This window comes from Streptomyces sp. NBC_01257, from assembly GCF_035917255.1.
Lineage (GTDB): Bacteria > Actinomycetota > Actinomycetes > Streptomycetales > Streptomycetaceae > Streptomyces.
Window position 1 is genome coordinate 5,583,138 of the sequence record NZ_CP108472.1, and the last position, 55,559, is coordinate 5,638,696.

General features: G+C 71.6%; 57 protein-coding genes (2 of these 57 cut by a window edge). 31 read left to right on the forward strand and 26 right to left on the reverse strand.

The window, feature by feature from the left end:
* From OG408_RS24300 to sucD, 5 genes are all read left to right on the forward strand, one after another.
* Nucleotides 1–908 carry the 3' portion of a vWA domain-containing protein gene (locus tag OG408_RS24300; protein ID WP_326674588.1) on the forward strand. It extends 235 nt beyond the left edge of the window, so 908 of the gene's 1,143 nt are visible here — the last part of the coding sequence; the start codon falls outside the window, past its left edge; the stop codon is at nt 906–908.
* Between the two features lie 105 nt (nt 909–1,013).
* A complete protein-coding gene (locus tag OG408_RS24305; RefSeq protein WP_326671920.1) occupies nt 1,014–1,997 on the forward strand; it encodes a hypothetical protein in 984 nt (327 codons plus the stop codon).
* A gap of 107 nt (nt 1,998–2,104) precedes the next feature.
* Nucleotides 2,105–3,265 (forward strand): hypothetical protein, encoded by a 1,161-nt coding sequence (locus OG408_RS24310; RefSeq protein WP_326671922.1) that lies wholly within the window; start codon nt 2,105–2,107, stop codon nt 3,263–3,265.
* Between the two features lie 328 nt (nt 3,266–3,593).
* Nucleotides 3,594–4,775, forward strand: a complete 1,182-nt coding sequence (gene sucC / locus OG408_RS24315) for an ADP-forming succinate--CoA ligase subunit beta (RefSeq protein ID WP_326671924.1) — start codon at nt 3,594–3,596, stop codon at nt 4,773–4,775.
* 21 nt (nt 4,776–4,796) lie between these two features.
* Nucleotides 4,797–5,681 (forward strand): succinate--CoA ligase subunit alpha, encoded by an 885-nt coding sequence (gene sucD, locus OG408_RS24320; RefSeq protein WP_266781834.1) that lies wholly within the window; start codon nt 4,797–4,799, stop codon nt 5,679–5,681.
* A gap of 153 nt (nt 5,682–5,834) precedes the next feature.
* Here the strand turns inward: sucD and OG408_RS24325 are convergent, their stop codons facing one another.
* Nucleotides 5,835–7,199: a helix-turn-helix domain-containing protein gene (locus OG408_RS24325; protein ID WP_326671926.1), complete on the reverse strand. Its 1,365-nt coding sequence runs from the start codon at nt 7,197–7,199 to the stop codon at nt 5,835–5,837.
* 125 nt (nt 7,200–7,324) lie between these two features.
* On the opposite strand from OG408_RS24325, the gene OG408_RS24330 reads away from it, so the two are divergent.
* The gene (locus tag OG408_RS24330; RefSeq protein ID WP_326674589.1) at nt 7,325–8,971 is read left to right on the forward strand and encodes a cell division protein PerM; all 1,647 of its coding nucleotides are present in this window, start codon (nt 7,325–7,327) and stop codon (nt 8,969–8,971) included.
* Here the strand turns inward: OG408_RS24330 and OG408_RS24335 are convergent.
* On the reverse strand, nt 8,961–9,947 hold the full coding sequence (locus OG408_RS24335; protein WP_326671928.1) for a hypothetical protein: 987 nt from the start codon (nt 9,945–9,947) through the stop codon (nt 8,961–8,963). The two genes, OG408_RS24330 and OG408_RS24335, sit on opposite strands and share 11 nt — an antisense overlap.
* Before the next feature lie 378 nt (nt 9,948–10,325).
* On the opposite strand from OG408_RS24335, the gene purN reads away from it, so the two are divergent.
* Both purN and purH read left to right on the forward strand, forming a co-directional pair.
* On the forward strand, nt 10,326–10,982 hold the full coding sequence (gene purN / locus OG408_RS24340) for a phosphoribosylglycinamide formyltransferase (RefSeq protein WP_266781840.1): 657 nt from the start codon (nt 10,326–10,328) through the stop codon (nt 10,980–10,982).
* A complete protein-coding gene (gene purH, locus OG408_RS24345; protein ID WP_266781842.1) occupies nt 10,969–12,522 on the forward strand; it encodes a bifunctional phosphoribosylaminoimidazolecarboxamide formyltransferase/IMP cyclohydrolase in 1,554 nt (517 codons plus the stop codon). The genes purN and purH overlap by 14 nt, the downstream gene beginning before the upstream one ends.
* Nucleotides 12,523–12,649: 127 nt before the next feature.
* Here purH and OG408_RS24350 read toward each other — a convergent pair whose 3' ends face one another.
* Nucleotides 12,650–13,420 (reverse strand): RDD family protein, encoded by a 771-nt coding sequence (locus OG408_RS24350; RefSeq protein ID WP_266781844.1) that lies wholly within the window; start codon nt 13,418–13,420, stop codon nt 12,650–12,652.
* A gap of 229 nt (nt 13,421–13,649) precedes the next feature.
* Here OG408_RS24350 and OG408_RS24355 point away from each other — a divergent pair, with 229 nt between their 5' ends.
* The 4 genes from OG408_RS24355 to OG408_RS24370 all read left to right on the forward strand — a co-directional run bounded on the left by OG408_RS24355 (nt 13,650) and on the right by OG408_RS24370 (nt 18,073).
* Entirely contained in the window at nt 13,650–14,519 is an 870-nt protein-coding gene (locus tag OG408_RS24355) for a bifunctional methylenetetrahydrofolate dehydrogenase/methenyltetrahydrofolate cyclohydrolase (RefSeq protein ID WP_266781846.1), read from the forward strand.
* A gap of 29 nt (nt 14,520–14,548) precedes the next feature.
* The gene (locus OG408_RS24360) at nt 14,549–15,184 is read left to right on the forward strand and encodes a DUF3017 domain-containing protein (protein WP_326671934.1); all 636 of its coding nucleotides are present in this window, start codon (nt 14,549–14,551) and stop codon (nt 15,182–15,184) included.
* A gap of 579 nt (nt 15,185–15,763) precedes the next feature.
* A complete protein-coding gene (locus OG408_RS24365) occupies nt 15,764–16,879 on the forward strand; it encodes a helix-turn-helix domain-containing protein (RefSeq protein WP_285564815.1) in 1,116 nt (371 codons plus the stop codon).
* Between the two features lie 204 nt (nt 16,880–17,083).
* Nucleotides 17,084–18,073 carry a malate dehydrogenase gene (locus tag OG408_RS24370; protein WP_266781852.1) on the forward strand — a complete coding sequence of 330 codons (990 nt, stop codon included), beginning with the start codon at nt 17,084–17,086 and terminating at the stop codon, nt 18,071–18,073.
* 130 nt (nt 18,074–18,203) lie between these two features.
* Here the strand turns inward: OG408_RS24370 and OG408_RS24375 are convergent, their stop codons facing one another.
* Entirely contained in the window at nt 18,204–18,932 is a 729-nt protein-coding gene (locus OG408_RS24375) for an isocitrate lyase/PEP mutase family protein (protein ID WP_285564814.1), read from the reverse strand.
* Between the two features lie 41 nt (nt 18,933–18,973).
* The gene (locus OG408_RS24380) at nt 18,974–19,483 is read right to left on the reverse strand and encodes a carboxymuconolactone decarboxylase family protein (protein WP_285564813.1); all 510 of its coding nucleotides are present in this window, start codon (nt 19,481–19,483) and stop codon (nt 18,974–18,976) included.
* Nucleotides 19,484–19,530: 47 nt separating this feature from the next.
* Between OG408_RS24380 and pdxR the strand changes: the two genes are divergently transcribed.
* Nucleotides 19,531–20,934, forward strand: coding sequence for a MocR-like pyridoxine biosynthesis transcription factor PdxR (gene pdxR, locus OG408_RS24385; RefSeq protein WP_266781858.1), 1,404 nt, complete (start codon nt 19,531–19,533; stop codon nt 20,932–20,934).
* 419 nt (nt 20,935–21,353) lie between these two features.
* Here the strand turns inward: pdxR and OG408_RS24390 are convergent, their stop codons facing one another.
* From OG408_RS24390 to OG408_RS24400, 3 genes are read right to left on the reverse strand one after another with little or no spacing between them, the layout of a single operon-like run.
* Complete coding sequence (locus tag OG408_RS24390) at nt 21,354–21,581, reverse strand: hypothetical protein (RefSeq protein WP_285564811.1); 228 nt, start codon at nt 21,579–21,581, stop codon at nt 21,354–21,356.
* Nucleotides 21,578–21,754, reverse strand: a complete 177-nt coding sequence (locus OG408_RS24395; protein WP_326671939.1) for a hypothetical protein — start codon at nt 21,752–21,754, stop codon at nt 21,578–21,580. The genes OG408_RS24390 and OG408_RS24395 overlap by 4 nt, the downstream gene beginning before the upstream one ends.
* Entirely contained in the window at nt 21,751–21,990 is a 240-nt protein-coding gene (locus OG408_RS24400) for a hypothetical protein (RefSeq protein ID WP_326671941.1), read from the reverse strand. Before OG408_RS24400 ends, OG408_RS24395 begins: the two co-directional genes overlap by 4 nt.
* Nucleotides 21,991–22,096: 106 nt before the next feature.
* On the opposite strand from OG408_RS24400, the gene OG408_RS24405 reads away from it, so the two are divergent.
* Both OG408_RS24405 and OG408_RS24410 read left to right on the forward strand, forming a co-directional pair.
* Entirely contained in the window at nt 22,097–22,933 is an 837-nt protein-coding gene (locus OG408_RS24405) for a helix-turn-helix domain-containing protein (RefSeq protein ID WP_326671943.1), read from the forward strand.
* Entirely contained in the window at nt 22,930–23,139 is a 210-nt protein-coding gene (locus tag OG408_RS24410) for a DUF397 domain-containing protein (RefSeq protein WP_326671945.1), read from the forward strand. The genes OG408_RS24405 and OG408_RS24410 overlap by 4 nt, the downstream gene beginning before the upstream one ends.
* Nucleotides 23,140–23,199: 60 nt before the next feature.
* Here the strand turns inward: OG408_RS24410 and OG408_RS24415 are convergent, their stop codons facing one another.
* On the reverse strand, nt 23,200–23,694 hold the full coding sequence (locus OG408_RS24415) for an NUDIX hydrolase (protein ID WP_266781868.1): 495 nt from the start codon (nt 23,692–23,694) through the stop codon (nt 23,200–23,202).
* 4 nt (nt 23,695–23,698) lie between these two features.
* Nucleotides 23,699–24,610 carry an NADP-dependent oxidoreductase gene (locus tag OG408_RS24420; protein ID WP_326671947.1) on the reverse strand — a complete coding sequence of 304 codons (912 nt, stop codon included), beginning with the start codon at nt 24,608–24,610 and terminating at the stop codon, nt 23,699–23,701.
* A 123-nt stretch (nt 24,611–24,733) separates the two neighbouring features.
* Between OG408_RS24420 and OG408_RS24425 the strand changes: the two genes are divergently transcribed.
* Nucleotides 24,734–25,099 (forward strand): MerR family transcriptional regulator, encoded by a 366-nt coding sequence (locus OG408_RS24425; protein ID WP_266781872.1) that lies wholly within the window; start codon nt 24,734–24,736, stop codon nt 25,097–25,099.
* Between the two features lie 88 nt (nt 25,100–25,187).
* Here OG408_RS24425 and OG408_RS24430 read toward each other — a convergent pair whose 3' ends face one another.
* A complete protein-coding gene (locus OG408_RS24430; RefSeq protein WP_285564872.1) occupies nt 25,188–26,051 on the reverse strand; it encodes a hypothetical protein in 864 nt (287 codons plus the stop codon).
* A gap of 104 nt (nt 26,052–26,155) precedes the next feature.
* Entirely contained in the window at nt 26,156–27,361 is a 1,206-nt protein-coding gene (gene rocD / locus OG408_RS24435) for an ornithine--oxo-acid transaminase (protein WP_266781873.1), read from the reverse strand.
* A 350-nt stretch (nt 27,362–27,711) separates the two neighbouring features.
* Between rocD and trpS the strand changes: the two genes are divergently transcribed.
* Nucleotides 27,712–28,725, forward strand: coding sequence for a tryptophan--tRNA ligase (gene trpS, locus OG408_RS24440; protein ID WP_266781875.1), 1,014 nt, complete (start codon nt 27,712–27,714; stop codon nt 28,723–28,725).
* Nucleotides 28,726–28,831: 106 nt separating this feature from the next.
* Nucleotides 28,832–29,422 carry a 2'-5' RNA ligase family protein gene (locus tag OG408_RS24445; RefSeq protein WP_266781877.1) on the forward strand — a complete coding sequence of 197 codons (591 nt, stop codon included), beginning with the start codon at nt 28,832–28,834 and terminating at the stop codon, nt 29,420–29,422.
* A 70-nt stretch (nt 29,423–29,492) separates the two neighbouring features.
* Here OG408_RS24445 and OG408_RS24450 read toward each other — a convergent pair whose 3' ends face one another.
* Complete coding sequence (locus tag OG408_RS24450) at nt 29,493–30,293, reverse strand: decaprenylphospho-beta-D-erythro-pentofuranosid-2-ulose 2-reductase (RefSeq protein WP_266781879.1); 801 nt, start codon at nt 30,291–30,293, stop codon at nt 29,493–29,495.
* Between the two features lie 74 nt (nt 30,294–30,367).
* Nucleotides 30,368–31,729: an FAD-binding oxidoreductase gene (locus OG408_RS24455; protein ID WP_326671952.1), complete on the reverse strand. Its 1,362-nt coding sequence runs from the start codon at nt 31,727–31,729 to the stop codon at nt 30,368–30,370.
* 140 nt (nt 31,730–31,869) lie between these two features.
* Between OG408_RS24455 and OG408_RS24460 the strand changes: the two genes are divergently transcribed.
* The gene (locus OG408_RS24460) at nt 31,870–32,859 is read left to right on the forward strand and encodes a YihY/virulence factor BrkB family protein (protein WP_266781883.1); all 990 of its coding nucleotides are present in this window, start codon (nt 31,870–31,872) and stop codon (nt 32,857–32,859) included.
* Here OG408_RS24460 and OG408_RS24465 read toward each other — a convergent pair.
* Entirely contained in the window at nt 32,807–34,066 is a 1,260-nt protein-coding gene (locus OG408_RS24465; RefSeq protein ID WP_323178010.1) for a D-alanyl-D-alanine carboxypeptidase family protein, read from the reverse strand. The genes OG408_RS24460 and OG408_RS24465 overlap by 53 nt on opposite strands.
* Nucleotides 34,067–34,187: 121 nt before the next feature.
* Between OG408_RS24465 and OG408_RS24470 the strand changes: the two genes are divergently transcribed.
* From OG408_RS24470 to OG408_RS24480, 3 genes are all read left to right on the forward strand, one after another.
* Nucleotides 34,188–34,433 (forward strand): SCO4848 family membrane protein, encoded by a 246-nt coding sequence (locus OG408_RS24470; protein ID WP_266781885.1) that lies wholly within the window; start codon nt 34,188–34,190, stop codon nt 34,431–34,433.
* Between the two features lie 65 nt (nt 34,434–34,498).
* Complete coding sequence (locus tag OG408_RS24475; RefSeq protein ID WP_326671955.1) at nt 34,499–35,821, forward strand: metallophosphoesterase; 1,323 nt, start codon at nt 34,499–34,501, stop codon at nt 35,819–35,821.
* A 221-nt stretch (nt 35,822–36,042) separates the two neighbouring features.
* On the forward strand, nt 36,043–37,596 hold the full coding sequence (locus OG408_RS24480; RefSeq protein WP_266781889.1) for an ABC transporter substrate-binding protein: 1,554 nt from the start codon (nt 36,043–36,045) through the stop codon (nt 37,594–37,596).
* A gap of 111 nt (nt 37,597–37,707) precedes the next feature.
* Here OG408_RS24480 and OG408_RS24485 read toward each other — a convergent pair whose 3' ends face one another.
* From OG408_RS24485 to OG408_RS24500, 4 genes are all read right to left on the reverse strand, one after another.
* A complete protein-coding gene (locus OG408_RS24485) occupies nt 37,708–38,427 on the reverse strand; it encodes a TetR family transcriptional regulator (protein WP_266781891.1) in 720 nt (239 codons plus the stop codon).
* A gap of 23 nt (nt 38,428–38,450) precedes the next feature.
* Nucleotides 38,451–38,924, reverse strand: coding sequence for a thiol-disulfide oxidoreductase DCC family protein (locus OG408_RS24490; RefSeq protein WP_266781893.1), 474 nt, complete (start codon nt 38,922–38,924; stop codon nt 38,451–38,453).
* A gap of 9 nt (nt 38,925–38,933) precedes the next feature.
* Nucleotides 38,934–39,365, reverse strand: a complete 432-nt coding sequence (locus OG408_RS24495; protein ID WP_285564800.1) for a hypothetical protein — start codon at nt 39,363–39,365, stop codon at nt 38,934–38,936.
* A gap of 67 nt (nt 39,366–39,432) precedes the next feature.
* Nucleotides 39,433–40,659: an MFS transporter gene (locus OG408_RS24500; protein ID WP_266781897.1), complete on the reverse strand. Its 1,227-nt coding sequence runs from the start codon at nt 40,657–40,659 to the stop codon at nt 39,433–39,435.
* A gap of 87 nt (nt 40,660–40,746) precedes the next feature.
* On the opposite strand from OG408_RS24500, the gene OG408_RS24505 reads away from it, so the two are divergent.
* Nucleotides 40,747–41,256 (forward strand): MarR family winged helix-turn-helix transcriptional regulator, encoded by a 510-nt coding sequence (locus OG408_RS24505; protein WP_266781899.1) that lies wholly within the window; start codon nt 40,747–40,749, stop codon nt 41,254–41,256.
* Nucleotides 41,257–41,363: 107 nt separating this feature from the next.
* Here OG408_RS24505 and OG408_RS24510 read toward each other — a convergent pair whose 3' ends face one another.
* The 5 genes from OG408_RS24510 to OG408_RS24530 form a co-directional block, all read right to left on the reverse strand.
* The gene (locus OG408_RS24510; RefSeq protein ID WP_148020328.1) at nt 41,364–42,140 is read right to left on the reverse strand and encodes a succinate dehydrogenase iron-sulfur subunit; all 777 of its coding nucleotides are present in this window, start codon (nt 42,138–42,140) and stop codon (nt 41,364–41,366) included.
* A complete protein-coding gene (sdhA, locus tag OG408_RS24515; RefSeq protein ID WP_266781902.1) occupies nt 42,140–43,894 on the reverse strand; it encodes a succinate dehydrogenase flavoprotein subunit in 1,755 nt (584 codons plus the stop codon). The genes OG408_RS24510 and sdhA overlap by 1 nt, the downstream gene beginning before the upstream one ends.
* A 30-nt stretch (nt 43,895–43,924) precedes the next feature.
* Nucleotides 43,925–44,398, reverse strand: a complete 474-nt coding sequence (locus OG408_RS24520; RefSeq protein WP_266781904.1) for a succinate dehydrogenase hydrophobic membrane anchor subunit — start codon at nt 44,396–44,398, stop codon at nt 43,925–43,927.
* A gap of 5 nt (nt 44,399–44,403) precedes the next feature.
* Nucleotides 44,404–44,784: a succinate dehydrogenase, cytochrome b556 subunit gene (sdhC, locus tag OG408_RS24525; RefSeq protein WP_266781906.1), complete on the reverse strand. Its 381-nt coding sequence runs from the start codon at nt 44,782–44,784 to the stop codon at nt 44,404–44,406.
* Nucleotides 44,785–45,026: 242 nt separating this feature from the next.
* Nucleotides 45,027–45,524: a 2-oxo-4-hydroxy-4-carboxy-5-ureidoimidazoline decarboxylase gene (locus OG408_RS24530; RefSeq protein ID WP_266781908.1), complete on the reverse strand. Its 498-nt coding sequence runs from the start codon at nt 45,522–45,524 to the stop codon at nt 45,027–45,029.
* 351 nt (nt 45,525–45,875) lie between these two features.
* Here OG408_RS24530 and OG408_RS24535 point away from each other — a divergent pair, with 351 nt between their 5' ends.
* The 5 genes from OG408_RS24535 to OG408_RS24555 all read left to right on the forward strand — a co-directional run bounded on the left by OG408_RS24535 (nt 45,876) and on the right by OG408_RS24555 (nt 51,496).
* Nucleotides 45,876–47,477 carry a beta-N-acetylhexosaminidase gene (locus OG408_RS24535; protein WP_326671960.1) on the forward strand — a complete coding sequence of 534 codons (1,602 nt, stop codon included), beginning with the start codon at nt 45,876–45,878 and terminating at the stop codon, nt 47,475–47,477.
* A 211-nt stretch (nt 47,478–47,688) separates the two neighbouring features.
* A complete protein-coding gene (locus OG408_RS24540) occupies nt 47,689–48,420 on the forward strand; it encodes a DUF4328 domain-containing protein (RefSeq protein ID WP_285564797.1) in 732 nt (243 codons plus the stop codon).
* Nucleotides 48,421–48,603: 183 nt separating this feature from the next.
* On the forward strand, nt 48,604–49,173 hold the full coding sequence (locus tag OG408_RS24545) for a hypothetical protein (protein ID WP_266781914.1): 570 nt from the start codon (nt 48,604–48,606) through the stop codon (nt 49,171–49,173).
* Nucleotides 49,174–49,499: 326 nt separating this feature from the next.
* Complete coding sequence (locus OG408_RS24550; RefSeq protein ID WP_326671962.1) at nt 49,500–50,339, forward strand: RNA polymerase sigma factor; 840 nt, start codon at nt 49,500–49,502, stop codon at nt 50,337–50,339.
* Nucleotides 50,339–51,496, forward strand: a complete 1,158-nt coding sequence (locus OG408_RS24555) for a hypothetical protein (protein ID WP_326671964.1) — start codon at nt 50,339–50,341, stop codon at nt 51,494–51,496. The genes OG408_RS24550 and OG408_RS24555 overlap by 1 nt, the downstream gene beginning before the upstream one ends.
* 185 nt (nt 51,497–51,681) lie before the next feature.
* Here OG408_RS24555 and OG408_RS24560 read toward each other — a convergent pair whose 3' ends face one another.
* Nucleotides 51,682–52,608 carry a L,D-transpeptidase family protein gene (locus OG408_RS24560; RefSeq protein ID WP_266781920.1) on the reverse strand — a complete coding sequence of 309 codons (927 nt, stop codon included), beginning with the start codon at nt 52,606–52,608 and terminating at the stop codon, nt 51,682–51,684.
* A gap of 270 nt (nt 52,609–52,878) precedes the next feature.
* Here OG408_RS24560 and OG408_RS24565 point away from each other — a divergent pair, with 270 nt between their 5' ends.
* The 3 genes from OG408_RS24565 to leuE all read left to right on the forward strand — a co-directional run bounded on the left by OG408_RS24565 (nt 52,879) and on the right by leuE (nt 55,487).
* Entirely contained in the window at nt 52,879–54,027 is a 1,149-nt protein-coding gene (locus tag OG408_RS24565; protein ID WP_326671966.1) for a hypothetical protein, read from the forward strand.
* A gap of 87 nt (nt 54,028–54,114) precedes the next feature.
* Nucleotides 54,115–54,747 carry a class F sortase gene (locus OG408_RS24570; RefSeq protein WP_266781924.1) on the forward strand — a complete coding sequence of 211 codons (633 nt, stop codon included), beginning with the start codon at nt 54,115–54,117 and terminating at the stop codon, nt 54,745–54,747.
* A gap of 71 nt (nt 54,748–54,818) precedes the next feature.
* Complete coding sequence (gene leuE, locus OG408_RS24575; RefSeq protein WP_285564793.1) at nt 54,819–55,487, forward strand: leucine efflux protein LeuE; 669 nt, start codon at nt 54,819–54,821, stop codon at nt 55,485–55,487.
* Between the two features lie 15 nt (nt 55,488–55,502).
* Here leuE and OG408_RS24580 read toward each other — a convergent pair whose 3' ends face one another.
* Nucleotides 55,503–55,559: the 3' end of an FAD-dependent monooxygenase gene (locus OG408_RS24580; protein ID WP_326671969.1), read on the reverse strand. 1,389 nt of this gene lie beyond the right edge of the window; only the last 57 of its 1,446 coding nucleotides appear in the window; its start codon lies beyond the right edge, outside the window; its stop codon occupies nt 55,503–55,505.

The following is a 55,559-nucleotide window of genomic DNA, read 5'->3' on the forward strand; positions in this document are numbered from 1 at the left end:
TCGACCGCCTCGGCCTCTCCGCGCTCCTGCTCGAACCGGAGATGCTGGAGGCCGTCGAGGCGGACGTCCATCTTGTCGGCACCCTGCTCTCGCTCAACAAGGTGATGCCCGAGACGACGAAGGAGACCGCACGGGCCGTTGTCCGCAAGGTCGTCGAGAAACTGGAGCGGCAGCTCGCCACCCGCACCCGGGCCACGCTCACGGGTGCGCTGGACCGTTCGGCGAAGGTCAGCCGGCCGCGCCACCACGACATCGACTGGGACCGCACGATCCGGGCCAACCTCAAGAACTACCTGACCCTCCCCGGCGAGGACGGGGCCGGCACGATCGTCCCCGAGCGGCTCATCGGCTACGGGCGGGCCGCGCGGTCCGTGAAGAAGGACGTCATCCTCTGCATCGACCAGTCTGGCTCGATGGCGGCGTCCGTCGTGTACGCCTCGGTCTTCGGCGCCGTGCTGGCCTCCATGCGCACGTTGCGCACCAGACTCGTCGTCTTCGACACGGCGGTGGTCGACCTCACCGACCAGCTGGACGATCCCGTCGACGTGCTCTTCGGGACCCAGCTCGGCGGCGGCACCGACATCAACAGGGCGCTCGCCTACTGCCAGTCCAGGATCACCCGTCCCGCCGAGACCGTCGTCGTCCTCATCAGCGACCTGTACGAGGGGGGTATCCGCAACGAGATGCTGAAGCGGGTCGCCGCGATGAAGGCGTCCGGCGTGCAGTTCGTGACCCTGCTCGCCCTCTCGGACGAGGGCGCGCCCGCCTACGACCGCGACCACGCAGCGGCACTCTCCGCCCTGGGGGCTCCGGCCTTCGCCTGCACCCCGGACCTCTTCCCGGACGTGATGGCGGCCGCGATCGAGAAACGACCCCTGCCCATACCGGACAAGGAGACCCATCAGTAACAAGGGACTTGCGTGACCCCGGGCGACTCGTGCAAGCATCGTCCCGACGTCCGCGGAGGCACGCATTCCGCGGTCCCCGCCATCCTGAGAGGGCTCGCTTCCCCCGTGACCACCGCAGCCGCCGGTCCCGCCACCGCTCCGCGCCTCCGGCGCGGAGCGGCCGGCCGCCGAGCGTTGCAGGTGGCGCTGTTCCTCGGCGGGCTGCTCGCACTGGGCCTGCTCTTCGGCGCACGCGCCCACGCGGAGCAGCAGCCGGACCGGCAGCCGGACCAGCACCCGCTGGTGCAACAGGTCCAGGACGTCCGGCAGCAGACGCGCGATGCTGCCGCGGATGCGGTGGCACCGGTGACTGCCCCTCAGCCGGTGCCGAAGACGAGGCCGGTGCGGAAGGCGCAGCAGCCGGCGTCGAAGGCACGGCCGGTGCGGGAGGCGCAGCCCGTACGGGAGGCGCGCCCCGTGCCGAAGGAGCAGTCCGTACCGGGGACGCAGTCCGTACGGGAAGTGCCCTCCGTCCTCGGCGAGGCCGTCCGGCCCGCGGCCCGGCCCGTCGGCCGGGTCGTCGAGAAGACGGTGGATTCGGCGGGCACCGGCCTGCGCGACATCAGGCGCGACATCCAGCACGACATCGCGTCGGCACTCCCGGTCGCATGGCCGCTGCCGTTGCCGCTGCCGGTACCGGCGTTGCCGGTCACCCCGGAGGCGCCGTCGGCCGACCCGTCCCCGGACGGAGACGCAGGTGCGGACACCGACGCCGCGCAGGGTCACCCGGCCGCGCCGGGCCCCGTGACCACGGCGTTGTCCCGCACCGCCCCCGTACCGCCCGGATATTCCGCGTCGCGCGACACGGCGGCCGCTCCGCACCGGGCGGCTGCCGGGGACCACCGCCCCGCGCACCGGGGCCCCTTCGGGCCCGCCGACGGCCGGGGGCATTCCGCGCCCGCCGAGGTCCACCCGCCCCGTGGCGGAGACCAGCAGGCCGTTCCGCTCGCGGACGGAACCTCCTTCGGACTCGTCCGTGGCGCCGGCCTGCCGGCCACCACGGCGCCGGTCCGTGACAGATCCGGCGACATCCTCGAATTTCCCGGCTAGGGCAGCCCGTTCCCCGCTCCGACCTGCCGCGCGGGGGCGGAACAGGTCTGCCCGCCGTCCGGACGTACTCCGGACCGCCGAACACGTTCGAAGGATCTGACACACCCATGCACAAGAACATCCGCCGTTCCATAGCCGTCGCTGCCACGGCCACCGGTATGTGGGCCCTCGGTACCGCCGCCGCCAGTGCGGACGAACTGCCCGTCTCCCTCCCGCTGTCCACCCCCGACCACGCGGCCGACGTGGCCGATGCGGCCGACGTGAGCAGCCTGACCGACACCCTCGGCGGCATCGACGGCGCCGACGCGGTCACCAAGGCCGAAGGCCTCCGGGACACCGCCGACACCGCCCGCGCGAAGGCCGCCGACGCCGCGTCCACCGCCCGGAGCACCGCGGCCGGCCACGCACCCGCCCACGCAGCGGACACCATCCCCGACGCCACCGACGCCATCCCCGCCACCGCCACCGACCCCATCGGGACCGTCGGCACCCCCACCCCCGAAGCATCCGTCGACTACCTCTTCGGCCCGATCGAGCAGCTCCCCGGCTACGGCCAGAACGCCGGACAGGACGCTGGCCGGAACATCGGCCGTGACATCGGCCAGAACATCGGCCGGGACTACGTCCGGACCGCTGCGCCCTACGCGCTCGACACCACCAGGTCCACCGCCGAAGGTGCTCTCACCCAGGCCGCACCGGTCGTCGGACAGACCTCCGACGCCGTGCTGCCGCCCGTCGCCGCAGATGTCGTCTCCGCCGTACTGCCGGTGGTCGGGCAGGCGCTCGGTGATGTCTCCGGCCTCGTCCAGGGAGTCACGGGTGAGGTCACGCCGTTCGCCGACGGGGTCGTGACGCGGGCCGCCGCGCCCTTCGTCCAGGGCGTGACGACCGAGGTCCAGCCGCTGGCGTACGGAGTGACCGGCTCGGTCCAGCCGTTCGCCGAGGGGGTCGTCTCCGAGGTCCGGCCGCTGGCCCAGGGGCTGACCGGGGATGCCGTCGCCCCGTTCGCGCAGGGGGTCACCGCCCAGGTGATGCCGCTCGCCGAGGGCGTCGGCTCCGAGGCCCGGCCGTTCGCGGGCGGACTCGTCTCCACGGTGGGCGACGACGCCCGTCCGACGGTGGCGCACGCGGCGTACGGCTCCCAGGGGCTGACCTCGGTCACCCCCGCGTACGTCTCCGACACCGTGTCGTCGGCCCCGGCAGCGGTGTCCGCGCTGTCCCCGGCGCACTCCGTCACGGCTCCGGCGTACCCGCTCCAGGGGATCTGAGAGCGGCGGGCGGTCTCCCGTACGCTCCGGACCCTCTCCGGTCCGGACCAGGGGGACCGCCCGGTCCGCCGGGCGGCGCCCGGCACTCCCCACGTGCCGTTTTGTCCACTGCGACCCGGCCACCAGGGCGATCTGTGACCGTAATCACCGCCCAGGTGCCAGCTGCGATTTAGGGTCATGCGGGGCTCGGGGATAACCTGCGAGATGGACATGCCGCGTATTCGGTCACCGTGTGCGCCTCCCTAGTGACAGAGCAGTCACGTTGCCCCTCGCGGCACGCCCACGCAGAAAACCAACCGCGAGACCATTTGATAAGGGACGGACGCGCGTGGACCTGTTCGAGTACCAGGCGAGGGACCTCTTCGCCAAGCACGGTGTACCGGTGCTGGCCGGTGAAGTCATCGACACGCCTGAGGCAGCCCGCGAGGCGACCGAGCGGCTGGGCGGCAAGTCCGTCGTCAAGGCGCAGGTGAAGGTCGGCGGCCGCGGCAAGGCCGGTGGCGTGAAGCTGGCCGCCACCCCCGACGAGGCGGTCGCCCGGGCGACCGACATTCTCGGCATGGACATCAAGGGCCACACGGTCCACAACGTGATGATCGCCGAGCTGTCTCCGGAGATCGAGGCGGAGTACTACGTCTCGTACCTCCTCGACCGCACCAACCGCACCTTCCTGGCCATGGCCTCGGTGCAGGGCGGCATGGACATCGAGGAGGTCGCGGAGAAGACCCCCGAGGCCCTCGCGAAGGTCCCGGTCAACGCCGTGGACGGCGTCGACATCGTCAAGGCCCGCGAGATCGTGGCCCAGGCGAAGTTCCCGGCCGACGTGGCCGAGGGTGTCGCCGAGGCCCTGGTGACCCTGTGGGACACCTTCGTCGCCGAGGACGCGCTCCTCGTCGAGGTCAACCCGCTGGTGAAGACCAAGGACGGCCGCATCCTGGCCCTGGACGGCAAGGTGTCTCTCGACGAGAACGCCGACTTCCGTCAGCCGGGTCACGAGGCGCTCGAGGACAAGGCCGCAGCCAACCCGCTCGAGGCTGCCGCCAAGGCCAAGAACCTCAACTACGTCAAGCTCGACGGCGAGGTCGGCATCATCGGTAACGGTGCCGGTCTGGTCATGTCGACCCTGGACGTCGTCGCGTACGCCGGTGAGAACCACAGCAACGTGAAGCCCGCCAACTTCCTCGACATCGGTGGCGGCGCCTCCGCAGAGGTCATGGCGAACGGCCTGGAGATCATCCTCGGCGACCCGGACGTCAAGTCCGTGTTCGTCAACGTCTTCGGTGGCATCACCGCCTGTGACGAGGTCGCCAACGGCATCGTCCAGGCGCTCGAGCTGCTCAAGACCAAGGGCGAGGCGGTCACCAAGCCGCTCGTCGTGCGCCTTGACGGCAACAACGCGGAGCTGGGTCGCAAGATCCTTTCCGACGCCAACCACCCGCTGGTCCAGCGCGTGGACACCATGGACGGCGCGGCCGACAAGGCCGCCGAGCTCGCCGCGGCTGCGAAGTAAGGAAGAGGGACTCAGACCACCATGGCTATCTTCCTCACCAAGGACAGCAAGGTCATCGTCCAGGGGATGACCGGCGCGACGGGCATGAAGCACACCAAGCTCATGCTCGCCGACGGCACCAACATCGTCGGCGGCGTGAACCCGCGCAAGGCCGGCACGACCGTCGAGTTCGACGGCACCGAGGTACCGGTCTTCGGCTCCGTCGCCGAGGCGATGGAGAAGACCGGCGCGAACGTGTCCGTCCTCTTCGTGCCGCCGGCCTTCTCCAAGGCCGCCGTCATCGAGGCGATCGACGCCGAGATCCCGCTCGCCGTCGTGATCACCGAGGGCATCGCGGTCCACGACTCGGCCGCCTTCTGGGCGTACGCCAACGCCAAGGGCAACAAGACCCGGATCATCGGTCCGAACTGCCCCGGCCTGATCACCCCCGGCCAGTCCAACGCCGGCATCATCCCGGGCGACATCACCAAGCCCGGCCGCATCGGTCTCGTGTCCAAGTCCGGCACGCTGACCTACCAGATGATGTACGAGCTCCGTGACATCGGCTTCTCGTCCGCCGTCGGCATCGGTGGCGACCCGGTCATCGGTACGACGCACATCGACGCCCTCGCGGCGTTCGAGGCCGACCCCGAGACCGACCTGATCGTCATGATCGGCGAGATCGGCGGCGACGCCGAGGAGCGTGCGGCGGACTTCATCGCGAAGAACGTCACCAAGCCGGTCGTCGGTTACGTCGCGGGCTTCACCGCCCCCGAGGGCAAGACCATGGGCCACGCCGGCGCCATCGTCTCCGGCTCCTCCGGCACCGCGCAGGCGAAGAAGGAGGCCCTTGAGGCCGCCGGCGTCAAGGTCGGCAAGACGCCGACCGAGACCGCCAAGCTGGCGCGCGAGATCCTCGGCGCCTGAAGCGTCCGGCGCGCCTGACGCGTTCGACTCGTTCGACGTGTGCTGAGCGCACCGCGGACGCGTGTTCCGCACAAGACGCGGGCCCGTACCCCCACCGGGGTACGGGCCCGCGTCTTTGCGTGCCGGGAGCTTCCGCTTCCCGGACGCGCCGGGTCAGCCGGCCCGGGGGACCAGCCGGGGCGTACCGCGTCCCAGCTCGCCGCCGAGCTTCTTCTGGAGCTTCCTGTCCTGCGGCGTCAGCTTCTGCGGACCGCCGACCGGCGGTACCCCGCCCACCCTCTGCGCGGGTGACTCGGGCGTCTCGTACCGCGTCGGGGCCGTCGCCAGGGTGATCAGCGTCAGCCCGATCAGCAGCACGGTGAACGCGATCGCGGCCCGGGTCCAGAGCTGCGCCTTGCGCTCACTGCCCGTACGGATCAGCTCCGGGACCGGCAGCGAGGACGCGGGCTGGGCGCGGGCGAGCGCGCCGAGGTGCTCATGCAGCACCGCGGACTGCCCGGCGGGTTCCGACGGCTCCGCGAGCTCGGGCAGCCGCTCGGTGACGGCGGCCCGTGCGGTCATCAGCCGCCCCGCCGCCGCCGGAGTGCTCGCCTCCGTCTCCGCCGCGGTCTCCGGCAGCCCCAGTCCTACGCCGTCGTACAGCAGCAGGGTGCGGCGGTACGAGGGCGGCAGGGACAGCAACGCGTCGAGCAGGGCGCGCGGGCCCGGCGCCTCGGGCGGCGGATCGGGATGGCGGTGCTCGCGGCGCAGCCGGTGCCACGGCGACATCGCGTGCTCGTAGGCGGCCGCCCGGACCCAGCCCACCGGGTCCCGGTCCACGGCGACCTCGGGCCAGCGCTGCCAGGCCAGCTCGAAGGCCTTGCCGACGGCCTCCCGGGAGAGGGCGCGGCGGCCGGTCAGCAGGTAGGTCTGGCGGAAGAGCGCGGCCGCGGTGTGCTGGTACAGGGCGTCGAAGGCCTCGGCGGGGGAGGGCCCGCCCGCTTCGACCTCGTCGTCGCCTTCGACCGCACCGGCCGCATCGGCCGCATCGGCCGTGTCGCTCTCGCCACCCCCTACTGATTCCGCCGTCGCCCCTGTCGCCCCTGTCGCCTCGGGGGTCTCGGGTGCCTCCGGCGCCACTGTCGCCTCCGGCCCCTCGGGCGCGGTCGTGCCGGGCTCGGTCGGGTTCATGACGTCGCTCCCGGGTGCTTCGACAGGGGTCGGCGGGCGGGTCGGGGGTGCGGATGCCGCCGGCTGCCCGGCATCCTTCGTCCGGGTGTTCGGTGTGCCCCGCTTGACGAGGGAGGGCCGTGAGGCGGGCCGGGTGCCACCCGTTCCGATCAGCCGCGCATAGGTCGCACGCTTGCGTCCGCGCGGGCTGGTGCGGCCCGTCTCCCAGGCCCGGACCGTGGCCCGGGTGACGCCCACGGCCGCTGCGACCTGCTCCTCACTCAGTGACCTGGCCTCCCGCAGCCTGCGTCGCTCCTTGGGTGAGGGGAGCGGGTGGGCAGCGGCCGTGCCGGTCGTGCTCTGTGTCATGAGGTCCCCCCGCCCGGCCTGCACTGGGTGAAAAAGTACATAACCGTATATTGGGCGACACAACGGCCGTTCGCCCGTTACACGGAATAAGCGCGTGTCGTTGGGAGCATTGCGGTGTGACCCAAATGACCGAACGCGGCCCGTTGTTGTCGGCAGAGCGGGGGCGGTCCGCCGCGTCGGCCCGGGCGCTCCTGCGCGGGGCGCTCGCGGCGGGGCTCGGACTGGGCTCCGTCGCCGTGCTCGTGGTGGTGCTGTGGATCTGCTCCCCGGCCCCCGACAGCGGCCCCGGCGCGGCCTTCCACGCGGCGGCCGGACTCTGGCTGCTCGCGCACGGCGCCGAACTGATCAGGACCGACACCCTGACCGGGACCCCGGCCCCGGTCGGCGTCGTGCCCCTGCTGCTCACCGTCCTGCCGGTCTGGCTGGTGCACCGGGCGGCCAGGGACGTGCTGGAGCCCGACGAGGGGCAGCGCGCGCCCTCGGCCGGGGGTGCGTTCGCCCTGGTGACCGCGGGATACCTGCTGGTCGGGACGGCTGTGGCGCTCTACGCGCGGGGCGCCTCGCTGTCCGCGCGCCCACTGTCCCTGCTGTTCCCGTCGGCCCTCGTGGTGGCGGCTGCGGCGGCGGCCGGGGTGTGGACGGCGTCGGGGCGCCCGCTCGGGCCGCCGCCCTCCTGGGCGCCGGTGCGGTTGCACGAGGCGATGGCCCGCACCCGGTTCGCCCGGCGCGCGGAGGCGGTGGGCCGGTCCGCGACGGCCGGCGTGGCGGTCCTGTTCGGCGGGGGTGCGCTGGTGACCGCGGCGGCGCTGGTGTGGCACGCGGAGCCGGTCCAGGAGTCCTTCCTGCGGCTGTCCGGCGACTGGGCCGGGCGGTTCGCGGTGCTCCTGCTGGCGCTGGCGCTGGTGCCGAACGCCGCGGTGTGGGGTGCGGCGTACGGGCTCGGCCCCGGATTCGCGCTCGGGACGGCTTCCACGGCCGGACCGCTCGCCTTCTCGGGGCGCCCGGCGCTGCCGAACTTCCCCCTGCTGGCCGCGCTGCCGGCCCAGGGGTCCGGGACGCCCCTGAACTGGGCTACCGCCGCGGTGCCGGTCGCGGCCGCCCTGACGGTCGCCTGGTTCACCGTACGGAGGGCGGCGCCCGCGCACGGCGAGCGCGAGGAGGCGTGGACCCTGCGGGAGACGGCGCTCACCACCGGGCTGGGAGCGGTCGGCTGCGGGATCGGCGCCGCGCTGCTGGCGGCGGCGGCCGGTGGCCCGCTCGGGACCCGGACACTGGCGGAGTTCGGCCCGGTGTGGTGGCTGACGGGAGCGGCGGCCCTGGCGTGGACGGCGGCGCTCGCCGTTCCGATGGCGCTGCTGCTGCGGGCCTGGCGGCTGCGCGGGGGTACGGCAGCCGAGCGGGAGACGGCCGAGGCGCCGGAGGGCGCCGGGGCGGAGGGGCCTTCCGTGCCCGTGCCCCGCCCCTCCGCCGGCCGGGGCGCGGCACCGACGGGCCCCCGCCCTGGGGACGGGGACGGGAGCGGGGACGACGAGTTCGAACCGTACGACTTCCTGCCCACCGACCCCTGGCACGCGAAGGCGGCCGGCATCAAGGCGGCAGACGCGAAGCCGGCGGACACGAAGCCGGCGGACAGGAAGGTGGCAGACGCGAAGCCGGCGGAGACGAAGCCGGCCGACGCGGAGACGGACGAGGCGTCACCGCCTGACGTGTCAGCGGGCGACGCCCCGGCGGACCGGCCCGCGGGGGCCGGTCCGCCGGACGCTACTTCTTGACGCCGAAGAAGGGTTCCAGCGGCTTCGGCAGCAGGTCGTTGCAGGCGATCTGCCCCGACTTGGTGAGGGCGTCGTTCACGCAGGTGTAGTAGTCCCGGTAGACCAGCTGCACGGTGAACGTCGTCGCGACGATCGACAGGGCGATCAGGGCCGTCACCAGACCGCTGACCGCGGCCGTCGTCTGCTGCCGGCTGCCGCGCTGCAGGTAGTTGTTCGCCGGCGGGCCCGCTGCCGCGGATCCCGGGGCCTGGGCCGGCCCGTACGGCGTACCGGGCGCGGTGCCCGGCCCCTGGCCGACGGCGGGCGTGCCGGGAGTCGCGGCCGGTCCGGCCGGACCGGTGGTCCCGCCGGTCGCCGACGGCTCCTTCGGCTTGGCCCGCAGCGCGCTGATCGACCAGTAGGTGGCGAGTGCGCCGAGCAGGAGGGCGATCTCCGGGAAGTCGAAGATGGCGAAGAAGAAGGCCCACATGCCGGAGAGCAGCGAGTAGCGCGCGCGGCGCTGGACCGGGTCGGTGGGGTCCCAGCGCATGCCGCCGGGGGGCTTCTCCTGGCCGCCCTGGCCGTTCGGCCCGCCCGGACCGGTGGGCCGTCCGCCGAAGGTGCCGTTCTGGCGCCCCGGCTGGTGGCTGCTCCACTGGCTGCCCCAGACGGGGCGGTCGTCGGAGGGGTCGCCCTCGGGCGCGTCCCCGGAGCCGCCGTTGCCCTCGCCGTTCCCGTTCCCGTTCGTACCGCCGTTGACCGGGTGGCGCGGCTGCCACGGCTGGTCGGGACGGTCCTCGGGCGGCGGGGCGAAGGGGTTGTCGTCCCCCGGTCCGGATGCCCCGGACGGCGTGGAGGAGGAAGAAGAGGGGCCGGAGGAAGAGGGGCTGGAGGAGGACGAAGAGGAGCCCGGCGTGGGGGACTGGCGCTCCCGCATCAGCAGTGAGGCCCGCTCGGGCAGCGGGTGGCGGAAGGCGGTGCGGCGTCGGTCCGGCATGTGGTGAACGTCTTCCCCATCTCGTCATGTCCGCCCGGCGGACGGTGCGCTGTCCCCTGACGCTACCCTCCGGCGCGGAGGGGCCGAAAGCGGGGAGTACAGGCGCGGTGGCCGACAGCTGTCATCCGGCGGCCCCGCCCCCGCGGACCCCTGCGGGGACCCCTGTGGTCACCGGTCCCTCACCCCCGTCAGACAAGGGCTTCCCGAGGTGCCGGTATCGTTGCTGACGGTCGGCTCGTTCGTAGAGTTCCCCGTATCGGGGGGCGTGATTCATTCGTACGACCGTACAAACAGCATGGCCGCCGTGCCGCTGCTCCCGCAACGCGGCGGGTGGTGCGGCCGCTTCGAACTGCTCCACACGCGAGAAAGGGCCCAGCCGTGGCCTCCCCGCTCTCCTCCGCCGGACCGGCCCGCCTGGTCGTCCTGGTCTCCGGTTCCGGTACGAACCTCCAAGCCCTGCTCGACGTCATCGGTGACGATCCGGAGGGGTACGGCGCCCGGATCGTCGCGGTCGGTGCGGACCGTGACGGCATCGCCGGTCTGGAACGGGCCGAGCGTGCCGGGCTTCCCACCTTCGTGTGCCGGGTCAGGGATCACGCGACCCGCGAGGAGTGGGACGCGGCGCTCGCCGCGGCCACCGCCGAGCACCGCCCGGACCTCGTGGTCTCCGCGGGATTCATGAAGATCGTGGGCAAGGAGTTCCTCGCCGGGTTCGGCGGCCGGTTCATCAACACCCACCCCGCCCTGCTTCCCAGCTTTCCCGGTGCCCACGGTGTGCGCGACGCGCTCGCGTACGGCGTGAAGGTCACCGGGTGCACCGTCCACTTCGTCGACGACGGCGTCGACACCGGTCCGATCATCGCGCAGGGCGTGGTCGAGGTGACCGAAGAGGACACCCCGGAGGGCGAAGCGGCCCTCCATGAACGCATCAAGGAAGTCGAGCGCAAGCTGCTCGTCGAGGCCGTGGGGCGGCTCGCCCGTGACGGCTATCGCATTGAGGGACGAAAGGTTCATCTCGGTCATGTCGGTGAATAAGCCCATCCGCCGCGCCCTGGTCAGTGTCTACGACAAGACGGGGCTCGAAGACCTCGCGCGCGGTCTGCACGAGGCGGGTGTCGAGCTGGTCTCCACCGGCTCCACCGCCGGGAAGATCGCGGCCGCCGGAGTGCCGGTCACCAAGGTCGAGGAGCTCACCGGCTTCCCCGAGTGCCTCGACGGCCGCGTCAAGACGCTGCACCCGCGCGTCCACGCCGGCATCCTGGCCGACCTCCGCCTGGACGCCCACCGCGAGCAGCTCGCCGAGCTCGGTGTGGAGCCGTTCGACCTGGTGGTCGTCAACCTCTACCCGTTCAAGGCGACCGTCGCCTCCGGCGCCTCGGACGACGAGTGCGTCGAGCAGATCGACATCGGCGGCCCTTCGATGGTCCGCGCCGCCGCCAAGAACCACCCGTCGGTCGCCGTCGTCACCAGCCCCGAGCGGTACGCCGACGTCCTGGCCGCCGTCGAGGCGGGCGGTTTCGACCTGACCGCCCGCAAGCGGCTCGCCGCCGAGGCCTTCCAGCACACCGCCGCGTACGACGTGGCCGTCGCCTCCTGGTTCGCCGCCGACTACGCCGCCGCGGACGACTCGGGCTTCCCCGACTTCGCCGGTGCGACGTACGAGCGCAAGAACGTCCTGCGCTACGGCGAGAACCCGCACCAGCCCGCCGCGCTCTACACCTCGGGCGAGGGCGGCCTCGCCGAGGCGGAGCAGCTGCACGGCAAGGAGATGTCGTACAACAACTACACGGACACCGACGCCGCGCGCCGGGCCGCGTACGACCACGCCGAGCCGTGCGTCGCGATCATCAAGCACGCCAACCCGTGCGGGATCGCGATCGCCGACGACATCGCCGAGGCGCACCGCAACGCCCACGCCTGTGACCCGCTGTCGGCGTACGGCGGCGTCATCGCCGTCAACCGTCCGGTGACCGTCACCATGGCCGAGCAGGTCGCCGAGATCTTCACCGAGGTCATCGTCGCCCCGGCGTACGAGGACGGCGCGGTCGAGGTCCTCACCCGCAAGAAGAACATCCGCGTGCTGCGCTGCCCCGAGGCCCCGTCCGCCGCGGTCGAGGTCAAGCCCATCGACGGCGGTGCGCTGCTCCAGGTCACCGACCGCCTCCAGGCCGACGGCGACGACCCGGCCAACTGGACGCTGGCCGCGGGCGAGGCGCTCTCCGCCGACGAGCTGCGGGAGCTCTCCTTCGCGTGGAAGGCGTGCCGCGCGGTCAAGTCCAACGCGATCCTGCTCGCCAAGGACGGCGCATCGGTCGGCGTCGGCATGGGCCAGGTCAACCGCGTCGACTCCGCGAAGCTCGCGGTCGAGCGCGCGGGCGAGGAGCGGGCGCGGGGCGCGTACGCGGCCTCCGACGCCTTCTTCCCCTTCCCCGACGGGCTGGAGATCCTGACCGCGGCCGGCATCAAGGCCGTGGCCCAGCCGGGCGGTTCGGTCCGTGACGAGCTGGTGGTCGAGGCCGCGAAGAAGGCGGGCGTGACGATGTACTTCACCGGCACGCGCCACTTCTTCCACTGACCCGGAGGCGGGCTGCCCCGAAGGCCTGCCGACCCGAAGACAGAAGGCCGCCGGTCCCCCGCAACGAGCGGGGGACCGGCGGCCTTTGCCGTACCGGGCGGTGAGGGTGGTTACACCGTCAGCGGGTTCACTTCGTCTTGACGACGATCGTGCTGCCGGCGCGGTCGTGCCAGCCCTGGAGCTTGCCCGAGTTGTCGAAGAAGGGCGAGAGGTAGACCAGCAGCGCGCCGAGACCGCAGAAGAGCGATCCGACCATCGGGATGATCCAGCGGATGAAGCCCGCACCCAGACCGGGGGCCTGGCCGGTGTTCTCCTTGACGACCTTGACGTTCAGGACCATCTTGCCGAGCGTGGCGCCCCAGATGGAGACCATCAGCCACTCGTAGAGCAGCGCGATCAGTGCGAACAGGGCGATGAAGCCGAAGAAGCCGGCGACGATGCCGACGCTGGCCGAGGCCGCGTCGTTCACGCACTGGTTGTACGCGGCGGTGCCGTACTCGTGGGAGCTGCAGTCGTCGACGGTCTTCGAGGCGCCCACGAGGCCCGCGATGCCGATCGCCGAGAAGATCGCGTAGAGGATGCCGTACGCGACGCCGTCCAGCGCACGCGCGCCCAGGCGGCGCCCCATCGTGGCGAGTTCGACGGTGCCGAGGCCCGGGACGTTGATGTAGCCGTTGTTGGCCTGGAGGGTGCCGCCCGGCTGCTGGGGCGGGTAGCCGTAGCCGGGCTGGCCCTGCGGGGGCACGCCGGGCTGCTGCGGGTAGCCGTAACCCGGCTGACCCTGCGGCGGTACTCCCTGCGGGGCCTGCTGCGGGTAGCCGTAGCCGGGCTGGCCCTGGGGCGGCTGACCGGGCTGCTGCCCGTAGGGGTTGTTCGGGTTCGGGTCGCCGAAGCTCATCTGGGGCGTTCCTCCAACGGACGTACGGGGACGAATGCGGCCGCGCGGAGGAAAGAAAACATCAGCGGTCCGCCCCCCGGGTACTTCTGCGGCACTGCGGCCTTCATCGTTATAAGCGGGACGTAAGTTTGTCCAGCCGCTGCCCAAGAAGTTGTCCAAGTGCAACCTTGTGTCCACGGCCGGCACCTGCAATTGGTCCGCGGGCGGGGTCATCCGCGAGTATGGGGACATGACTGCCCAGATTCTCGATGGCAAGGCCACCGCAGCCGCGATCAAGTCCGATCTCACCGTCCGCGTGGCGGCCCTCAAGGCCCGGGGCATCACCCCCGGCCTGGGAACCCTGCTGGTCGGGGACGACCCGGGCAGCAGGTGGTACGTGAACGGCAAGCACAAGGACTGCGCGCAGGTCGGCATCGGCTCCATCCAGCGCGAACTCCCCGACACCGCCACCCAGGAGGAGATCGAGGACGTCGTCCGCGAGCTCAACGCCGACCCGGCGTGCACGGGTTACATCGTGCAGCTGCCCCTGCCCAAGGGGATCGACACCAACCGGGTCCTGGAGCTCATGGAACCGGCCAAGGACGCCGACGGACTGCACCCGATGAGCCTGGGCCGGCTCGTGCTGAACGAGACGGGCCCGCTGCCCTGCACCCCGCAGGGCGTCGTGGAGCTCCTCCGCCACCACGGGGTCGAGATCAACGGTGCGCACGTCGTGGTCGTCGGACGCGGTGTCACCATCGGCCGGTCGATCCCGCTGCTGCTGACCCGCAAGTCCGAGAACGCCACGGTGACGCAGTGCCACACCGGTACCCGTGACCTCTCCTCCCACCTCCGCCAGGCCGACATCATCGTCGCCGCCGCGGGTGTGCCGCACATCATCAAGCCCGAGGACGTGAAGCCGGGCGCGGCCGTGCTCGACGTCGGCGTCAGCCGCGACGAGAACGGCAAGATCGTCGGTGACGTCCACCCGGGCGTGGCCGAGGTCGCCGCCTGGATCTCGCCGAACCCGGGCGGTGTCGGTCCGATGACCCGCGCCCAGCTGCTCGTCAACGTGGTCGAGGCGGCCGAGCGCGACGCCGACGCGGCCGACGCCGTCTGACCCGGCTGATCCGATCCGGAAGGAACCCCATGGGTGCTGGTACGAGTCCGGCCGACCGGGCCGCCCCGGCGACCGGGCCGGCCGCCGAGCAGGGCGAGGAAGCGGCTGACGCCGCGGTCGACGCCCCGGCCGGTGGTACGGAAGGCGCTACGGGCGGCAATGCGGACGGGAGTACGGCCGAGGCGCCGGCCGACGGCTCCGCCGAAGGTCCGGACGGCCGCACCGGCAGCCACCCGGCGCCCGTCCACGGCACGCCGTCCACGGCACGCCGGTCGCGGCGCTTCCCGTCGTTCACCCGGGACACCGCGCGTCCCGAGGGCGGCGGCCGGGCGGCGGCCGGGGACGCCCCGGCGCCCGCCCGTCAGTGGCCGCTGATCTCCGTGCTCTGCACGGCCGGGGCCGGACTGCTGATCGTGGCCACCGATCCGTTCGCCGAGGCGTTCCGGATCGGCACGATCCTGATCGGGGTGGCCCTCATCGGAGGTGCGGTCCTGCGCCTCGTGGTCCCCTCGGTGGGCATGCTCGCGGTCCGTTCCCGCTTCACCGACCTGGTGACGTACGGACTGCTGGGCGTCCTCATCGTGATGCTGTCGCTCATGGCGCAGCCCCAACCGTGGCTCGACATCCCGTTCCTGGAGGACGCGGTCCACTTCACGATCCGCTGACCCGATCCGCCGATCCGCCGATCCGCCGATCCGCCGATCCGCCGATCCGGGTCACTGGCACCGGTCCGCCGGGTGGTGTCCGTCCCCTCCCCCGAGAAGGGACGGACACCGAGGGCGGGGCGCACCGGAGCCGAAAAGCCCCGAAGAGCTCCGAAAAGCTCCGGTAAGCGGCGACTTGAGCGGCCTTGCCCCGTCCTGAGTCCAGCCTTGTGGACGGCGTTCCCCGGTACAAGGGATGACTGTGGCCTGTGGCACGGAAGTGACCATTCCGCCACGGTGTGATCAACGGGCAACGATGGCAGACTGGCCCGGCAGCCACGGGTGGGGGCGCGCGAACGTGCGCTCGGACGCCTGAATGCCACCGTGCGCTCTCTCTCCAGGAACTGTCAGTCTGCGTTTGCGCATCTACCTGGGTAGTCCGGAACGGAAGACCACCGGTCCGGACAGGGGGCAGGAGCATGCGCGGCGCGTCGGACGCGTCCTGGGGCAGCGCGGGCTGACTGGAGCGAGCGGGAAACACGCGTGCACAAGCAGCGCGTCACGTCGTAGTCGTAGTCGTAGTGGTTGTAGGGGGAAGTAATGCCTCGTTGGAAGGCACTGCCGGACGAGCTCGACCCGCAGATCCGAGAGTTCGCCGGCCAGCTGCGCAGACTCGTCGACCGCAGCGGCCTGAGCATCGCCGCAGTCGCCGACCGCACGGGCTACAGCAAGACGTCGTGGGAGCGGTATCTGAACGGCCGGCTGCTCGCGCCCCGCGGTGCGATCGTCGCGCTCGCCGAGGTGACCGGCACCAACCAGTCCCATCTCAACACCATGTGGGAGCTCGCGGAACGGGCCTGGAGCCGGGCCGAGATGCGCCACGACATGACGATGGAGGCCATCCGGATCACCCAGGCGCGGGCCGCGCTCGGTGAGACCGGGACCCCGCGGGGCCACGGCCGGAGCCGTCCCTCGGGCGCCGTCGGCACGGCGGGGGGAGCGGTGGCGGACCAGGCGCCGGGCGAGGGCCGTACACCGTCCGTACCGGTCCAGCGCGGATCCCTGCCGCGGATGCCGCAGCAGCCGCAGTCGCACGCCGGGCCGGACGCCGCCCCGGGCCACGGACTGCCGCCCGCCGTGGCCTTCGCCGCGGGCATCGGCGGCCATCAGCCGCCGCCCGCACCTCGCGACGGCGGCAAGGGCGGGGCCGGGGGCAACCGCAAACCGGCCGTGATCGCGGCGGCCGTCGTGGGCGTCCTGCTCGTCGTCACCGGCGTCGTCCTGCTGATGAATTCGGGCGGCGACACCAAGGGCGACGCGGCAGGGCCCACGCCCTCGCCGACACCGACGACCAGCGCGCCCAGGCTTCCCGCCGGCGTGAAGTGCAGCGGCGCCGACTGCGTGGGGCAGGACCCCGAGGACATGGGCTGCGGCGGCGAGTACGCCCGCACGCTCTCCAGCGCCACCGTCGGCGGCAGCGTCATAGAGGTGCGCTACAGCAAGACCTGCGCGGCGGCCTGGGCGCGGATAACGAAGGCCGCGGCCGGCGACACCGTGGAGATCACCGCCGGCACGGCGGCCGGGCAGAACGGCACGGTCGGCGCGGCCGCGGAGGCGTACACGCCGATGGTCGCGGTGAAGCGGACCGCCGACGTCCAGGCGTGCGCCACGCTCGCCTCCGGTACGCAGGGATGCACGGCCGAACAGGCCGGCTGAGGGCACGGGTGCGGACGCGGGCCCGCACCCGGGGCCGGGTGCGCGGGGAGTGACCGGTTGTGTGCGGTGCCACAGGGGGGCGGGCGGCCGCCGGGTTCCGGGTCGGATAGCCTGACCGACGGATATCTCTTCACATCAAGATTCAGGGATGTCCAGCACCAGGGGCCAGGAGCCCCCACCGCCAGCTGTCTAACGGAGATCGCCATGACCCGCACTCCCGTGAATGTCACCGTGACCGGCGCAGCCGGCCAGATCGGCTACGCGCTGCTCTTCCGCATCGCCTCCGGCCACCTGCTCGGCCCGGACGTGCCGGTCAACCTGCGTCTCCTGGAGATCCCGCAGGGGCTGAAGGCCGCCGAGGGCACCGCGATGGAGCTCGACGACTGCGCCTTCCCGCTGCTGCGCAACATCGAGATCACCGACGACGCCAACGTCGGCTTCGCCGGTGCCAACGTCGCCCTGCTCGTCGGCGCCCGCCCGCGCACCAAGGGCATGGAGCGCGGCGACCTGCTCTCCGCCAACGGCGGCATCTTCAAGCCGCAGGGCAAGGCGATCAACGACAACGCCGCGGACGACATCAAGGTCCTCGTCGTCGGCAACCCGGCCAACACCAACGCGCTCATCGCGCAGGCCGCCGCCCCGGACGTACCGGCCGAGCGCTTCACCGCGATGACCCGCCTCGACCACAACCGCGCGATCTCGCAGCTGGCCGCCAAGACCGGTGCCGCCGTCTCCGACATCAAGAAGCTGACGATCTGGGGCAACCACTCGGCCACCCAGTACCCGGACATCTTCCACGCGGAGATCGCCGGCAAGAACGCCGCCGAGCTCGTCAACGACGAGGCCTGGCTGGCCGACACCTTCATCCCGACCGTCGCCAAGCGCGGCGCCGCGATCATCGAGGCCCGTGGCGCGTCCTCCGCCGCCTCGGCCGCGAACGCCGCGATCGACCACGTGCACACCTGGGTCAACGGCACCGCCGCGGGCGACTGGACCTCGATGGGCATCCCGTCGGACGGCTCCTACGGCGTCCCCGAGGGCATCATCTCGTCGTTCCCGGTCACCACGGAGAACGGCACGTACAAGATCGTCCAGGGCCTGGACATCAACGAGTTCTCCCGTGCGCGCATCGACGCGTCGGTGAAGGAGCTCACCGAGGAGCGCGACGCGGTCCGCGAGCTCGGCCTGATCTGATCCACCGGCCGTCCACCGCCCGTTCGCGGGCATGGCGGTCACGCCGGACGCCCCCGACCGCAGCCGAGTGCTGCGGTCGGGGGCGTTCGCGTTCTCCGAGCGGGTGCGTGCGTACGGGCCGGGCGCGGGCTCAGGCCTTGCGCAGCTCGTCCGCGAACCCGCGGACGGCGGCCATGGCCCGGCGCTGGAGGCCGGGGCCGAAGGTGATCCGGGCGGCGCCCAGCTCCCCGAGCCGGCGCGGGCCCGGACCGTCCGGCCGGGAGAGCGCGTTGAGCGGTACGGTCACCGCGGCGGCCAGCCGGGGGAGCGACTCGGCCGGGGCGCCGATCGGGTAGACGCAGTCCGCGCCGGCGGCCACGTACAGCCGCGCGCGGCGCACGGTCTCCGCCTCCTGGTCCGTACCGGCCGGGACGCCGCGGACGTAGGTGTCGACGCGCGCGTTGACGAAGAGCGCGTCCCCGGCGACCGAGCGCACCTCCGCCAGCCGGTCCGCCTGCCGCTCCGGTTCCATCAGGACGCCGTCCGCCGAGTCCTCCAGGTTGCAGCCGACCGCCCCGGTGGCGAGCAGCCGCTCCACCAGTTCCCGCGGCGCCAGCCCGTACCCCGCCTCGATGTCCGCCGACACGGGGACGGGGACCGCACGGGCGATGCGCGCCACCGCCGCGAACATCTCGTCGGCGGGCGTCTCCCCGTCCTCGTACCCGAGCGAGGCGGCGACGCCCGCGCTCGGTGTGGCCAGGGCCGGGAACCCCGCGTCCGCGAAGACGCGGGCGCTCGCGGCGTCCCAGGGGCCGGGCAGGACCAACGGGTCACCCGGGGTGCGGTCCCGGTGCAGGGCGCGCAGTTCGGACGCGGTCATCGCGGGGGCTCCAGACGGGGGAGGGGCGGGGGGTGTGCCGGTCAGCTGTGGTCGCCCGGCGTGTAGTGGCCGGGGACCATCCGGGTGGACACGGCGAACCGGTTCCAGGCGTTGATCGTGATGATCGCGGCGATGAGGTGGGCGAGCTCCGTCTCGTCGAAGTGCTTCGCGGCCTTCGCGTACACCTCGTCCGGCACGAATCCGTCGGTCAGGACGGTCACCGCCTCGGTGAGCTCGATCGCCGCGATCTCCTTCGGCGTGTAGAAGTGCTGCGACTCCTCCCACGCGCTGAGCTGCACGATCCGCTCGATGGACTCGCCCGCGGCGAGGGCGTCCTTGGTGTGCATGTCGAGGCAGAACGCGCAGTGGTTGAGCTGCGAGGACCGGATCTTGACCAGTTCGGCCACGACCGGGTCCAGCCCCTTGCGGGACGCGGCCTCCAGACGGGCCATCGCCTTGTAGACGTCGGGGGCGTGCTCGGCCCACTGCATGCGGGGGGTGTGCTCGGGGACGAGGTCGGAGGTCGCGTGGTGGTGCGTGTTCGTGGTCATGCATACGACGCTACGCGGTGAGTGGCGTACCGGTATGGTCCATTTCCATGACGGATCCCTGGGCCACTTTCGGCGCCGACCTGCACATCGACCCGACCGGCGCAACCGGTCTGCGGGCCGGGCTCATGGAGGCCCTGCGCGAGGCGGCGAGGACGGGGCGGCTGGCACCCGGGACCCGGCTGCCGTCGTCGCGCACGCTCGCGGCCGACCTCGGCATCGCCCGCAACACGGTCGCCGACGCCTACGCGGAACTGGTCGCCGAGGGCTGGCTCACCGCCCGGCAGGGCTCCGGCACCCGGGTGGCGCAGCGGGCCGAGCCGCGCGCGTCCGCCACCAGGACGCCGCGCTCCCGCCCGCCCCGCCCCAGCCCCGCCTACAGCCTGATGCCCGGCTCGCCCGACCTGGCGACGTTCCCCCGCGCCGAATGGCTGAAGGCGGCCCGCCGCGCCCTCACCCGCGCGCCCAACGACGCCTTCGGCTACGGCGATCCGCGGGGCCGCATCGAGCTGCGTACCGTACTCGCCGACTACCTGGCACGGGCCCGCGGGGTGTACGCGGACCCCGACCGCATCGTGGTCTGCGCAGGCTTCGTCCACGCGCTGAGGATGATGGGGAAGGTGCTGCGGGAGCGCCGCGTGCGGGAGGTGGCGGTCGAGTCGTACGGACTGCCCCAGCACGCGGGCCTGCTCACCGACGCCGGGCTGCGCATCCCCTGCCTGCCGCTCGACGAACTCGGCTCCAGGACCGGCGAACTGGGCGGGAAGGGGAGCGCGGGCGCGGTGCTGCTGACGCCCGCCCACCAGTTCCCGACCGGGGTGCCGCTCCATCCGGACCGGCGGGCCGCCGCGGTCGACTGGGCGCGGAGCACCGGCGGGCTGATCCTGGAGGACGACTACGACGGCGAGTTCCGCTACGACCGTCAGCCGGTCGGCGCCCTCCAGGGCCTCGACCCCGAACGCGTCGTGTACCTGGGCACGGCCAGCAAGTCCCTGGCACCGGGCCTGCGGATGGGGTGGATGGTGGTGCCGCGGTCACTGGTGGGCGAGGTGACCGCCGCCAAGGGCTGGAGCGACTGGGCGTCGAGCGCGCTGGACCAGCTGACACTGGCGGAGTTCATCGCCTCCGGCGCGTACGACCGTCATGTGCGCTCCATGCGCCTGCGCTACCGCAACCGCCGCGACCAGCTCGTCGCGGCACTGGCGGAGCGGGCCCCCTCTCTCCGCGTCACCGGAATCGCCGCCGGGCTGCACGCCGTGCTCGAACTCCCGGAGGGCAGCGAGGCCGAGGTGGTCCGCTCGGCGGCCTGGCAGGGGCTCGCGGTGCAGGGCCTGTCCGCCTTCCGGCACCCGGACGCCGAAGCGCGACGCGAGGCACTGGTCATCGGCTACGGAACCCCGACCGACAGCGCCTGGGCGGGCACGCTGGACGCGCTCGTACGAGTGCTGCCCTGAGACGAGGTGCGCGGGGGCGCCGACCGGCGCCATCGGTGCCCGCTCCGAGGCGGCAACCGGACTCGACCGGACGCGCCGCACGGCGAGCGTCACCAGCAGCCCCGCGACGGGATCGACCACGGTGAACGCGTCGGGGCACCCGGATTCCAGCCGCCCCATCGCCTCGTCCTGCTGCGCGTGGTCCTCGGCCCAGTCCCACAGCCCGTCCAGCACGGTGCGGCTCCTCAGGACGGCCGACCGCACGTCGGGCCGCCCAAGATGCCCCGAGCCGGACGGAGCGCCGGTCCCCTCCGCGAGCCGAAACGCCTCCCGCCGCAGCCACCGGAGGGCGAGCCGGCGATTGCGCACCACGACCTCGCCCAGCGACACGGCACGCTGCCCGTCGGTCACGGTGATCTCGGCCGCGTAGCCCGTACCGGTCACGTGGCACGCCCCCGGGGACCGTCCACACCCTTCAACGCCGCGGCCACCGCTTCGACGGCGGCCGCGAGCGCCTCAAGCCCGGCCGCCTCGGCCGCGCACTCGCTGACGCGCCGCTCGATCGCGAGGTCCAGCGCGGCGAGGAACCGGGCGCGGGACTCCGGGTCCGGGCCGACGCGATGCCATGCCGGGGGCGGCTCGCTCGCCCCGCCGGAGACGCGCTTCACGACTGCTCTCCTTGCTCCCCGTGCGCCGCGTGTTCGGCGTCCAGGTGCCGCCTGTGCAGCACCCGGCAGTCGGTCGCCCTGCTCTCGTCCTTCTCGCTCCGGGCCACGGATACGGCCAGCTCGAACTCCTGGCAGACCCGGCACCCGGCGGTGCCGGCGCTGTGGGCGGTCATGCCACTTCCCCCCGGCTCCTGGCGTTCTCGTACGCGGTACGGGCGCCGAGCCGCTCGTCACGGGTGGCGGGCCGGACGCACGCGGGGTCGGCTTCCCACTCGGGCCCCCCACCGATGGGCCGCAGCGACCAGTACGGACCGGCGACGCCTCGGAACTCCCCGACGCGGTCGCCATGGCCGCCATCCACCATGAGCGTTCCGGCGGGCGGGAGTTGGACGCGGTTCTGCTCACGCATGACCGCACCTCTCTGTAGTCATTTCACTACCAAGGGCGTTCAGCGTGGCCTAGAGTCGGGAGCTGTTCAACGTGTCAGTCATGAACGAAAGACTGGTGATGCACCCTTGAACCGCAAGGAGTTGGACCCCGAGAGCAGCCCGCAAGCTGCCTTCGGGGCGCGTATCCGCCGTTCACGTGAGGCTCGCGCGTGGAAACAGGAAGAGCTGGGCGAACGGATGGGGTACTCCGGCACGCACATCTCGGCCGTGGAAGTTGGTCGCAAGATGCCAACTCTCCGCTTTTCGCGCAGTGCGGATCGCGTTTTCGACACTGGAGAAACCGCTGACACGTTCGAGCGCCAGTGGCGCGAGATCCGACACGGATCGCTTCTGGAGGGCTTCCCGCAGTACGTCGGCCATGAGAGCCGGGCCGTGGAGATCCGGCTCTACAACATTGGGATCATTCCGGGGCTGTTGCAGACGCCGGAGTACGCAAGGGTGTTGGCGGACAGCGCTGTGCGGCGAGGTGCCATCACTCCCGAACAGGCCGAGGAACGCGTCTCGTTCTTGGCAGAGCGGCAAGCAGCGCTGGTGCGGCCCCGTCCCCCCATGGTGTTCGTCACCCTGGACGAGAGCTGCATCCGTCGGCCCATTGGCGGGGCTGCCGTGATGGGCGCTCAGTTAGCGCGTCTCGTCGAGTTCGCCGGACTGCCGAACACGCTGCTCCAGGTGGCACCGTACGAGATTGGCGAGCGCCGCACGTTTGACCTGCCCGTCAATCTGCTGACGCTGTCGGATCGGTCCGTGCTCTGTTACGCGGAGTCTCAGGCTCAGGGACACTTGGACCGGGAAAGCGCGTCTGTGGTGCCCATGTTGACGGCCTACCATCAACTACAGGGCGAAGCGATGTCACAAGCGGCATCCGTGGCCATGATCAGTGAGTTGCGAAAGGGCATCCCGTGACGACCGAATCCCCCCGCTGGTTCAAGTCCTCGTACAGCAACAACGGCGGCGACTGCATCGAGGTCGCCACGAACCTCGTCGCCGTGCACGGCGTCATCCCGGTCCGTGACTCCAAGGTCCCGGCCGGCCCGGTCCTGAGCATCCCCGCCGCCTCGTTCGCCTGCTTCGTGGCAGGCGTCAAGGGTGGCGAGTTCGACGCTGCCTGAGGGCGCATGAGAAGCCCCACCGCCGGGACGCGGCAGTGGGGCGGTCGGCCGGCGGTGTGCTCAGCCGTCCACGGGGATCGGCCGGTTCGGCGGGCCGTCGTTCAGCAAGGACGCCAATAGTTCCGGCAGCTCGGCCGGCCGCAGCACATCGGAGGTCGCGGCCAGTTCCGCCACGGTCCACCAGCGGTGCCCGGTGATCGCGGCCCTCTCGATCTCCTCGAACGCCGAGGTGTCGACCTGGAACGCAGGCGTCCGGGCCATGTAGTAGCGCTGGCGAACCTCATGGGCGACGCCGTCCCGGACCGCTGTCCACGGACGCCCTCGCCAGATCTCGGGCCCCAGCGAGAGGTTCGTCAGCCCGGTCTCTTCCCGCAACTCCCGCAGGGCTGCCTGCTCGTGGCTCTCGCCCGGCTCAAGTCCGCCTCCAGGGGTGAACCACCGGACGGTGCCGTCCTCCTTGTTCAGGGCGGAGAACAGCAGTACCCGACCGGCGTCGTCCAGCAACACCACGCGCGCGCCCGGGCGCGGCACCAGGCTCCCCTCAGGTTTCGTCACCCCGTCAGATTAGAACGGAGATGACGATCTTGCCGCGGGTGCGGCCGCGCTCGGCGTGCGCGTGGGCGTCGGCGATCTTCTCCAGGGGGTAGCTCTGCTCGATGCGGGGTGTGTAGCGGCCCTGCCGGCCCAGTTCGGCCGCTGCGGACAGCAGGGCCGAGTCGTTCTCGGCGTTGACCACGTGCGTGCCCAGGCGCTCCCCGCGCGCGTGGTCGGCGACCGTCGCGACGCGCGTCGGGTCGCCCGCGATCGCGACGAGGTCGTCCAGGGAGCCGGAGGCCGCGGTGTCGAGGACGATGTCGATGCCGTGCGGCGCCGGCGCGGCGAGGCGCTGCGCGAGGCCCGGGCCGTACGTCGTGGGCGTGGCGCCGAGCGAGGTGAGGAACTCGTGGTTGCGCTCGCTCGCCGTCCCGATCACGGTGGCGCCCTGCGCCACGGCGATCTCGACGGCGGCACTGCCCACCCCTCCGGCCGCCCCCTCGACGAGCAGGGTGCGTCCCGCGAGAGGGCCGAGCGCGTTCAGCCCGCCCATCGCGGTCACCGAAGCGAGACCGGCGGCCGCGGCCTGCTCGTCGCTCCACTCGGCGGGGGCGGGGGCCCAGGCCGAGAGAACGACCAGCTCGGCGGTGGCCCCGGTGACACCACCCAGCCCGAAGACACGGTCACCGACGCTCACCCCCGTCACACCGGCACCGACCTCGTCGACCACGCCGACGGCGTCCCGCCCGGGAACGGCGGGCAGCTCCACCGGAAGGAACTGGTGCAGAGCGCCGGAGCGCAGCTTCCAGTCGATGGGATTGACGCTGGCCGCCGCGACGCGAATACGGATCTCGCCAGGTCCGGGACGAGGGTCGGGCGCCTGCTCGATCACCAGGTTGTCCACGCCGCCGTACTCGTGGAAGCGAGCTGCACGCATAGTGTCCTGCCTTACCTTTATGGGCCGAAATGACGTGTTCATTCGACGCCCGCTACTCTAGAACCTGACGTTGACGTGAGGTGCAAATCGGCAAGCCGGAACTCTCCGGCCGGAGGAGGACAGGTGCGGATCGGTGAGGTCGCCGAGCGAGCGGGGGTGAGCGTGCGAGCCCTGCGCTACTACGAGGAACAGCATCTGCTCCCCGCTGACCGCAGCGCCGGCGGCCAGCGGCAGTACCCCGAATCAGCCGTCGCCCGCGTCAGGCTGATCCAGCAGCTGTACGCCGCGGGCCTGGCAAGCACCACAGTCCGCGAGGTACTGCCGTGCGTGGACACGGGCGAGGTCCCCCCCGGCCTGCTGGACCGGCTGATGGCCGAACGCGCGCTCATCGGACAGCGGATCACCGACCTGCTGGCGGTGCGCGACCGGCTCGACGACGTCATCGGCGTCGCGCGGAACCCGGACCCCGGCTGCGCTCACGAGCAGTGACCTGAGCCGACGCTCGAAGCCGAGGCTCCACACGCGGTCTCGTGATCGTCATTGCGCCATGCCCCGTATCGCCGGAAGCGCCGCTCGCCTACCTCGGGTTCACCGCGGGCGCGTCGTCGCCCGTCGTGACCTCGGCCGGGGCCTCGCCGAACCGGGCCAGGGCCAGCGCACCCGCCACCGCCACCGCGAAGCCGGTGACCGCCAGCCAGCCGAGGCCTTCGCGGGTACGGTCCCCGAGCCAGATGACGCCCACCAGCGCCGGCCCGATCGTCTCGCCCAGGACCATTCCGGCGGTCGCCGTCGTCACCGAGCCGCGTTGCAGCGCCGAGGTGAGCAGCAGGAACGCCGAACCGCCGCCCACCAGCAGCGCGTACGTGGCGGGGTTGGACAGCAGCGCGCCCGGTGACACGTCGTCGATCAGCCGGACGGCGACCTCCACCACCCCGAACCCGCAGCCCGCGCCGAGCCCCAGAACCAGCGCGCGGGCCCGCTCGGGCAGCCGCCCTGCCGCAGTGCCCAGCAGCAGAATGCCGACCGCGATGCCGAGCATCGACCAGCGCAGCGCGTCCGAGCCGGTCAGATGGCCCTCACCGCCGGAGGCGAGGCCCAGCATGCCCAGGCCCGCGCAGACCACGGCGACGGCCGTCCACTCGGTGGAGCTCAGCCGCACCTTGAGCAGGCGGGCGGCGACGACCGCTGTCACGGCGAGACTCGCGGCCAGCGCCGCGCCGACCGCGTAGATGGGCAGCGAGCGCAGGGCGATGATCTGGAGGACGAAGCCGAGGCCGTCGAGAGCGAGCCCGGCGACGTACCGCCACTGCCGCACGGCTCGCAGCAGCAGCGCCGGATCGACGCCCGCCCCGGCTCCGGGTTCCGCCGCCGCCCGCGCGGCGACGGCCTGAAGGACGGAGGCCGTGCCGAAGCAGACCGCGGAACCGAGCGCGCAGATCATCCCCAGGAGCACACGGGGACTCTACTGGGGCAGGCACGGGCGGGCAGGATCGCCGCCCCCGGCCGACCGCCGTGCGCCGACCGCCGTGCGCCGGGCGTACGGGCTCAGCCGCGCAGCACCTCTCGCAGCTGCTCCAGCCCCCAGTCCAAGTCCTCCTTGCTGATCACCAGCGGCGGGGCGATCCGGATCGTCGAGCCGTGGGTGTCCTTCACCAGCACCCGCCGGTCCATCAGCTTCTCGGAGATCTCCCGGCCCGTGCCGTGGCCGGGAGCGATGTCGACGCCGGCCCACAGCCCGCGCCCCCGGACCGTGTCCACCGCGCCGCCGCCCACCAGCAGCCCCAGCTCCTGGTGGAGGTGGTCGCCCAGCTCGGTCGCCCGCTCCTGGAACTCGCCGGTGCGCAGCATCGCGATGACCTCCAGCGCCACCGCGCACGCCAGCGGATTGCCGCCGAACGTCGAACCGTGCTCCCCGGGGCGGTACACCCCCAGCACCGCCGCCGACGACACCACGGCCGACACCGGCACCACGCCCCCGCCCAGCGCCTTGCCGAGCACGTACATGTCCGGCACGACGTCCTCGTGCTCGCACGCGAAGGTCTTCCCGGTCCGGCCGAGGCCCGACTGGATCTCGTCCGCGATGAACAGCACGTTCCGCTCGCGGGTCAGCTCCCGGACTCCGGGGAGATAGCCGGGCGGCGGGACCAGCACTCCGGCCTCGCCCTGGATCGGCTCGATGAGCACCGCCACGGTGTTCTCGGTCATCGCTTCCCGCAGCGCGGTCAGGTCGCCGTACGGCACGATCTCGAACCCCGGTGTGTACGGGCCGAAGTCCGCGCGGGCCTCGTGGTCCGTGGAGAAGCTGATGATCGTCGTCGTCCGGCCGTGGAAGTTGTCCGAGGCGACGATGATCTTCGCCATGCCGTCCGGGACGCCCTTGACCCGGTAGCCCCACTTGCGCGCGGTCTTCACCGCGGTCTCCACGGCCTCCGCCCCGGTGTTCATCGGCAGCACCATCTCCATGCCGCACAGCTCCGCGAGCTGCGTACAGAAGTCGGCGAAGCGGTCGTGGTGGAAGGCCCGGGAGGTGAGGGTGACCCGCTCCAGCTGCGCCTTGGCCGCGTCGATCAGACGGCGGTTGCCGTGGCCGAAGTTGAGCGCCGAGTAGCCCGCGAGCATGTCGAGGTAGCGCCGCCCCTCGACGTCGGTCATCCAGGCCCCTTCCGCCGTCGCGACGACGACGGGCAGCGGATGGTAGTTGTGCGCGCTGTGCGCATCGGCGGAGGCGATGGCGTGTTCCGTGGTCGACACGGGGTCTCCGTTCGTCGTGCGGTTCGGGTTGGTGTGCCCACTTTGTATCGTCGGTCGGATCGCCCACGAGGAAACCTTCACTTCACGGCGCGCCCGCGCTGTCCGCTGGTATGCGGGCACGGCCGCCCTGCCGGGCCGGCTTCCGGCGGCCCCGAGCCCCGCTCGGCGGAGCGTGCAGGGTGTTCATGGTCTCATTTGCGTCGAAACGCGACATTCGTTTGCGAAATGGCGGACCATCGTCAGCGGTGGCACGGCCCTCTCCAGCCCGGCCGCAAGCCCCCTCCCGCGTCCTCACACCTTTCCTACACCGGCGGCCCGTGATCGGTTCCGCACCTGAGACAATGAGTTCCATGGCCTCTGAACGTCCCCGTGTGCTCTCCGGAATCCAGCCCACCGCAGGCTCGTTCCACCTCGGCAACTACCTCGGCGCGGTCCGCCAGTGGGTGGCTCTCCAGGACTCCCACGACGCCTTCTACATGGTGGTGGACCTGCACGCGATCACCGTCCCGCAGGACCCCGCGCAGCTGCGTGCCAACACCCGGCTCGCCGTCGCCCAGCTGCTCGCCGCCGGGGTGGACCCGGAGCGCTGCACGCTCTTCGTCCAGAGCCATGTGCCCGAGCACGCCCAGCTCGGGTGGGTCATGAACTGTCTGGCCGGGTTCGGCGAGGCGTCCCGGATGACGCAGTTCAAGGACAAGTCCGGCAAGCAGGGGGCCGACCGCACCACGGTCGGGCTCTTCACCTACCCGATGCTGATGGTCGCCGACATCCTGCTCTACCAGGCCGACCAGGTCCCGGTGGGCGAGGACCAGCGCCAGCACCTGGAGCTGACCCGTAATCTCGCCGAGCGGTTCAACGGCACCTACGGGGACACCTTCACCGTGCCGGACCCGTACATCCTCAAGGAGACCGGGAAGATCTACGACCTGCAGGACCCGTCCGCGAAGATGAGCAAGTCGACGGCGAACCCCAAGGGTCTGATCAACCTCCTCGACGAGCCGAAGGCGACCGCCAAGAAGGTGAAGAGCGCGGTCACGGACACCGACACCGTGATCCGTTTCGACCCGGCCGAGAAGCCCGGCGTCAGCAATCTGCTGTCCATCTACTCGACCCTCACCGACACGTCCGTCGCCGACCTGGAGCAGAAGTACGAGGGCAAGGGCTACGGTGCGCTGAAGACGGACCTCGCCGAGGTCATGGTCGACTTCGTCACACCGTTCCGCGACCGCACCCAGGAATATCTCGACGACACCGAGACGCTGGACTCCATCCTGGCCAAGGGAGCGGAGAAGGCCCGGGCCGTCGCCGCCGAGACCCTGGCGCGGACCTACGACCGGATGGGTCTTCTGCCCGCCAAGCACTGAGTCCAAGGACCCTGGCGTCAGGACCTCCACAGGCGGCACACTGGCGGCGTAAAGCTTCCGGCCGTCAGTGGCTGAAAACAGACCATCGAGGATTGAGGAGAACGACGTGGGGACCGTAACGCTCGGCGTTTCGATCGCGGTCCCGGAGCCCTACGGCAGCCTGCTCCAAGAGCGGCGCGCGAGCTTCGGGGACCCTGCCGCACACGGCATCCCCACCCACGTCACCCTCCTGCCGCCGACCGAGGCGGCGGCGGCCGACCTGCCCGCGATCGAGGCGCATCTCGCCGCGATCGCGACCGGCGGCCGCCCCTTCCCGATGCGCCTGTCCGGCACCGGCACCTTCCGGCCGCTCTCGCCGGTCGTCTTCGTCCAGGTCGTCGAGGGCGCCTCGGCCTGCTCCTGGCTCCAGAAGCGGGTCCGGGACGCCTCCGGGCCGCTGGTGCGCGAGCTCCAGTTCCCGTACCACCCGCACGTGACCGTGGCGCACGGCATCTCCGAAGCGGCGATGGACCGGGCCTACGCGGAGCTGGGGGACTACGAGGCGTCGTGGACCTGCGGTTCCTTCGCGCTGTACGAGCAGGGCCAGGACAGCGTCTGGCGCAAGATCAACGAGTTCCCGTTCGGGGCGGGCGGCAGCGCCCCCGCCGTCCCCGCCCAGAGCGGCAGCACGGTGGACGCGCCCTCGCTCCACTCCTGAGCGAAGCACCGCTCCCGAGCGAAGCCTCCACTCCGCGTGGAGGCCCCTTCCTTCCGCCCGTCGCCCGCTCTCAGACCGGCAGGCGCCGGAACAGCGGCCGCGGCACATGCCGCAGCGCCGACATCACCGCCCGCAGCGCCCCCGGTACCCACACCGTCTCCGAACGCCGCCGCAGCCCCGTCACGATCGCGTCCGCCACCGCGTCCGGTGTCGTCACGAGCGGTGTCCGGGTGAACGGGATCGTCGCGAGCGGTGCCTCGGCCGCCGCCGCGCCGGAGCCGGCCGGAGCGTCCGTCGGCCTGACGAGACCGGGGCGTACGACCATCACGTGCACGCCCGTCCCGTACAGGGCGTCCCCGAGCCCCTGCGCGAACGCGTCCAGGCCCGCCTTGCTCGACCCGTAGATGAAGTCCGCGCGCCGGGCGCGCTCCCCGGCCACCGAGGAGAGCACCACCAGCGAGCCGTGCCCCTGTGCCTGGAGTGCGCCGGCGCACACCAGCCCGGCGGAGACGGCCCCCGTGTAGTTGGTCTGGGCGACCCGGACAGCGGAGAGGGGTTCCTCCTCGTCGCGTTCCTGGTCGCCGGGGATGCCGAAGGCGAGCAGCACCATGTCGATGTCGCCCTCGGCGAAGATCTTGCCGAGACCGGTCTCGTGGGCCTCGGTGTCCAGGGCGTCGAAGTCGACAGTACGGACGTAGGCGCCCCGGCCGCGCAGTTCGGCCGCGGCCGAGTCCAGGGCGGGGGAGGGGCGTCCGGCCAGCCAGACCGTGCGGGTGCGGCGGGCGATCAGCCGGCGCGCGGTGGCGAGACCGATCTCCGATGTGCCGCCGAGGATGAGCAGGGACTGCGGGGCACCGAAGGCATCCTTCACGGAACGCTCCTTACAGAAGGCGGATGGGGAGGGGGCGGGCGGCGTGCCGTCGAGGCCCGCCGGCCGCCGCCCCGTCAGAGGGAGAGCCGGCGCGACAGATCGGACCGGAACGCCCCGTTCGGGTCCGACTCGGCCCGCAGCTCCCGGAATTCGGCCAGCCGCGGGTACATCGCGGCCAGTGCGTCGGGGCGCAGCCGGGAGTCGTTCGTCAGGCAGACCCGGCCGCCGGTCGCCGCCACCTCCTCGTCCAGGCGGTCGAGGAAGCGGCCGAGACCCGGCAGCCCGGCCGGCAGGTCGAGGGCGAGGCCCCAGCCCGGCTCCGGGAACGACAGCCAGCCGGGATCGCTCCTGCCGAAGCGCTTGAGCACGGCGGTGAACGACGGGACGCGCCGCTGCGAGAGCTGTCCGACGATCCGGCGCAGGGTTTCCGCCCGCCGGTCCCCGACGGTGAACTCGTAGTGCACGAAGCCGCCCCGGGCGGGCATCCGGTTCCGGTGCGGCAGGTCGTCCATCGGGTGGAGGAAGGCGGAGATCCGCTGGAGTTCACCGGTCCGGGAACGGGGCGCGCGGCGGTACCGGACTTCGTTGAACGCGGTGGCGGACATCCGGCCGAGCAGCCCGCCGGGCAGCAGGTCCGGTACGGGGAGGTGGGCGGCGGGCGGCGGGGCGGTCTGGAAGGCGAGCGGTGTGCGCCGGGCGTGCGCCGGGAGCGCGTACAGAGGTGCGTGCTCCCCCCGGGTCAGGACGCCGCGCCCCGTCGACCGGCCGCGGGCGGTCAGGTCGACCCACGCGGAGGCGTACGTGGCGCGGCGGCTGCCCGCGGCGAGACGTGTCATCAGGTCGTCGAGATCCAGGGCCCGTTCGGTGTCGACCGACATCAGCGACGTCGCCACGGGGTGGAGCCGGAGCGTGGCCGAGAGGATCACCCCGGTCAGCCCCATGCCGCCCGCCGTCGCGTCGAAGAGCGGGGTGCCCGGCCGGACCGTACGGATGCCGCCGTCCGCCGTGAGGAGTTCGAACTCCGTGACGTGGCGTGAGAACGTGCCGGCGGCCCGGTGGTTGTCGCCGTGGACGTCGGAACCGATCGCCCCGCCCACCGTGATGTACCGGCTGCCCGGCGCCACCGGAAGGAACCAGCCCAGCGGCAGCAGCACCTCCAGCAGCCGGTGCAGGCTCACCCCCGCGTCGCACACCACGACGCCGGCTCCGGCGTCGATGGTGCGGATCCGGTCCAGCGCCGTCATGTCGAGGACGGAACCCCCGGCGTTCTGGGCCGCGTCGCCGTGGGACCGGCCCAGGCCGCGGGCGATCGAGCCGCGCGGCCCGCAGCCGCGCACCGTCGCGGCCGCCTCCTCGTGACTACGAGGGCGGAAGCGCAGCGCGGTCGTCGGGGCGGTGCGGCCCCAGCCGGTCAGGGACACGGTGTCGACAGACATGAGGGTGACCGTATCGCCCGAGAAAACACCTTTGAGGGATTTGTTACAACACTCACCGAAATGGGTGATTGAGGGAGCATCATCTCCTACGCGGCAAATCGGACATCGGTTTTCGGTGCGGGGGAGGGTAGTCGTACCTCATGGACTGGCTGAAAAAACTCCCCGTCATCGGGCCGCTCGTCTCCCGGCTGATGCAGACGCATCTCTGGCGCAGCTACGAGACGCTGGAACGGGTCCACTGGGCCAGGCTCGCCGCGGCGATCACGTTCATCAGCTTCCTGGCGCTCTTCCCGCTGATCGCGGTCGCCGCGGCGATCGGCGCGGCGCTGCTCTCCGACAAGCAGCTGGACAAGATCGAGGACAAGGTCGCCGAGCAGGTGCCCGGGATCTCCGACCAGCTCGGCATCGACAATCTGGTGGCCCACGCGGGCACGGTCGGCCTGGTCGCCGGTGCGCTGCTGCTCTTCACCGGCATCGGCTGGGTCGGCTCGATGCGGGACTGCCTGCGCGCGGTCTGGGAGATGGACGACCTGGACCAGGGCAATCCGGTGATGCGCAAACTCAAGGACGCCGGAGTGCTGTTCGGGCTGGGCGGGGCGGCCCTGGTGACCCTCGCGATCTCGTCGGTCGGCTCCGTGGCCGTCGGCTGGATCGCCGATCTCATCAACATCCCCGAGAACGGCGCGGGCGGTGTGGTGCTGCGGATCGCGGCCCTGGTGGTGGCGGTGATCGCCGACTTCCTGCTGCTTCTCTACCTGCTGACCCTGCTGCCCGGCGTCGAGCCGCCGCGGCGCCGGCTGGTGGTGGCCGCGCTGATCGGCGCGGTCGGCTTCGAACTGCTCAAGCTGCTGCTCGGCAGCTACATGAAGGGCGTCGCCTCGAAGAGCATGTACGGCGCCTTCGGTGTGCCGATCGCCCTGCTGCTGTGGATCAACTTCACCGCGAAGCTCCTGCTGTTCTGCGCCGCCTGGACGGCGACGGGCAGCAAGGGCGAGACCGCGCCGGGGACGGAGGAGGACGCGGACGCGGAGCAGGGCTCCGCGCCCGCAGCCGGCAAGGAGGCCGGTGGCAGCACCCTCAGCGGCGGGGAAGGCGGCGCACCAGGTCCGGCAGCGGCCAGCGCCGGTTGACCAGGAACGCCGCCCCGGCCAGCAGGACCAGCACGCCGCCGGTGATGCCCAGGGCGATCCCGACCCCGCTGGAGCCGTCGGCCGCGGCGGCCTTCGTGGTCCGGGGTCCGCCGCCCTTGTTCGCTGCCGGCTTGTCGGCCTGGGCGCCCTTGCCGCCCGTATCGGTCCCGGTGTCGGCGGACTTCGGCGGTACCAGCTCACCGACCGGCGTGACCTTGCCCGTCGCGGCGAAACCCCAGTCCAGCAGGCTCGCCGCCTCCTTGTAGACCGCGTGCGTCTCGTCGGACGACGGGTTCATGACGGTGACGAGCAGCACCTTGCCGTTGCGCTCGGCGACGCCGGTGAAGGTGTTGCCCGCGTGCGTCGTGTAGCCGTTCTTGACGCCCGCGATGCCCTTGTACGCGTCGACCCCGTCGGCCCCCGTGAGCAGCCGGTTGGTGTTCTGGATGCCGAAGCTCTCGCGCTTCTTGCCCTTCTTCTGCTCACCGGGGAACTGCGCCGTGGCGGTCGAGCAGTACTCGCGGAAGTCCGCCTTCTGCAGCCCGCTGCGGGCGAACAGCGTGAGGTCGTACGCACTGGAGACCTGGTTCGGCGCGTCGTACCCGTCGGGGGAGACCACCGTGGTGTCCAGGGCCTGGAGCTCCTCCGCGTGCGCCTGCATGTCGGTGACGGTCTTGGGGATGCCCCCGTACATCGAGGCCAGCACGTGCACCGCGTCGTTGCCCGAACGCAGGAAGACCCCGAGCCACAGGTCGTGCACCGTGTAGCTGAGGTCCTCCTTCACCCCGACCAGGCTGCTGCCCTCGCCCATGTCGGCGAGGTCCTCGTCCTTGACCGTGTACTCCCGCGTCTTCGGCTGGAGGGCCGGCGACGGCATCACGGTGTCCGCGAAGAGCATCTTCAGCGTGGAGGCCGGAGGCAGCCGCCAGTGCGGATTGTGCGAGGCGAGCACGTCACCGGTCTCCGCGTCCGAGACCATCCAGGATCTGCCGGTCAGATCCTTGGGCAGGACCGGGGCACCGGCGCCGAGATTGACCTGGGTCCCGCTCCGTCCGAGCTGTGCGCCACCGACCTGCGACATGCCGGCAGGCGGCTTCGGCTCGTCGTCGGCGGCGTCCTGACCGACCGCCGAGGCGGGACCGACAAGGAAAGCGGACAGCAAAGCGGCAGAGGTGACCGACAGTGCGGTCTTCTTGAGAGCTGACACGGTCGAAAACGTACATGCAGTTGATCTGAAAATGGATACCGGAGGTATGACCCGCCGTGCGTACCGCCGGGACAGCCCACCCCGGGCGAGGCGGCCGGGGGGTGGCGGAGATACTGATTCCATGAAGCTCAGCCGCCCCGTCTCCTGGTTCCTGCTCGCCTTCGGGGTGTGGAGCTGGTTCATCTGGATCACTTTCGTCAAGAACCTGTGGAAGGACGGCAGTGGTCTCGCCTTCGACGACGCGGGTGACCCGACTGCCTACTTCTGGGTGCATCTGCTGCTCGCCATCACGTCCTTTCTCCTGGGGACGGCAGTGGGCGTGATCGGGTTCCGTGGCGTCAGGGCCCTGCGCGGCAAGGACGCGTAGCGCGTCGGTTCCGAGCCAGGTCCACAAGCGGGGTAAACAGGAACGAACAGGGCGGGGGAGTGCGCATGGCAGTCGTGGGGATCGCTCTGGGGGCGGTCGCGGTGCTCGCGCTGCTGGTGTACGTGCACCGCTATGTGTGGCGCCGCTTCGTCGGTGACACGACGGCGGCGGGCAGCCCGCTGCGCCGGGCCGGCACGGTGGCGGCGTACACCCTGCCGCTCCTGAGCGTCGGCGCCCTGGTCTCCGGCCGATCGGGCGCGCCCTTCTGGCTCCAGCAGGTGCTGGCCTGGCCCGGGTACCTCTGGCTGGCCGCGCTGCTCTATCTGACGCTCGCTCTGCTGGTCGGCGAGGCGGTACGGCCACTGCTGCGCAGGCTGCTCGCGCGCCGGGCGGCCGCGGGCACACCGGCCGCCCCCACGCAGACGCAGGCGCAGGCGCATGCGGAGACGCAGGCCATGGCGACGACCACCCCGCAGGCGGCCGCCCCCGCGCCTGCCCCGGCCCCCGCACCCGTCTCCACCCCCGTCTCCGCTCCCGCTCCCGCTCCCGCACCCGCCGCCGACCCCTCGCGCCGCCTGTTCGTCGCGCGGGCCGTCGGGGGCGCCGCGGCCGTCGCCGGGCTCGGTACGACCGGCTACGGCGCGTACGGCGTGCTGCGCGGCCCGCGCGTCAAGCGCGTCACCGTCCCGCTCGCCCGGCTGCCGCGCTCCGCGCACGGCTTCCGGATCGCCGTCGTCAGCGATATCCACCTGGGCCCGATCCTGGGCCGCGCCCACACGCGGCGGATCGTCGACACGGTCAACCGGACCCAGCCCGATCTGATCGCCGTCGTCGGGGATCTGGTCGACGGATCGGTCGACGATCTCGGTCCGGCCGCCGAACCGCTTGCCGGACTCCGGTCCCGGCACGGCGCGTTCTTTGTCACCGGTAACCACGAGTACTACTCGGGCGCCGCCCAATGGGTCGATCATGTAAGGGAATTGGGGCTGCACCCGCTGGAGAATGCCCGAGTGGAGATCGGCGGCTTCGATCTCGCCGGGGTCAATGACATCGGGGGCGAGAGCGAAGGGCACGGGCCCGATTTCGGCCGGGCGCTCGGCGACCGCGACCGTACGCGCGCTGCCGTCCTCATGGCCCACCAGCCCGTCGTCATCGACGAGGCCGTCGAGCACGGCGTCGACCTCCAGCTCTCCGGCCACACGCACGGCGGCCAGCTCTGGCCCGGCAACTACATCGCGGAGCTGTCCAATCCCACGGTCGCCGGGCTCGAACGCTACGGCGACACCCAGCTGTACGTCACGCGCGGCGCGGGGGCCTGGGGTCCGCCCGTGCGGGTCGGCGCACCCTCCGATATCACCGTCGTCGAGCTCGCGTCCCGTCAGGCGTAATCACCGTCGGATGCCCCGGAAATAGCCGATCGGGTGACCGGTCGTGAACCCTCTGTGTGCGTCCTGTCGTTCAAAGGTTTCAACTGGCGAACGAAAGCTGTGAGCCCCTGATTTCCTCTTCCAGATGTGAATGTCGTGTGATTGGCTGACCGTGAACTTGTGCGGTGATCTGCGTATCTGAGCGCGACGCCGAGGTGGGGCTGGTAAGGGAGAGCACGGCAATGCGGTCGATCCGGCTACGGATTCTCGCGATTCTCGCGGTTTTGGTCATCGCAGGCGTCGTCGCCTGGCAGTTGATTCCCTCGGACGAGGGGAATACTGATCCGGTCACGGTCGGCACGACCGACGAGGTGACCTCGCTCGACCCGGCCGGCGCGTACGACGCGGGTTCCTGGGCGATGTACAGCAACGTCTACCAGTCGCTCATGACGTTCAAGTCCGGGGCGATCGTCCCCGAGCCGGACGCCGCCGAGAGCTGCGGCTTCATCGGCGGGAAGCTGCAGACGTACCAGTGCAAGCTCCGGGACGACCTGACCTTCTCCGACGGCCAGAAGATCACCACCGAGGACGTCAAGTACTCCTTCGACCGGATGATGGAGATCAAGACGGACGTCGGTCCCTCCGTCCTGTTCCCCAGCCTGAAGAACGTGGTGGCCGAGGGCCGCACCATCACCTTCAACCTCTCCGCGCGTGACGCGACCTTCCCGCAGAAGCTGGCCACCGGTGCCGGTTCGATCGTGGAGAAGGACGCCTACTCGGAGCACAAGCTGCAGAGCGACAACAAGGTCACCGGGTCCGGGCCGTACGTGCTGAAGTCCTACGAGCCCGGCGTCTCGGCCGAACTGGTCCCCAACACCAAGTACAAGGGTGCGCTGAAGAGCCTCGGCGGTCCGGTCACCGTGCGCTACTACAAGCAGTCGGACGATCTCCTGGCCGCCTGGAAGTCCGGCCAGGTCGACGTCACGCACCGTCAGCTCCCGCCGTCCACGCTCGCCGAGCTGGACACCGGTGACGTCGACCAGCGCGTGACGGAAGCGGACAGCGCCGAGATCCGCAACCTCGTCTTCAACGTCCGCAAGGGCGCCCCGCTCGCCGACAAGAAGGTCCGGCAGGCCATCGCGGCCATCATCGACCGCGCGCCGCTGGTGACCGACGTCTACAAGGGCACCGTCGAGCCGCTCTACTCGCTGATCCCGCAGGGCTACATCGGGCACAGCACCCCGTTCTTCGACGCGTACCCCGCCCCGGACGCCAAGCGGGCCAAGGAGCTGATGCAGGAGGCCGGCGTCGAGCTGCCGCTGCACATCACCTTCGCCTACCGCGACGACGACGCGTACAAGAAGGAGACCTCGGAGATCGTCCGCCAGCTGGAGGCCGACGGACTCTTCAAGGTCACCGTGAAGGCCGTGGAGTGGCAGGCCTTCCAGAAGGGTTACGCGGCCGGCAAGTACGACGCGTACACCGTCGGCTGGCTCCCCGACTACCCGGACCCCGACACCTTCAGCCAGCCGCTCGTCGGCCGGGACAGCAGCCTCCACAACGGCTACACCAGCGCGAAGATGGACCAGCTGATCAGCTCCACGCTGCAGTACAGCGACCGCAGCCGCACCTCCGCCGACTTCAAGGACCTCCAGAAGCTCGTCGGCGAGGACGTGCCGCTGGTGCCGCTGTGGCAGAAGAAGGACTACGTCGTCGCCAAGCCCGACATCGCCGGATCGCAGTACCTCTCCGACGGCACCGGCATCTGGCGCCTGTGGGAACTCGGCTGGATCTAGTCACAGCCACCGAAAGCGGCGTCACCGCACCACGGACGTCACCGAGCGGCCGCCCCGGACTTCCGGGGCGGCCGCTCGGCCGTTCCGCGGCACCGCGTGGCGCCGCTCGTGTCACTTCTTGCCGGCGGTCCGCCCGGCGGCGCCCGGCAGGAACTCCTCCAGCACCTCGTGGACCTGGCGCACCAGCGGCCGCAGCACCCGGAACCGGGACAGGGCGATGGCCCGTGCGGCGATCGGGGCGACGCGCTCGACCAGCCGGCGGCTGCGCTCGGCGTCGTCCGTGCGGTCGTACACCCAGAACAGCACGAGGCCCATCTGCATCAGCCACATCAGCTGCGGCAGCAGTCCGGCCAGTTCGGGGTCGGTCCTGGTGCCGGAGCCGGACAGGCAGCGCTCGTGGATGGAGATGGCCGCCTCGCGGGCCGCGAACGAGTCCTGCGAGAACGGGCTGAGCGGGCTCTCCGGGTCGGCGGCGTTCTTGAAGAACTGGGAGGCGAAGCGGTGGTACTGCCCGGCCACGTCCAGCCAGCAGAGCAGGACCCCGCGGATGCGCACCGCGAGGTCCTTGTCGCCGGCCAGGACCGGCTGGACCGCCACCTCGTGCTCGGCGGCGATCCGGTCGTAGAAGCCCTGGACGAGATGTTCCTTGGACGAGAAGTAGTAGTACGCGTTCCCCACGGAGACGCCGGCCTCCTGGGCGATGGCCCGCATCGTCGTCTTGTCGTAGCCGCGTTCGGCGAAGAGCCGGAGCGCGGTTTCAAGGATGAGGGTGCGGGTCTGCTCGCTCTTGGGAGCCTTTGCTTCCTTCACGTCCTTCTCTTCCTTCACCACGGTCCCGAGGGTATCCGGGACGGCTACGTTCCCGGGCCGGGGCCCCGCACCGCGCACGCACCGTCCGTGCCCTCGTCCCCGCTGCCGTCCCCGTCGCCGCCGCCGTCCGTTCGGCAGGGCGCGGCCGTGAGCGAGCGGTACTTGGCGGCGGCGAGGACGGTCGCCCGGGCGAACGGACGGCCGGCCGGGGTGGTCAGCCAGTGGGCCCGCGGCCGGTGCTCGGCCAGTGCCCAGAGGCAGACGATCCACGCGGAGGTTCCGCGGTAGATCTGCCCCCGGTCACCGATCACCGTGATCTCCGTGAGAGTCGAGGAGTGGTCGAGGCCGGGGAAGCGGCGGTGCGCCTCGGCGGAGTCCGCCGGCACCAGGTCGAGCGGGACCAGCTGACGCTGGTTCGTCAGCCAGTGGCGCAGATGGACGCAGAGCGAGCACTGTGCGTCGTAGAGCACGGTGAGCCGTTCGACGGACAGCCGCTCTCCAGCGGTGCGGTGCGCCATGACCCGTCCTCACGCCCTGGGGGCGGGAGCGGCCCACGGACCCGGGTTCGGACCGGTCCAGCCCTGCGGTGCGACGGGCGGGGTCTGCTCGCGCTCCATCAGGCCGCGGCGGCGGATCCGGTTGAGGACGTAGACGTTGCCCAGGTGCAGGACGCCGAGGACGAGCAGGACGACGCCGACCTTGACCGACAGGGCCTCGAAGAGCTCGCGGGCGTCGGCGACGCCGTCGGAGTTCTTCAGGTAGAGCGTCACGAAGCCCAGGTTGACCAGGTAGAAGCCCACCACCAGCAGGTGGTTGACCGCGTCGGCGAGCTTCTCGTTCCCGTGCAGCACATCGGCGAGGAAGACCCTGCCGTTGCGGCTCAGTGTCCGGGCGACCCAGACCGTGAGCGCCACGCTGATGAGCAGATAGATGACGTACGCGACAACAGTGAGGTCCATGCCCCACCCTCCCTTGAACGCGTTCAAATGCTGTTGTCGTGGACTGTAGACCCCTCTTTGAACATGTTCAAGCCGAGGCTCGGGTGGCCCGCGTCACGGCGTCGGACGGCACTCCGAAGCGGCGTACGCCCGGCACGGCGGCCGTCGCCAGGCAGGCGGCGCCGACCGTCAGGCCCGCTGCCGCGAGCGGGACTTCGGCGCCCCAGGCGGAGGCCGCGAGCGGCGCCAGGGCGTAGCCCAGCGGCATCGCGCCCAGTGAGAGCAGCCAGTCGTACGAGGTAACCCGGGCGAGCGCGTGGGCGGGTACGGCGGACTGGACCGCGGTCTCCCAGACGGGGTTGAGGAAGCCGAGTCCGGCCAGGGCGATCCCGTACGCGACGAGGGACACGGCGACGGGGGCGTGGGCGGCCAGCAGGCAGAGCGGGAGCGCGTAGAGGGCGCCGCCCAGGTTGGCGAACAGGACCGGGCGGCGCGGCCGGGCCCGGCCGGCCACCAGGGAGCCGAGCAGCAATCCGACGGCCCCGGTCTGGAGGAAGGCGACCCAGACGCCCTTGCCGCCCAGGTCGCGCAGGAAGAGCGCCGGGCCCACCGTCATCAGGACGGCCGCCGCGCCGTTCCAGGCGGCGTGGGCGATCAGGCTCGTCCAGTACCAGTCGCGGCCCCGGACCTCGCCCCAGCCCTCCTTGAGGTCGGCGATCAGGGAGCGCCGCGGGATGGGGACGTGCCGGACCTCGATCGCGGCCAGCAGCGCGGCACTCACCGCGAAGGTGAGGCCGTCGAGGACGAAGGCCCAGCCGGGCCCCGCGGTGAGGACCAGCGCTCCGGCGACGGCCGGGCCGCCGATCCGGGTCGCGCTGCCGGTCACCGCCATCAGGGAGTTGGCGCGCAGCAGCCCGGACTCCGCCACCGTGCCGCGGATCAGGGGTGAGACGGTCGGCATCGAGAAGGCGCCGGCGGCGCCGCCGATGGCCTCGGCCACGGCGATCTGCCAGAGCGCCGGGGTGCCGGAGAGCAGTTCGGCGCCGACGAAGAGCTGGCTGACGCACCGGACGAGGTCGGTGGTCAGCGCGACCGTACGGGCGTTGAAGCGGTCGCCCACCACGCCGCCGAGCGGCAGCAGGAGCAGCTTCGGCACCATCGCGCAGGCGAGCACCAGGGCGAGCGCCCCGGTCGAGCCGGTGGCCAGATAGACGGCGAGGGTGAGGGCGGCGGGGATCGCGGCGTCACCGAGCAGGGACAGGCTGCGTCCGACGAAGAGCAGGCGGAACGAACGGGTGCGCAAGGGGTGAGACATGCGGGGAATCTATTTCGGTACCGAAGTATTCGTCAACGAAATATGCGACTCCGAAAGGAAGTTGGGGCCGGGCGTAGGCTGTGGCCCATGCAGCAACGCGACTGGACCGACGGCCACGTGGAGCGGTGGAAGCCGGTGCTTCCCGAACTCGACCCCGATGTCGAGGGTGCGGTGACCCGGATGAAGAAGCTCTCCGTCCATCTGCGCCGGGTGCGCGAACAGTCCCTGGTCGACTTCGACCTGGACCGGCAGGAGTTCGACACCCTCCACAAGCTGGCCGGCCGCGGCGGCAAGGCGGCCCCCTCCGAGCTGGCCGCCGATCTCGACCTCGCACCGGCCTCCGTCACCGGCCGGCTCGACGCCCTGGAGCGCCGCGGATTCGTCCGCCGCACCCCCTCCACCACCGACCGGCGGCGGGTCGACGTGGAGCTGACCGACGAGGGCCGCTCCACCTGGATCGGCGCGATGGATTTCCTCGGCCACGAGGAGGAGCGCCTGCTGGGCGTCCTCGCCAAGGACGAACGCGCCCTGCTCAACGACATGCTGCGGCGCATCATGGTCGTCGCGGAGCACAAGGGCGGGGCGGACTGGGACTGAGCGGGCCCGCGCCCGCGAGGGGCGTCGGGCACCCCGCGTACGGCAGAGGCCCCGTCCTCCGCAGTGTTCCTGCGGAGGACGGGGCCTCTCGGGTCATGCCGGGCGGATCAGAAGCGACGCGTGATCAGCGCGCGCTTCACCTCCTGGATCGCCTTGGTGACCTCGATGCCACGCGGGCAGGCGTCCGTGCAGTTGAAGGTGGTGCGGCAACGCCACACACCGTCACGGTCGTTGAGGATCTCCAGGCGCTGCTCGCCGCCCTCGTCGCGCGAGTCGAAGATGAAGCGGTGCGCGTTGACGATCGCCGCCGGGCCGAAGTACTGGCCGTCGTTCCAGAACACCGGGCACGAGGACGTGCACGCGGCGCACAGGATGCACTTGGTGGTGTCGTCGAAGCGCTCGCGGTCCTCGGGGGACTGCAGACGCTCGCGGGTCGGCTCGTTCCCCTTGGTGATGAGGAAGGGCATGACATCGCGGTAGGCCTGGAAGAACGGGTCCATGTCGACCACGAGGTCCTTGAGGACCGTGAGGCCCTTGATGGCCTCGATCGTGATCGGCTTCTCCGGGCTCAGGTCCTTGATCAGCGTCTTGCAGGCGAGCCGGTTCTTGCCGTTGATCCGCATCGCGTCCGAACCGCAGATGCCGTGCGCGCACGAGCGGCGGAACGTCAGCGTGCCGTCGGTCTCCCACTTGATCTTGTGAAGGGCGTCGAGTACACGCTCCTTCGGGTCGATCTCGATCTGGAAGTCCTGCCACTGGGCCTCGTCGGAGACCTCGGGGTTGAACCGCCGGATACGGAAGGTCGCCGTGATGTACGGCGAGTCGGCGAAGCCGGCCTCGGGCTCGGGAGCCTTGTCGGCCTTTTCCAGGGTGGGGGTAGCCATCAGTACTTACGCTCCATCGGCTGGTAGCGGGTCTGGACGACCGGCTTGTAGTCCAGCCGGATCGACTCGGTGCCGTCGTCGGCGACCTCGCGGTACGCCATGGTGTGGCGCATGAAGTTGACGTCGTCGCGGTTCGGGTAGTCCTCGCGGTAGTGACCGCCGCGGGACTCCTTGCGCGCCAGCGCCGACGTCGCCATGACCTCGGCGAGGTCGAGCAGGTTGCCCAGCTCGATGGCCTCCAGCAGGTCCGTGTTGAACCGCTTGCCCTTGTCCTGGATCGACACGTCGAGGTAGCGCTCGCGCAGCTCCGCGATCTTGTCGACCGCGGTCTTGATCGTCTGCTCGGTGCGGAACACCATCACGTTGGCGTCCATGCACTCCTGCAGCTCCAGGCGGATCGCGGCGACGCGCTCCGTGCCCGTGGAGTCGCGCAGCCGCTCGACCTGGTCGATGACCGTCTGCGCCGGGTTCTCGGGAAGCTCGACGAGGTCGTTCTTCGCGGCGTACTCGGCGGCGGCGATGCCCGACCGGCGTCCGAAGACGTTGATGTCGAGCAGCGAGTTGGTGCCGAGGCGGTTGGCGCCGTGGACGGAGACACAGGCGACCTCGCCGGCGGCGTACAGGCCCGGGACGACGGTGGTGTTGTCGGCCAGCACCTCGCCCTCGACGTTGGTCGGGATGCCGCCCATGGCGTAGTGCGCGGTCGGCTGGATCGGGATCGGGTCCGTGTAGGGCTCGATACCGAGGTACGTACGCGCGAACTCCGTGATGTCCGGGAGCTTGGCGTCCAGCTGCTCCGGCGGCAGGTGCGTCAGGTCGAGGTAGACGTGGTCGCCCTCGGGACCGCAGCCGCGGCCCTCACGGATCTCGGTGTAGATGGAGCGGGACACGACGTCACGGGACGCGAGGTCCTTCATGACGGGCGCGTACTTCTCCATGAAGCGCTCGCCGTCCTTGTTGCGGAGGATGCCGCCCTCACCGCGGGCGCCCTCCGTCAGCAGGATGCCCATGCGCCAGATGCCGGTCGGGTGGAACTGGAAGAACTCCATGTCCTCCAGCGGCAGACCCCGGCGGTAGCAGGCGGCCTGGCCGTCACCGGTCAGGGTGTGCGCGTTCGACGTCACCTTGAAGAACTTGCCGGTGCCGCCCGAGGCGTAGATGACCGACTTCGCCCGGAAGACGTGGATCTCGCCGGTGGCCAGCTCGTAGGCGACGACGCCGGCGGACTTCTTGACGCCGTCCTCCTCGACGACCAGCTGGTCCAGGACGTAGAACTCGTTGAAGAACTCCACGCCCTCCTTGACGCAGTTCTGGTACAGCGTCTGGAGGATCATGTGGCCGGTGCGGTCGCCCGAGTAACAGGCGCGACGGACCGGGGCCTCGCCGTGGTTGCGGGAGTGACCGCCGAAGCGGCGCTGGTCGATCTTGCCCTCGGGCGTACGGCCGAACGGCAGGCCCATCTTCTCCAGGTCGAGAACGGCGTCGATGGCCTCCTTCGCCAGGATCTCGGCGGCGTCCTGGTCGACCAGGTAGTCACCGCCCTTGATCGTGTCGAAGGTGTGCCACTCCCAGTTGTCCTCTTCCACGTTGGCGAGCGCGGCGGCCATGCCGCCCTGCGCGGCGCCCGTGTGGGAGCGGGTGGGGTAGAGCTTGGTCAGCACGGCGGTGCGGCTGCGCTTGGTCGACTCGATGGCCGCGCGCATGCCGGCGCCGCCGGCGCCGACGATGACGGTGTCGTACGTGTGGATCTGCATGGTTTACCTCTGGTCCTTCGGGCCCGGCGCCTAGCGGATGTTCGGGTCGAAGGTGAAGATCACCAGCGTGCCCAGCAGGACGGTGAACACCGTGGCGGTGTACAGCAGCATCTTCAGCCAGAATCGGGTGTTGTCCCGTTCGGCGTAGTCGTTGATGACCGTACGGAGACCGTTGGCGCCGTGCAGCATGGCGAGCCACAGCATCGCCAGGTCCCAGACCTGCCAGAACGGCGAGGCCCAGCGGCCCGCCACGAAGGCGAAGCCGATCTTGGATACGCCGCCGTCCAGCACCAGCTGGATCAGCAGGTGGCCCAGGACCAGGACGACCAGCACGATGCCCGACAGGCGCATGAAGAGCCAGGCGTACATCTCGAAGTTGGTGCGGGAGCCCTTGGGGGTCTTGCCGGTCCGCTTGCGCGGCGGCTCGATCACGGGCGCCGGGTTGTCGACGTCGTACAGAGCGACGCCCTCGACGGCGCCGATCGCGGAAGTCTCGGTGGACATTGGCCTCAGCTCCCGAATACTTCGCGTACGGCGTGACCGAGGACGGGGTACAGGGCCCCGACCATCAGCACGATCCAGATGCCCAGCACGGTCCAGAGCATCTGCTTCTGAACGCGCGGGCCCTTGGCCCAGAAGTCCACGGCGACGATGCGCAGACCGTTCAGCGCGTGGAAGAGAATCGCGGCCACCAGGCCGTATTCGAGGAGCGCGACGATCGGCGTCTTGTACGTGGACACGACGTCGTCGTAGGCCTCGGGGGAGACGCGGACGAGTGCGGTGTCCAGGACATGTACGAACAGGAAGAAGAAAATGAGGACACCGGTGACTCGATGAGCCACCCAGGACCACATGCCTTCCCGGCCGCGGTACAGCGTTCCAGCCGGCACGGAAGAACCCTCCGGGAGCGGGGATTGGGGTCGGCCGGCTTGACTGTCGGTCTGACCCGGCCGGGTACGGTCCACCGGCCCCGGCCATCGTAGCGACGGTTTGTCGGTTCGATCGCGCCGGGGCCTCTGGTGTGATCAAAGTGGCAATGAATCAGGCACGGACGGGCTATGGACAGGCTCCGACGGGCCCGTTCCCCCGCTTGTGACGGGGAATCGGCGCACCGGGGCCCGCCGCCAACCCGTTACTGACTCGATACCAGCTCGATGATGCGGCCCCGGGCGAGTCGCCGCATCTCGTCGGCCGTCACCACGCGCTCCTGTTCGACGTCGTGCGCCAGCCGGGCCCGGATGCCGGCCAGCACCTGATCGGGGTGCTCGGCGGGCAGGACGCCGTCCAGGCAGATCACGAAGACATGACCGAACTTGCATTCGTACGCGGCGTGCGCGGCGGCCAGCGCCAGGTGGGCGGAGTGCGGCGCGTCCGGGTGCAGCCCGGGGGAGACCTCGGCGGCCAGCGCCTCGGAGCGGTCGGTGGGGGAGAGGTCGTAGCCCGCCTCGTCGGCGGCGGCGAGCAGGGCGTCCAGGTCCGGATACGGGCGGTGGGCGGCCAGCCGCTTCGCCCAGCGGTGGCTGCCGAAGCACTCCAGCAGGGCGGCCTCGGCCTCGGCGGCGGGCACGGTGTTGAAGGACCGCAGGGCGCAGGGGGCCGTCCGGCCGGGCGCGGATCCGCAGCTCTGCACGGGTACGGCGGTGCGCCGGGCGGACCGGTGCGGCTGCTCGGGGAGGCCGGCGTGGGACTCGCTGGACCTGGACAGCGTGGGCTCCTCGAATCAACGGCATCTGTGAACCTGGAGTGGGGAGGGACCGGAGAGACCAGGCGGATGCAGGGTGAAGGGAGAGACGAATGTGCCTCAAAGCTAGCGACGCGGGGCAACGGCCGTCCGACGGATGCGCGAATTTCACTCGGACGGGAGAGTTTCACGATGCCTGAGGGACGAATGGGCGAGGAGAATGCCCGGCTATCTCCCCCATCTCGCCTGTTTGATCGTCCTTCTGCTCTCTTTCCCCCTGAAACCGGAGGTTTCTGACCGATGGCACCCTCACGTGGCGCCCTCATGGCCGTGACGGCGGTGGCCGCGGCGGCCGTCACCGTCGCCGCCTGCGACAACTCCGGCACCGAACACCGGAACGGCTCGGAGACGTCCCCCTCGTCGTCGTCACCGTCCGCGTCCCCCGAGCCGTCCCCGACGCGGAGCTACCCGCTCTCGAAGACTCCCCGCACCATCCCCGCCGTACGGGATCACACCCCGGCCCGCGGCCCCGGCTGGCGGCCGGGGAAGAGCGGCGGCGTGGTGATCGGCGAGGGCGACAAGGGGCTCGCCGACGAAGGAAAGCTGCTCGCCGGCGAGCTGAAGATCGACTACCGGGGCGAGGTCCCGGCCCGGGCCGGTGACGTCGAGCTCGCCCTGGCCCCGAAGGCCGGGGGCGGCAGGGAGTCGTACACCCTGCGGACCCACGACGGACGGGTCACGATCAGCGGACCCGCCGAGGCGGGCGTCTTCTACGGCACCCGCACCCTCGAACAGTCGGTGCGCGCCGACGGCGTCATGCCCGAGGGCGAGGTGCGCGACCGCCCGGACCGCCCGCAGCGCGGGCTCAACCTCGACATCGCGCGCAAGCACTACACCGCCGGCTGGATCGAGGACCGGCTGCGCGACATGGCCGACCTCAAGCTCAACCAGCTCGGCCTGCACTTCTCCGACGACCAGGCCTTCCGCATCGAGTCCGACACCCACCCCGAGGTGGTGTCGCCCGAGCACCTGACCAAGGCGCAGGTGCGGCACATCGTCGCCCTGGCCGGCCGGCTGCACATCGAGGTCGTCCCCGAGATCGACTCACCGGGCCACCTCGGCGCGGTGCTGCGCGCCCACCCCGACCTCCAGCTGCGCAATGTCTCGGGCGTGCCCTCGAAGGGATCGCTCGACATCTCGAAGCCGGGCGCGGCGAAGCTCGTCGACGAACTCCTCGGCGAGTACACCGAACTGTTCGGGGGCGCCTACTGGCATCTGGGCGCCGACGAGTACCAGGCGCTGACGGTGCGGGACCCCGCCGCCTCGTACCCGCAGCTGCAGCGCGCGGCCGTGGACAAGTACGGGGCGCGGGCCGGTATCGAGGACCTCGCCACCGGCTGGCTCAACGACCGGGCCGCGGTGGTCCGTCCGCACGGCATGACGCCCAAGGCGTGGAACGACGGACTCTTCCGCGACAGCACCGTCCGGGCCGACAAGGACATCGAGGTGGAGTACTGGACGGGCAAGGAGTACGGGGCCCGGCCGCCGGTGGACTACCTGCGTGAGGGGTTCAAGATGCTGAACCTCAACGACGAGTTCCTCTATTACGTGCTCGGCCAGCCCAACACCTTCGTCTACCCCACGGGCAAACGCATCTACGAGCAGTGGACCCCCCTCGTCCTGCGCGGCACGAGCCCCGTCCCGGCGAAGTACTCGGATCAGATCCTCGGCGGCCGGTTCGCAGTCTGGGGCGATTTCCCGAACGCCCAGACCGCGGCACAGGTCGCGGAAGGCATCCGGATGCCGCTGCGGGCCACGTCCCAGAAGCTGTGGGATCCGGGCAAACCCAAGCTGACCTGGGACGGCTTCCGGGCGCTGGCGAAGGAGATCGACCAGGGCTGAGTGTGATTTCCGTGGACAGCGCGGCGGGCGGGGGCTACGTTCCGCTTGCCGCGTGGTCCGGGGAGGGACGCGCGCTCCATGCGTAGGCGTCCGAATCCTGGGGGGTTCCACTTTCATGCTCTGTTCACTCTGCGGTACGAGACCCGCCGGCACCGCTGACGGGCGGTGCACGCTGTGCGCCGTCACCCGTCGCAACCGGGCGGGCGGGCTGATGCCGACGCCGGAGGGGCCGCAGACCGCGCGCTCCCTGCGCTCACCGGTCGGGCTCGGCAAGGCGGTGTGCGTGCTGCTCGGCTCGGTGGCCGTGGCGGACGTGCTGTCGGTCGGGGCTGGTGCCTACGCGCACCAGGTGTACGCCGACGGAATGGCCGACGACTTCCTGAGGTTCGACGAGACGGCCGCGGACCGGGCGGACACGCTGTACCAGGCCTCCGGATCGCTCCAGGCGCTGACGTTTCTGGCCACCGCCGTCGTCTTCCTCATCTGGTTCCGCCGGGTGCGGCGCAACGCGGAGGTGTTCGACGCGCACGCCCACTCGCTGCGGCCGGGCTGGGCGATCGGCGCCTGGTTCGTACCCGTCGGCAACCTCTGGCTGCCCCACCGGGTCGCGGGCGGCATCTGGACCGCGAGTTCCCCGGGCGGCAGCAACCGGGCCCCGGCCCCGCGTGGGGTGCTGCACGCCTGGTGGGCTGTGCTGGTCGGCTCGGAACTCCTCTCCCGGCTCACCAATGGCCTGTACACGGACGCCGAGGGGCGGGACGAGGTCCTGGACTCCTTCGGCCTGGGCATGGCCATCGACGCGATCAACATCGCCGCCGCCGTGCTCGCGATCCTTTTCGTGCGCAGGCTGACCGCGATGCAGGGTGAGCGGGCGGCGGAGCGGGTCGCCCGGGTCGACTCGTCGATCCCGCCGGAGCGGGCGGAGTGGGGCCGGGCGCACTGAGAGCCGGGCGCGCTGAGAGCCGCTGAAGCAGGCGGCGGTGTCCGGACGACGGTAACCAGACGGCCCGAGTGACGCTTTTCGGCCATTCGGCGCTGAAGGCGATAAGAGAGTTTCCGGACTCTCCATGACGAAGCGCTGCGTCCCCGTGCGTCAGGGCACGGGGAGGGCCGACGGGAGACACCGATGAGCCTGCTCGAACTGATCGCCGCCGCTGACGCACGGGGGCTCGCCGCGAGCGGGACCGCCTGCCTCGACCGGTGCCTGCCGCAGCCCGCCGACGGGGCCGAGCCCGATCCGTTGCGCCCGCTCTGGTCCGGCTGCGCCGACCCGGACGCCTGGCCGGACCGGCTGGCCGACGCGCGCACCGCGCTGGACGCCCTGCCCGAAACGGAGGAAACGGTCCTGCGGATCCGGAAGCTGCTCGGCGAGGCGCCCGCGGACCGGGCCGAGGCGGAACTGCGCGCCTGGGCGGACGCCTGCTCGGTCCTGGCCCTCGACATCCACCGCGGGCACGACGCCGCCCGGAGCGATGCCACGGAGCTGGTGGACCGCTGCCGGACCGGCGAGCCTGGCGGGGCGGGCCCCCTGCTGTCCGGGGAGGCCGCCCGGCAGGTCCGGATCCTGGAGATGCTGGCGGAGATCGGCGACGGCGCCCCCACGGGGGCCGGACTGCGCCAGGTGATGGATGTCTCGACCGAGGGCCAGCGGGTGCTGCGCGCCGCGGCCTCGCGACGGGCCCGCGTACGCGGCTGAGCGTCTGCCGCCCCCGCCGGCCGGGTCGGCATCCGGCCCCGCCCTCACCTCAATGCAGGTCAGAGGGGGCAAATGGAACGACGACCGGGGCCGCCACCCCCCACAGGAGAGGCCCCGGTCGTCTTCCGCGGGGTCGCAGGACGACCCCGTACTCATCTCAGCGCCATGACTGCGTTTTCTGTCACACCGCCAAGCGCCAGAAGAATGTTGCGGGTTGTACAAGTCATGGACGTGATGCCCGAGAAGGACGTAGCGTGCTGAGTCGCGCAGGGTGGCGCGGCAGTGGTGACCAGCTGCGATTCAGGACAGCAGGGCAGGTTGAGGGAGTGCTGGGGGACGACGCGGGGCTTACTGCCGCGGTGCTCGCGGCACAGGACGGGGACGAGGACGCCTTCCGTACTGTGTACCGCGCTGTGCAGCCGCGGCTGCTGGGCTACATACGGACACTGGTGGGGGAGCCGGACGCCGAGGACGTGGCGTCCGAGTCGTGGCTGCAGATAGCCAGGGACCTCGACCGGTTCAGCGGTGACGCCGACCGGTTCCGGGGCTGGGCGGCGCGGATAGCGCGCAACCGGGCCCTGGACCATCTCCGGATGCGCGGCAGGCGCCCCGCCGTCGGCGGCGACGAGACGGAACTGTCCGAGAAGCCGGCCGGATCCGATACGGCCGACGAGGCGATCGAGGCCCTGGCCACCGGCCGCACCATGTCGCTCATCGCCCAGCTGCCGCAGGACCAGGCCGAGGCCGTCGTGCTGCGTGTGGTGGTCGGTCTCGACGCCAAGAGCGCGGCCCAGACGCTCGGCAAGCGGCCCGGAGCGGTCCGTACCGCCGCCCACCGCGGGCTGAAGCGCCTCGCCGAGCTGCTGCGGGCCGACAGCGCGGACGGGGTGGACGGTGCGAGCGGTGCGGAGCGGCCGGACGGGGGCGGGCTGCCGGTGGACGACGCCGCGGAATCCGGTCGTCCGCGCGGCGGCGCACCGGCCGGCGGAGTGGGCGCGCCCAGGGGGTCTGCCGACGGCACCGCCCCGGCACCCTCGCCGCAGGGCAACGGCGCGGGCCGGCCGATGGAACTCGGTGCCGTACCCGCACAACGCCCCTCCCGCACCGGCCTGGTGGCGCCCGCCGGTGTGACGCATTCGCGTCTGTGGACGCAGAAGGACATGTGATGGCCGACGAGCAGTACGAATGGCTTGACAAGGAAGCGGCGGAGAAACTGCTCCGCCGCGAACCGGTCGATCCTGCCGACGGCCTGCCCGGACAGGATGCCGAGAGGCTCACGGCCGCCCTGGACGCCGCGTTCCGCACCGCCCGCCCCGCCACCGGCGAACTGCCCGGCGAGGCCGCCGCGCTGGCCGCCTTCCGCGCCGCCCCCCGCGCGTCCCGCACCACCGGCGCCGCGTCCACGGGTCCGGTGCGGGCCACCGGGGCGGACGGCGACGCCGACGACGACGCCGGGATGCTCGCGCCCGTCCACATACGCGCGGCCGGTTCCGGCCCGGTGTCCCGGTCCGCGGGTTCCCGCGGCCCGCGCCCGATGCGCTGGAGCCGGCCCATCCGCTTCGGCCTGGTCGCCTCCGTCGCGTGCTGCGCGATCGGCGGGGTCGCCGCCGGGGCCGGGATGCTGCCCGGTCCCTTCGGCCGGCACACGCCGACACCCGCCACCTCGGTGTCGGCCGCCGCGTCCCCCGAGGAGCTCGGCTCCGACCTCACCGCCGAGGACGACGAGACGTCCACGCCGCCCGGATCCCCGGACGAGGGCACCGCGTCCCCGGACACCCCCGGCGCCGGCCGCACCGACGGTCCGGACACCGGCCGCCCCGACGCCGGCGGCAGCACCCCCCGGGAGGGCGGCGACGACAGCGGTGACAGCAGCGCCGGTCACCCGTCCGAAGGCCCCGCGGACCGCCCGTCGGACGGCTCCGGCACCACGCAGGGCCCGGAGGACCCGCAGGAAGGCGGCGGGTCGTCCGACGACACCGGGGACCAGACGGCCGGCTGGTACGCCAAGACGCTGAAGGCCTGCCGCGACTACCGCGACGGCAAGCTCGACGACGAGCGCAGGGACCGCCTGGTGGCGCTGGCCAAGGGGGCCCGCAATCTGGACCGGTTCTGCGACCGGATGCTCGACAAGGCCGACGGTCAGGGCGGCGGCAACCAGAGCGGCAACGACGGCGAGGACCGCGGCGACGGCGACGGCTCCTCGGGCACACTGCCGTCGGTCGACTTCTCCACGGCCTCCCCGCAGCCCTCCACCTCGTCCGGGGCCCCGCATTCCGGGACCTCCGGCTCTCCGGCGCCGGGCCTCTCCCTCGCCGTCCGATGACGGCCCGCACCACCCCGCCGCCCCGGGTGTGACGTTTTTCGGCCCCGGGGCGCAGTACGGAGTGAGCCGACTGGTCATCGGCAGCGCCCGGAGCCGGGGTTCCCCCCGTACCTACGGCTCGGCGCAATGGCGCGGGCGGGACACGTTCCCCCGGTCCCGCCCGCGCCCCTCATCCGCTACGGCGTTCACTTGTAGATGACGACCTTGTCGCCGTTGCGCACCTGGTCGAACAGCGAGGCGATCTTCCCCTCGTCCCGGACGTTGACGCAGCCGTGCGAGGCGCCGCTGTAGCCGCGGGCCGCGAAGTCCGACGAGTAGTGCACCGCCTGGCCGCCGCTGAAGAACATCGCGTACGGCATGGCCGTGTGGTAGATCGACGACACGTGGTGCCGCGACTTCCAGTAGACGGAGAAGGTGCCCTCGCGGGTCGGTGTGTACTGCGAGCCGAAGCGCACGTCCATCGACGAGACGACCTTGCCGTCGATCATCCAGGACAGCGAGCGGCTGTTCTTGCTGATGCAGATCACCCGGCCCGTCATGCAGCGCTTGTCCGGCTTCGCGGCCGGCCGGGTGGTCGGCGGGTTCAGCTCCGCGGCCGTCGGTGTGCGCGTCATGCCGAGCAGCTTCTGCCAGGTGACGGTGTCCGTCTTCCCGGTACGCGACAGCCCGCGCTTGCCCTGGAACGACTGCACGGCGGTGACCGTGACGGAGCCGTAGTAGCCCGTGGGGCTGCGGTCGAAGTGGCCTATCTGACGCAGCCGCGCCTGGAGTTCGCGCACCTGCTTGCCCTGCGCACCGCTCGCCATCAGCACCTTGGCCGGCGGCCGGGACTTCGGGGTGGACTTCGGCGTCGCCTTCTTCGGCGGTGCGCTCGGCTTCGCGCTCGCGGACGGCGAGGCGGACTCCGTGGTGTCCGTCCCGGGCTTGGCGTCGTCGGCGGCCGAACTGCCGGCCGGCCGCGAGGGTGCGGCGGACGAGCTGTCCGGGGTCTCCACCTTGCACCCCGCGGTCACGGCGACCAGCGTCAGTGCCGCGACGGCTGCGGACGCCACCCCCGTAGCCCGTCCGCCTCTGTGCGCGTGGCCGCGCCCGGTCCTGCTGCTGCGTATCATCTCGGCCCCCTGAATCTGCGGTATCCCTTGGGACGGATTCCCGCTCTGCCCGGTTGCCGAATCCTCCCGGACGGTATGGAGAGAGTCAGGGCCCTGCCGTACGCGCCGCCGCTGTCACGCGCCTGTGACGTGGAGCGGATGGCTCCGCTGTACACGGCACCTAGATTCGGTGATGCAGCCCGCACCGCCTCACGGCCCCACACACCGAGGAAAGCGGCATGCGACTCTCCCGCCTTCAGCCCGTACGGGCCTTTCCTCACGGAGTCGTTCATGTCTTTCCGTCCCTCGTACCGTCGCGTCTCCCTCCGTGCCGCCCTTGCCGCGGCCGTACTGGCGAGCGCCGTTCTCGCACCGGCCACCGCCGCCCTCGCCGACTCCGCTCCGGCCGCTCCGGCCGCCGGACAGGGGCAGCAGGCCACCGACGAAGGCACGCCGGTCCGCACCGACCTGCTCAAGGGCGGTCTCACCGCCCGGGTGTTCAAGCACGGTGACCAGCACATCTACTACACCGCCGCGGTCCTCAAGGGCAGCAAGGAGCTCGGCACCCTCCGGGCCGGCGGTGGTTACGCCGCCGAGGACAGCAAGGTCTTCGACGGCATCGAGGTGACGCTGGACTTCACCGGGGCCGTCACGTCCGCCGTCGACGCGGGCAGCGACGGCCAGGGGCCCGTCACCCCGGCGGGTGTGCTGGTCCACACCGACCGGCTCAAGGGCGACCTCACCGCCAAGGTCTACAAGCACGGCGACACGGACGTGTACTACAGCGCCGACATCGACCGTAAGGGCAAGGTGCTCGCCGGACTCGTGGCCGGATTCGGGCACGGGAAGCAGGACACCAAGGTCTACGGCGACATCTCCGTCACGCTCCACTCCGACGGCCGGATCACCTCGGCCGACGACCACGGCAGCGACGGCCAGGGCCCGGTGACCCCTGTCCGGTGCGTCGCCACCGTGAACAAGGACATCGGGGCGGGCACCACGGCCCGGCTCAGCACCGGCCCGTCCGGGCCGTCCGTCGTCTTCCTGGACGCGGGGAGCGGCAAGGTCGTCGGGCAGCTCTCCCGGCTGCACCCGGAACTGCCCGCGAGCGCCGGCTTCCTCGGCGAGATCATCGGCCCGGACAGCGTCGCGCCGCGGCTGCGCACCAACATGGAGGGCGGCGGCCACCCGGCGTCCGTCACCGAATTCCCGGAGCTTCCCGCCGGGTGCAGCTACACCTACACCCGGACGTCGGGCAACGGCAGCGAGACGCAGACCTCGCAGACCTCGGTCGTCCCGAAGGGCAGCGTCGCGGCCGGTGCCGAGATCGAGCAGCACGGCAGCCCGGTCCTGATCGCCGTCGGCGGTGCGGCCGCGGCGGGTGCGGCGGGCCTCGGCTTCGTCGTCCTGCGCCGCCGCACGGCGGCCGCCGGCCGCTGACCCGGCCGAACCCGTCGTCCCACGTCAGAGGAGAGGCCGTCGCGCCATGCGACGGCCTCACCCGTTCCGCCTGTCGGGAGTCCCCGTATGCACGTCTCTCTCGCGCGCCGTCCGACGGCGGCGTCGTTCGCCGCACTTGCCGCCCTCGCAGCCCTCGCCGCCCTGCCGGGCTGCGCCTCGGACGACCGGGCCGCCACCCCGCCCGCACACATCGCCGCCTCACCGGCGGCGTCGGCTCCGTCCGCACCGTCGGCCAGGGCCACCCCGATGCCGGCCTCCCGGCCGGTCCGGGTCCGGATCCCCTCGGCGGGCGTCGACACCGGCCCGGTCCTGAACCTGGGACTGGCGTCCGACGGCACCGTCGAGGTCCCGTCCGTGGCGCAGGCGGACCGGATCGGCTGGTACACCAAGGGCGTCACCCCCGGCGAGACCGGGCCCGCCGTCCTCATCGGCCACTTCGACACCGCCGAGGGCCCGGCCGTGCTGAGGAACGTCTCGAAGATCCGGCCCGGCGACCGCATCACCGTCACCCGGGCCGACGGCTCCGACGCCGTGTTCGCCGTACGACGGCTCCAGCAGGTCGACAAGGGCACCTTCCCGACCGACGAGGTGTACGGCGACACCGCGGCCCCCGAACTGCGGCTGATCACCTGCGGCGGAGAGCTGAGGGGCGGCCACCGGCCGGACAACATCATCGTCTTCGCGGACCTGGTGGGCTGAGGCTCCTGGCCCGGGGGCCCCGGAAACCCCCCGCTTCCGACGTCTCGCAGCCCCGTGCGACACTCCGTTTCATGCTGGGTGTCACCGATCTTCCGACCTATCTCGCCGGCCTCGTGCTCATCGTTCTGCTGCCGGGACCGAATTCGCTGTACGTGCTGTCCGTCGCCGCCCGGCGCGGGGTGCGGACCGGCTATGTCGCCGCCGCCGGGGTGTGGACCGGGGACACCGTGCTGATGACGCTGTCCGCGCTCGGGGCCTCGTCGCTGCTGCAGACGACGCCGGTGCTCTTCGCCGTGGTGAAGTTCGCCGGCGCGGGCTATCTGACCTGGCTGGCGATCGGGATGCTGCGGGCCGCGGTGTCGATGTGGCGCGAGCGGCACCGGCGGGTGGCCGAGCTCACCGGCGAGGGGGCGGACGGGGACGCGGTCCCGGGCACGATGGAGCGGCCGTACCGGCGGGCGCTGGTGGTCAGCCTGTTCAACCCGAAGGCGATCCTGTTCCTGATCTCGTTCTTCGTGCAGTTCGTCGATCCCGGGTACGCGTACCCGGCGCTCTCCTTCCTGGTGCTGGGCACCCTGCTCCAGATCGCCAGCTTCCTGTACCTGTCGATGCTGATCTTCGGCGGCACCCGGCTGTCCGCGGCGTTCCGCCGCCGCAAGCGGCTCTCGGCGGGGGCCACGTCCGCCGCGGGTGTGCTGTTCCTCGGCTTCGCGGCCAAGCTCTCGCTCAGCAGCGTCTGACCCGGGCCCGCGCGCTCATTCGGCCCGGTCCGGCGAGACGCCCGCGAGGCCCAGCGGCGCCAGGTACTCGGC

Coding starts and splice junctions, on each gene's coding strand:
- leuE (WP_285564793.1), top strand. CDS start 54,819: ATGCTGGGTGTCACCGATCTTCCGACCTATCTCGCCGGCCTCGTGCTC.
- OG408_RS24480 (WP_266781889.1), top strand. CDS start 36,043: ATGCGGTCGATCCGGCTACGGATTCTCGCGATTCTCGCGGTTTTGGTC.
- OG408_RS24330 (WP_326674589.1), top strand. CDS start 7,325: ATGACCGAACGCGGCCCGTTGTTGTCGGCAGAGCGGGGGCGGTCCGCC.
- OG408_RS24400 (WP_326671941.1), bottom strand. CDS start 21,990: ATGCGTGAGCAGAACCGCGTCCAACTCCCGCCCGCCGGAACGCTCATG.
- OG408_RS24325 (WP_326671926.1), bottom strand. CDS start 7,199: ATGACACAGAGCACGACCGGCACGGCCGCTGCCCACCCGCTCCCCTCA.
- OG408_RS24545 (WP_266781914.1), top strand. CDS start 48,604: ATGAGCCTGCTCGAACTGATCGCCGCCGCTGACGCACGGGGGCTCGCC.
- OG408_RS24490 (WP_266781893.1), bottom strand. CDS start 38,924: ATGGCGCACCGCACCGCTGGAGAGCGGCTGTCCGTCGAACGGCTCACC.
- OG408_RS24370 (WP_266781852.1), top strand. CDS start 17,084: ATGACCCGCACTCCCGTGAATGTCACCGTGACCGGCGCAGCCGGCCAG.
- OG408_RS24395 (WP_326671939.1), bottom strand. CDS start 21,754: ATGACCGCCCACAGCGCCGGCACCGCCGGGTGCCGGGTCTGCCAGGAG.
- OG408_RS24500 (WP_266781897.1), bottom strand. CDS start 40,659: ATGTCTCACCCCTTGCGCACCCGTTCGTTCCGCCTGCTCTTCGTCGGA.
- OG408_RS24510 (WP_148020328.1), bottom strand. CDS start 42,140: ATGGCTACCCCCACCCTGGAAAAGGCCGACAAGGCTCCCGAGCCCGAG.
- OG408_RS24565 (WP_326671966.1), top strand. CDS start 52,879: ATGTCTTTCCGTCCCTCGTACCGTCGCGTCTCCCTCCGTGCCGCCCTT.
- OG408_RS24540 (WP_285564797.1), top strand. CDS start 47,689: ATGCCGACGCCGGAGGGGCCGCAGACCGCGCGCTCCCTGCGCTCACCG.
- sdhA (WP_266781902.1), bottom strand. CDS start 43,894: ATGCAGATCCACACGTACGACACCGTCATCGTCGGCGCCGGCGGCGCC.
- OG408_RS24375 (WP_285564814.1), bottom strand. CDS start 18,932: ATGACCGCGTCCGAACTGCGCGCCCTGCACCGGGACCGCACCCCGGGT.
- OG408_RS24475 (WP_326671955.1), top strand. CDS start 34,499: ATGGCAGTCGTGGGGATCGCTCTGGGGGCGGTCGCGGTGCTCGCGCTG.
- OG408_RS24420 (WP_326671947.1), bottom strand. CDS start 24,610: ATGCGTGCAGCTCGCTTCCACGAGTACGGCGGCGTGGACAACCTGGTG.
- purH (WP_266781842.1), top strand. CDS start 10,969: ATGTCGGTGAATAAGCCCATCCGCCGCGCCCTGGTCAGTGTCTACGAC.
- OG408_RS24520 (WP_266781904.1), bottom strand. CDS start 44,398: ATGTCCACCGAGACTTCCGCGATCGGCGCCGTCGAGGGCGTCGCTCTG.
- OG408_RS24460 (WP_266781883.1), top strand. CDS start 31,870: ATGGACTGGCTGAAAAAACTCCCCGTCATCGGGCCGCTCGTCTCCCGG.
- OG408_RS24355 (WP_266781846.1), top strand. CDS start 13,650: ATGACTGCCCAGATTCTCGATGGCAAGGCCACCGCAGCCGCGATCAAG.
- pdxR (WP_266781858.1), top strand. CDS start 19,531: ATGACGGATCCCTGGGCCACTTTCGGCGCCGACCTGCACATCGACCCG.
- OG408_RS24470 (WP_266781885.1), top strand. CDS start 34,188: ATGAAGCTCAGCCGCCCCGTCTCCTGGTTCCTGCTCGCCTTCGGGGTG.
- OG408_RS24495 (WP_285564800.1), bottom strand. CDS start 39,365: ATGGACCTCACTGTTGTCGCGTACGTCATCTATCTGCTCATCAGCGTG.
- OG408_RS24310 (WP_326671922.1), top strand. CDS start 2,105: ATGCACAAGAACATCCGCCGTTCCATAGCCGTCGCTGCCACGGCCACC.
- OG408_RS24430 (WP_285564872.1), bottom strand. CDS start 26,051: ATGATCTGCGCGCTCGGTTCCGCGGTCTGCTTCGGCACGGCCTCCGTC.
- OG408_RS24505 (WP_266781899.1), top strand. CDS start 40,747: ATGCAGCAACGCGACTGGACCGACGGCCACGTGGAGCGGTGGAAGCCG.
- OG408_RS24365 (WP_285564815.1), top strand. CDS start 15,764: ATGCCTCGTTGGAAGGCACTGCCGGACGAGCTCGACCCGCAGATCCGA.
- OG408_RS24535 (WP_326671960.1), top strand. CDS start 45,876: ATGGCACCCTCACGTGGCGCCCTCATGGCCGTGACGGCGGTGGCCGCG.
- OG408_RS24560 (WP_266781920.1), bottom strand. CDS start 52,608: ATGATACGCAGCAGCAGGACCGGGCGCGGCCACGCGCACAGAGGCGGA.
- OG408_RS24555 (WP_326671964.1), top strand. CDS start 50,339: ATGGCCGACGAGCAGTACGAATGGCTTGACAAGGAAGCGGCGGAGAAA.
- OG408_RS24380 (WP_285564813.1), bottom strand. CDS start 19,483: ATGACCACGAACACGCACCACCACGCGACCTCCGACCTCGTCCCCGAG.
- trpS (WP_266781875.1), top strand. CDS start 27,712: ATGGCCTCTGAACGTCCCCGTGTGCTCTCCGGAATCCAGCCCACCGCA.
- OG408_RS24360 (WP_326671934.1), top strand. CDS start 14,549: ATGGGTGCTGGTACGAGTCCGGCCGACCGGGCCGCCCCGGCGACCGGG.
- OG408_RS24570 (WP_266781924.1), top strand. CDS start 54,115: ATGCACGTCTCTCTCGCGCGCCGTCCGACGGCGGCGTCGTTCGCCGCA.
- sucD (WP_266781834.1), top strand. CDS start 4,797: ATGGCTATCTTCCTCACCAAGGACAGCAAGGTCATCGTCCAGGGGATG.
- OG408_RS24350 (WP_266781844.1), bottom strand. CDS start 13,420: ATGAGCTTCGGCGACCCGAACCCGAACAACCCCTACGGGCAGCAGCCC.
- OG408_RS24335 (WP_326671928.1), bottom strand. CDS start 9,947: ATGCCGGACCGACGCCGCACCGCCTTCCGCCACCCGCTGCCCGAGCGG.
- OG408_RS24455 (WP_326671952.1), bottom strand. CDS start 31,729: ATGTCTGTCGACACCGTGTCCCTGACCGGCTGGGGCCGCACCGCCCCG.